Annotated in this window: 52 protein-coding genes and 1 pseudogene (1 of these 53 running past the window's edge); 34 read left to right on the top strand and 19 right to left on the bottom strand. The window is 56.6% G+C overall.

What is annotated here, in order from left to right; translation table 11 throughout:
- Positions 1–134: 134 nt before the first annotated feature.
- Both USF70_RS18985 and USF70_RS18990 read left to right on the top strand, forming a co-directional pair.
- The gene (locus tag USF70_RS18985; RefSeq protein ID WP_048224133.1) at positions 135–389 is read left to right on the top strand and encodes a DUF1471 domain-containing protein; all 255 of its coding nucleotides are present in this window, start codon (positions 135–137) and stop codon (positions 387–389) included.
- Positions 390–846: 457 nt separating this feature from the next.
- Positions 847–1,044: a hypothetical protein gene (locus USF70_RS18990; RefSeq protein WP_045143150.1), complete on the top strand. Its 198-nt coding sequence runs from the start codon at positions 847–849 to the stop codon at positions 1,042–1,044.
- Here USF70_RS18990 and setB read toward each other — a convergent pair.
- Positions 1,041–2,222: a sugar efflux transporter SetB gene (setB, locus tag USF70_RS18995; RefSeq protein ID WP_232937625.1), complete on the bottom strand. Its 1,182-nt coding sequence runs from the start codon at positions 2,220–2,222 to the stop codon at positions 1,041–1,043. The genes USF70_RS18990 and setB overlap by 4 nt on opposite strands.
- Positions 2,223–2,583: 361 nt before the next feature.
- Here setB and fruB point away from each other — a divergent pair, with 361 nt between their 5' ends.
- The 3 genes from fruB to fruA are packed head-to-tail and all read left to right on the top strand — an operon-like array spanning position 2,584 to position 6,354.
- The gene (gene fruB / locus USF70_RS19000) at positions 2,584–3,714 is read left to right on the top strand and encodes a fused PTS fructose transporter subunit IIA/HPr protein (protein ID WP_069303088.1); all 1,131 of its coding nucleotides are present in this window, start codon (positions 2,584–2,586) and stop codon (positions 3,712–3,714) included.
- Positions 3,714–4,652: a 1-phosphofructokinase gene (fruK, locus tag USF70_RS19005; RefSeq protein WP_014170919.1), complete on the top strand. Its 939-nt coding sequence runs from the start codon at positions 3,714–3,716 to the stop codon at positions 4,650–4,652. Before fruB ends, fruK begins: the two co-directional genes overlap by 1 nt.
- A 16-nt stretch (positions 4,653–4,668) precedes the next feature.
- A complete protein-coding gene (gene fruA / locus USF70_RS19010; protein ID WP_320735907.1) occupies positions 4,669–6,354 on the top strand; it encodes a PTS fructose transporter subunit IIBC in 1,686 nt (561 codons plus the stop codon).
- A 47-nt stretch (positions 6,355–6,401) separates the two neighbouring features.
- Here the strand turns inward: fruA and nfo are convergent, their stop codons facing one another.
- Together nfo and USF70_RS19020 are read right to left on the bottom strand one after the other, a co-directional pair.
- Complete coding sequence (gene nfo / locus USF70_RS19015; protein ID WP_033146036.1) at positions 6,402–7,259, bottom strand: deoxyribonuclease IV; 858 nt, start codon at positions 7,257–7,259, stop codon at positions 6,402–6,404.
- 64 nt (positions 7,260–7,323) lie between these two features.
- Positions 7,324–8,370 (bottom strand): YeiH family protein, encoded by a 1,047-nt coding sequence (locus tag USF70_RS19020; RefSeq protein ID WP_033146035.1) that lies wholly within the window; start codon positions 8,368–8,370, stop codon positions 7,324–7,326.
- A 97-nt stretch (positions 8,371–8,467) separates the two neighbouring features.
- Between USF70_RS19020 and yieE the strand changes: the two genes are divergently transcribed.
- The 3 genes from yieE (at position 8,468) to cirA (ending at position 13,179) form a co-directional block, all read left to right on the top strand.
- Positions 8,468–9,334, top strand: coding sequence for a DNA-binding transcriptional regulator YeiE (gene yieE, locus USF70_RS19025; RefSeq protein ID WP_023312476.1), 867 nt, complete (start codon positions 8,468–8,470; stop codon positions 9,332–9,334).
- 180 nt (positions 9,335–9,514) lie between these two features.
- The gene (locus USF70_RS19030) at positions 9,515–10,984 is read left to right on the top strand and encodes an amino acid permease (protein WP_023336352.1); all 1,470 of its coding nucleotides are present in this window, start codon (positions 9,515–9,517) and stop codon (positions 10,982–10,984) included.
- 224 nt (positions 10,985–11,208) lie between these two features.
- Positions 11,209–13,179 (top strand): catecholate siderophore receptor CirA, encoded by a 1,971-nt coding sequence (gene cirA, locus USF70_RS19035; protein WP_320735908.1) that lies wholly within the window; start codon positions 11,209–11,211, stop codon positions 13,177–13,179.
- Positions 13,180–13,290: 111 nt separating this feature from the next.
- Here cirA and fghA read toward each other — a convergent pair whose 3' ends face one another.
- Entirely contained in the window at positions 13,291–14,118 is an 828-nt protein-coding gene (gene fghA, locus USF70_RS19040; RefSeq protein WP_320735909.1) for an S-formylglutathione hydrolase, read from the bottom strand.
- A 138-nt stretch (positions 14,119–14,256) separates the two neighbouring features.
- On the opposite strand from fghA, the gene USF70_RS19045 reads away from it, so the two are divergent.
- The 7 genes from USF70_RS19045 to mglC all read left to right on the top strand — a co-directional run bounded on the left by USF70_RS19045 (position 14,257) and on the right by mglC (position 22,450).
- Positions 14,257–15,405: a YbfB/YjiJ family MFS transporter gene (locus USF70_RS19045; protein WP_320735910.1), complete on the top strand. Its 1,149-nt coding sequence runs from the start codon at positions 14,257–14,259 to the stop codon at positions 15,403–15,405.
- Positions 15,406–15,507: 102 nt separating this feature from the next.
- A complete protein-coding gene (gene folE, locus USF70_RS19050) occupies positions 15,508–16,176 on the top strand; it encodes a GTP cyclohydrolase I FolE (protein WP_023312471.1) in 669 nt (222 codons plus the stop codon).
- Between the two features lie 19 nt (positions 16,177–16,195).
- Positions 16,196–17,353: a DUF418 domain-containing protein YeiB gene (gene yeiB, locus USF70_RS19055; protein WP_246946447.1), complete on the top strand. Its 1,158-nt coding sequence runs from the start codon at positions 16,196–16,198 to the stop codon at positions 17,351–17,353.
- Between the two features lie 155 nt (positions 17,354–17,508).
- Complete coding sequence (gene galS / locus USF70_RS19060) at positions 17,509–18,531, top strand: HTH-type transcriptional regulator GalS (RefSeq protein WP_029740403.1); 1,023 nt, start codon at positions 17,509–17,511, stop codon at positions 18,529–18,531.
- Between the two features lie 294 nt (positions 18,532–18,825).
- Positions 18,826–19,824 (top strand): galactose/glucose ABC transporter substrate-binding protein MglB, encoded by a 999-nt coding sequence (mglB, locus tag USF70_RS19065; protein ID WP_023312468.1) that lies wholly within the window; start codon positions 18,826–18,828, stop codon positions 19,822–19,824.
- Positions 19,825–19,903: 79 nt separating this feature from the next.
- Positions 19,904–21,424 (top strand): galactose/methyl galactoside ABC transporter ATP-binding protein MglA, encoded by a 1,521-nt coding sequence (gene mglA / locus USF70_RS19070; RefSeq protein ID WP_320735911.1) that lies wholly within the window; start codon positions 19,904–19,906, stop codon positions 21,422–21,424.
- Between the two features lie 15 nt (positions 21,425–21,439).
- The gene (mglC, locus tag USF70_RS19075) at positions 21,440–22,450 is read left to right on the top strand and encodes a galactose/methyl galactoside ABC transporter permease MglC (protein ID WP_008500921.1); all 1,011 of its coding nucleotides are present in this window, start codon (positions 21,440–21,442) and stop codon (positions 22,448–22,450) included.
- Between the two features lie 49 nt (positions 22,451–22,499).
- On the opposite strand, the gene USF70_RS19080 is transcribed toward mglC, so the two are convergent.
- From USF70_RS19080 to USF70_RS19105, 6 genes are all read right to left on the bottom strand, one after another.
- Positions 22,500–23,888, bottom strand: a complete 1,389-nt coding sequence (locus USF70_RS19080; RefSeq protein WP_232938329.1) for a glutamine synthetase family protein — start codon at positions 23,886–23,888, stop codon at positions 22,500–22,502.
- Between the two features lie 124 nt (positions 23,889–24,012).
- Positions 24,013–24,729, bottom strand: coding sequence for an outer membrane permeability protein SanA (gene sanA, locus USF70_RS19085; protein WP_008500918.1), 717 nt, complete (start codon positions 24,727–24,729; stop codon positions 24,013–24,015).
- A 126-nt stretch (positions 24,730–24,855) separates the two neighbouring features.
- Positions 24,856–25,740 (bottom strand): cytidine deaminase, encoded by an 885-nt coding sequence (cdd, locus tag USF70_RS19090; RefSeq protein WP_087823027.1) that lies wholly within the window; start codon positions 25,738–25,740, stop codon positions 24,856–24,858.
- 129 nt (positions 25,741–25,869) lie between these two features.
- A complete protein-coding gene (locus USF70_RS19095; RefSeq protein ID WP_029740398.1) occupies positions 25,870–26,565 on the bottom strand; it encodes a CidB/LrgB family autolysis modulator in 696 nt (231 codons plus the stop codon).
- Positions 26,562–26,957 carry a CidA/LrgA family protein gene (locus USF70_RS19100; protein ID WP_167819162.1) on the bottom strand — a complete coding sequence of 132 codons (396 nt, stop codon included), beginning with the start codon at positions 26,955–26,957 and terminating at the stop codon, positions 26,562–26,564. Before USF70_RS19100 ends, USF70_RS19095 begins: the two co-directional genes overlap by 4 nt.
- Positions 26,958–27,148: 191 nt before the next feature.
- Positions 27,149–27,865, bottom strand: a complete 717-nt coding sequence (locus USF70_RS19105) for a type 1 glutamine amidotransferase (RefSeq protein ID WP_320735912.1) — start codon at positions 27,863–27,865, stop codon at positions 27,149–27,151.
- A 59-nt stretch (positions 27,866–27,924) separates the two neighbouring features.
- Between USF70_RS19105 and USF70_RS19110 the strand changes: the two genes are divergently transcribed.
- From USF70_RS19110 to USF70_RS19135, 6 genes and pseudogenes are all read left to right on the top strand, one after another.
- Complete coding sequence (locus tag USF70_RS19110) at positions 27,925–28,722, top strand: AraC family transcriptional regulator (protein WP_033146026.1); 798 nt, start codon at positions 27,925–27,927, stop codon at positions 28,720–28,722.
- A gap of 41 nt (positions 28,723–28,763) precedes the next feature.
- Positions 28,764–29,696 carry a tRNA dihydrouridine(16) synthase DusC gene (dusC, locus tag USF70_RS19115; RefSeq protein ID WP_213729957.1) on the top strand — a complete coding sequence of 311 codons (933 nt, stop codon included), beginning with the start codon at positions 28,764–28,766 and terminating at the stop codon, positions 29,694–29,696.
- Between the two features lie 301 nt (positions 29,697–29,997).
- The gene (locus tag USF70_RS19120) at positions 29,998–31,344 is read left to right on the top strand and encodes a carbohydrate porin (RefSeq protein WP_320735913.1); all 1,347 of its coding nucleotides are present in this window, start codon (positions 29,998–30,000) and stop codon (positions 31,342–31,344) included.
- 166 nt (positions 31,345–31,510) lie between these two features.
- Complete coding sequence (licT, locus tag USF70_RS19125; protein WP_023616723.1) at positions 31,511–32,344, top strand: BglG family transcription antiterminator LicT; 834 nt, start codon at positions 31,511–31,513, stop codon at positions 32,342–32,344.
- Between the two features lie 24 nt (positions 32,345–32,368).
- Positions 32,369–34,335, top strand: a pseudogene (gene bglF / locus USF70_RS19130) (PTS beta-glucoside transporter subunit IIABC).
- Positions 34,336–34,347: 12 nt separating this feature from the next.
- On the top strand, positions 34,348–35,742 hold the full coding sequence (locus USF70_RS19135) for a 6-phospho-beta-glucosidase (RefSeq protein ID WP_320735914.1): 1,395 nt from the start codon (positions 34,348–34,350) through the stop codon (positions 35,740–35,742).
- A gap of 39 nt (positions 35,743–35,781) precedes the next feature.
- Here the strand turns inward: USF70_RS19135 and yohP are convergent, their stop codons facing one another.
- The gene (gene yohP, locus USF70_RS19140; RefSeq protein ID WP_320735934.1) at positions 35,782–35,865 is read right to left on the bottom strand and encodes a small membrane protein YohP; all 84 of its coding nucleotides are present in this window, start codon (positions 35,863–35,865) and stop codon (positions 35,782–35,784) included.
- A 203-nt stretch (positions 35,866–36,068) separates the two neighbouring features.
- On the opposite strand from yohP, the gene mdtQ reads away from it, so the two are divergent.
- Positions 36,069–37,487, top strand: coding sequence for a multidrug resistance outer membrane protein MdtQ (mdtQ, locus tag USF70_RS19145; RefSeq protein WP_320735915.1), 1,419 nt, complete (start codon positions 36,069–36,071; stop codon positions 37,485–37,487).
- Between the two features lie 50 nt (positions 37,488–37,537).
- Positions 37,538–38,302: an SDR family oxidoreductase gene (locus tag USF70_RS19150; RefSeq protein WP_246946441.1), complete on the top strand. Its 765-nt coding sequence runs from the start codon at positions 37,538–37,540 to the stop codon at positions 38,300–38,302.
- A gap of 94 nt (positions 38,303–38,396) precedes the next feature.
- Here the strand turns inward: USF70_RS19150 and USF70_RS19155 are convergent, their stop codons facing one another.
- Entirely contained in the window at positions 38,397–38,969 is a 573-nt protein-coding gene (locus USF70_RS19155) for a DedA family protein (RefSeq protein WP_039263154.1), read from the bottom strand.
- Positions 38,970–39,126: 157 nt separating this feature from the next.
- Between USF70_RS19155 and USF70_RS19160 the strand changes: the two genes are divergently transcribed.
- Both USF70_RS19160 and pbpG read left to right on the top strand, forming a co-directional pair.
- A complete protein-coding gene (locus tag USF70_RS19160) occupies positions 39,127–39,714 on the top strand; it encodes a Yip1 family protein (RefSeq protein ID WP_033146018.1) in 588 nt (195 codons plus the stop codon).
- A gap of 167 nt (positions 39,715–39,881) precedes the next feature.
- A complete protein-coding gene (gene pbpG, locus USF70_RS19165; protein ID WP_023312453.1) occupies positions 39,882–40,805 on the top strand; it encodes a D-alanyl-D-alanine endopeptidase in 924 nt (307 codons plus the stop codon).
- Between the two features lie 94 nt (positions 40,806–40,899).
- Here pbpG and USF70_RS19170 read toward each other — a convergent pair whose 3' ends face one another.
- On the bottom strand, positions 40,900–41,454 hold the full coding sequence (locus USF70_RS19170) for a GNAT family N-acetyltransferase (RefSeq protein WP_033146016.1): 555 nt from the start codon (positions 41,452–41,454) through the stop codon (positions 40,900–40,902).
- A gap of 112 nt (positions 41,455–41,566) precedes the next feature.
- Positions 41,567–43,315 (bottom strand): D-lactate dehydrogenase, encoded by a 1,749-nt coding sequence (gene dld / locus USF70_RS19175; protein ID WP_320735916.1) that lies wholly within the window; start codon positions 43,313–43,315, stop codon positions 41,567–41,569.
- A gap of 189 nt (positions 43,316–43,504) precedes the next feature.
- Here dld and bglX point away from each other — a divergent pair, with 189 nt between their 5' ends.
- From bglX to USF70_RS19200, 5 genes are all read left to right on the top strand, one after another.
- Entirely contained in the window at positions 43,505–45,802 is a 2,298-nt protein-coding gene (gene bglX, locus USF70_RS19180; protein WP_047060524.1) for a beta-glucosidase BglX, read from the top strand.
- Between the two features lie 145 nt (positions 45,803–45,947).
- Positions 45,948–46,865: an ABC transporter substrate-binding protein gene (locus USF70_RS19185; RefSeq protein ID WP_221702071.1), complete on the top strand. Its 918-nt coding sequence runs from the start codon at positions 45,948–45,950 to the stop codon at positions 46,863–46,865.
- 12 nt (positions 46,866–46,877) lie between these two features.
- Positions 46,878–48,035 carry an ABC transporter permease gene (locus USF70_RS19190; RefSeq protein ID WP_320735917.1) on the top strand — a complete coding sequence of 386 codons (1,158 nt, stop codon included), beginning with the start codon at positions 46,878–46,880 and terminating at the stop codon, positions 48,033–48,035.
- Positions 48,028–48,978, top strand: coding sequence for an ABC transporter ATP-binding protein (locus USF70_RS19195; protein WP_033146012.1), 951 nt, complete (start codon positions 48,028–48,030; stop codon positions 48,976–48,978). Before USF70_RS19190 ends, USF70_RS19195 begins: the two co-directional genes overlap by 8 nt.
- A complete protein-coding gene (locus USF70_RS19200; RefSeq protein WP_033146011.1) occupies positions 48,962–49,699 on the top strand; it encodes an ABC transporter permease in 738 nt (245 codons plus the stop codon). The genes USF70_RS19195 and USF70_RS19200 overlap by 17 nt, the downstream gene beginning before the upstream one ends.
- Here the strand turns inward: USF70_RS19200 and USF70_RS19205 are convergent.
- Positions 49,674–49,787, bottom strand: coding sequence for a protein YohO (locus tag USF70_RS19205; protein WP_008500895.1), 114 nt, complete (start codon positions 49,785–49,787; stop codon positions 49,674–49,676). The two genes, USF70_RS19200 and USF70_RS19205, sit on opposite strands and share 26 nt — an antisense overlap.
- A 69-nt stretch (positions 49,788–49,856) precedes the next feature.
- Positions 49,857–50,597 (bottom strand): HTH-type transcriptional regulator MlrA, encoded by a 741-nt coding sequence (mlrA, locus tag USF70_RS19210; RefSeq protein WP_096150832.1) that lies wholly within the window; start codon positions 50,595–50,597, stop codon positions 49,857–49,859.
- 217 nt (positions 50,598–50,814) lie between these two features.
- Here mlrA and USF70_RS19215 point away from each other — a divergent pair, with 217 nt between their 5' ends.
- From USF70_RS19215 to USF70_RS19225, 3 genes are read left to right on the top strand one after another with little or no spacing between them, the layout of a single operon-like run.
- Complete coding sequence (locus USF70_RS19215) at positions 50,815–52,500, top strand: sensor histidine kinase (RefSeq protein ID WP_194304615.1); 1,686 nt, start codon at positions 50,815–50,817, stop codon at positions 52,498–52,500.
- On the top strand, positions 52,494–53,213 hold the full coding sequence (btsR, locus tag USF70_RS19220) for a two-component system response regulator BtsR (protein WP_023312443.1): 720 nt from the start codon (positions 52,494–52,496) through the stop codon (positions 53,211–53,213). The genes USF70_RS19215 and btsR overlap by 7 nt, the downstream gene beginning before the upstream one ends.
- Before the next feature lie 46 nt (positions 53,214–53,259).
- Complete coding sequence (locus USF70_RS19225; protein ID WP_045888720.1) at positions 53,260–53,730, top strand: DUF1456 family protein; 471 nt, start codon at positions 53,260–53,262, stop codon at positions 53,728–53,730.
- Between the two features lie 31 nt (positions 53,731–53,761).
- On the opposite strand, the gene metG is transcribed toward USF70_RS19225, so the two are convergent.
- Positions 53,762–55,795 (bottom strand): methionine--tRNA ligase, encoded by a 2,034-nt coding sequence (gene metG, locus USF70_RS19230; RefSeq protein ID WP_064672824.1) that lies wholly within the window; start codon positions 55,793–55,795, stop codon positions 53,762–53,764.
- A 166-nt stretch (positions 55,796–55,961) separates the two neighbouring features.
- Between metG and apbC the strand changes: the two genes are divergently transcribed.
- Positions 55,962–57,071, top strand: coding sequence for an iron-sulfur cluster carrier protein ApbC (gene apbC / locus USF70_RS19235; protein ID WP_029740176.1), 1,110 nt, complete (start codon positions 55,962–55,964; stop codon positions 57,069–57,071).
- A gap of 95 nt (positions 57,072–57,166) precedes the next feature.
- On the opposite strand, the gene USF70_RS19240 is transcribed toward apbC, so the two are convergent.
- Both USF70_RS19240 and USF70_RS19245 read right to left on the bottom strand, forming a co-directional pair.
- On the bottom strand, positions 57,167–57,622 hold the full coding sequence (locus USF70_RS19240; RefSeq protein WP_320735918.1) for a GNAT family N-acetyltransferase: 456 nt from the start codon (positions 57,620–57,622) through the stop codon (positions 57,167–57,169).
- Positions 57,597–57,671: the 3' portion of an RcnB family protein gene (locus tag USF70_RS19245; RefSeq protein ID WP_023336316.1), read on the bottom strand. Its footprint extends 258 nt past the window's final position; the window shows 75 of its 333 coding nt (coding positions 259–333); its start codon lies beyond the right edge, outside the window; the stop codon is at positions 57,597–57,599. The genes USF70_RS19240 and USF70_RS19245 overlap by 26 nt, the downstream gene beginning before the upstream one ends.

Here is a 57,671-nt window from a genome sequence, read left to right on the forward strand (position 1 = left end):
ATCTAATACTGTGCAAGTGTTATTTTCTGTCGATTAAAAAATAGTTTGCTCTAACCCGTTACGCGTAAAGTTTAAAGTACCGATTTTTCTTCTATGAAATTATTACCTACTACTACAATACTTGGAGTAATCGAATGAAACTCGCAAAATATTTCTGCTGTTTTATGGTAATGTTTAATACTACTGTATTTGCTGCTGAGGAAATTGATGCGGAAAATGCAAGTAAATATACCAAAATTGGAACGTTATCAGTGACTGAAGATGGTTTTACAATGTCTGACGATGATCTTTCGCAAAAGGTTGATGAAAAGGGAGGAAAGTACTACGTTATTACTTCGAAGGAAGGAAAAGAAGAGCATAAGACTATTAACGCTGACATCTACAAGTGATGCCTTAGAAGGTGGCGATTGTTTTTGCCACCTTCATTGATAGTCTTAAAAAATGAATTAACCAATTCCAATTTTATATTTTTTTTCGTGGCGTGCGGCATTGTGTGCATGTTTGTATTTTATTTGTGCTTTCTATTTGTTTGTCAAATGATTAGATGATTCTTGTTGTTTTTGTTATTTTTTTTAGTTCTTAAATTGTTGCTTCCAATCAAACTGTTTTTCCTGAGTATGCTGAAAATACTAAGAATGTGGTACATGGTTGTATGAAGTTTATGTTGTTTTGGAATTTAAGATTGAAACGGTGTTGATGTTCGATTAGGTTGACTTTATATATTTCGATAAATTAGTAAGTTACAGCCGAATAAAGGCTGGGAAACATATAATACGATCAACTTAGCGTGGCATAGAATAGATTAATTAAACCAGATATGAACTGCAGCAATGTTAATCATAAACTATGAATAATGGTTCATTAGGCAAGCCTGCCAATACCCGCTGCGTTCAGCTCTCGGAAACGAACCTGTGCATGATCTTTGGCTCACCGCTGCGCCCGAAAGTCTGCTCCGGGCTTCAGCCCACGGCAGAAATGTGTGGCAGCACGCGAGGGCAGGCGATGACGTACCTTCTTGAACTGGAAGCGCTCACCGCGCCCTAAACGTCTTTAATCCTCGCCAGACAGCCGATCGTCAGCGTGCACATCACCAGCGCAATCCAAAACACCGTGTGATAGTTCCAGATTTCTGCAACGACACCTGCCATTGAGCCCGCGATAATCCAGCCCACGCGGGTGGTATTAGTATAAAGGGTGGTGGCAGAGCCTGCCTGGCCCGGCATCAGATCCTGGAAATAGAGCATGCCTATCCCGGCGAGAATGCCTATATAAATGGCGTTCAGCAGCTGTAAAGCCAGCAACAGCCCCGGCGTATGTACCGTCAGCATACCGATATAAAACAGCAGACCGGCGATGGCGGCGATGCGCATTAAAAAACGCTTTCCGAAGCGCTTTGCGTAATAGCCCGCAATGAGCATCGTCGGGATCTCAAGCCCGGCCGCGGTGCCCATCATGATGCCCGCCAGCTTCTCCGACAGGTGCAGTTCATCAATAATAAACAGCGGCATATTGATGATATACAGGCTGTTGGTGCCCCACATCAGCGTGCAGATAGCAAACAGGAGCAGGGCATCGCGGCGGTTGCGGCGCGGCGCTTCCAGCACGCCCGTTGCCACTTTGGTCTCTTTGCGCATGGACGGCAGGAAGAACCACACCAGCGCGCCGCACACCACAAACGCGACGGCCGCGCTCAGGTACATCACCGTAAAGCCAAAACCCATCGCCAGCGCGTAGGCCAGCGGCGGGCCAATCACCCATGCCAGCGACACCTGAGCACGCAGGAAAGAGCTGAACATCACCGCTTCACGTCCGGTATGGTCGGCGTGTTCGCGGGCAAGGGCGAACATCTGAGGGTTCGCCGTTGAGCCAAAGCTGCTCAGGAATACCCCGACGAAGAGCAGAATGAAATAGTTGCGGTTCCAGGCAAACAGAACGCAGGCCATGACCCCGAGCAGACAGCAGAAAACGATCAGGCTTTTGCGATCGCCTTTTCTGTCGGATCGTCCCGCCAGAAACTGGCTGACCAGGATGCCGATGATGGCGCTTCCGGTAAAAAAGAAGCCGACCATTGCCGGACGGACGTGAACCTCATTTGTCAGAAATAGGCTCAATGTTGGCGTCTGTAACGCACCGGCAATGCCCGTGAAGAAGGCAACAACCAGGAATGCCGCTGAGGTCAAATCAAAGGGCTTCGGCGAGACGGCCGCAGGGGGGTTATGCATGTTTTATAATTAGCGAGTAGCAGAGAGGGGCGGAGTTTACGCCGTCAGCTAAAAAATAAACAGTGGGTGCGGTCAATGATGCCACGAAAAATCAAAATGGCATTTCAACTTCCGTCCCACCCGGCTGACCTTAGCTGAAACTTTCTTGCTGAACTTCAGCAAAATTCAGCTGAACGAAGAAGAAATGTGCTGTATCTCTAAATTCTGATATCGCAAATACGAGTTTACTTGCAAGACATTGCAGAAAGCGCAAGACTTTTTGAAACGTTTCAGCGCTATCTTGTTTTAACAAACGGAGCAGGCTAGCGCATTTTTTCTCATTAAAGCTGAAACGATTCAAGTTCAGCAGGAGTGGAGAACCATGTTCCAGTTATCTGTTCAGGATATCCACCCGGGCGCTCAGGCCGGGGATAAAGAAGAGGCTATTCGCCAGGTTGCCGCTGCGCTTGTGCAGGCGGGTAACGTCGCGGACGGCTATGTAAACGGCATGCTGGCCCGCGAGCAGCAGACCTCAACCTTCCTCGGCAATGGCATTGCCATTCCGCACGGCACAACCGACACCCGCGATCAGGTGCTGAAAACCGGCGTTCAGGTTTATCAGTTCCCGCAGGGCGTGCTCTGGGGCGACGGTCAGGTGGCGTATGTGGCTATCGGTATCGCGGCCAGCAGCGACGAACACTTAGGTCTGCTGCGTCAGCTGACGCATGTCCTGAGCGATGACGATGTGGCTGAACAGCTGAAGTCCGCGACCACAGCTGAAGAGCTGCGCGCCTTGCTGATGGGCGAAAAACAGAGCGAAGCGCTGAAGCTGGATAACGAAACGCTGACGCTGGACGTGGTTGCCTCCGATCTGGTAACGCTGCAGGCGCTGAACGCGGGTCGTCTGAAAGAAGCCGGCGCGGCGGATGCCACGTTTGTGACGCGCGTGATTAACGATAAGCCGTTGAATCTGGGTCAGGGTATCTGGCTGAATGACAGTGCTGAAGGCAACCTGCGCAGCGCTATCGCCGTGAGCCGCGCGGCTAATGCGTTTGACGTAGAAGGCGAGCGCGCGGCCATGCTGGTGACCGTGGCAATGAACGATGAGCAGCCGGTTTCCGTGCTCAAGCGTCTTGGCGATCTGCTGCTGAACAACCAAGCTGAAAAACTGCTGAACGCTGATGCCTCTACCGTGCTGGCACTGCTGACCAGCGATGATGTGCAGACCGAAGACGTGCAGACCGCGGAGTTCGTGGTACGCAACGAGCACGGCCTGCATGCCCGTCCGGGCACCATGCTGGTGAATACCATTAAACAATTCGAGAGTGAGATCACCGTGGCGAATCTTGATGGCACGGGCAAACCGGCTAACGGCCGTAGTCTGATGAAAGTTGTCGCGCTGGGCGTGAAGAAAGGCCACCGTCTGCGTTTCACCGCGCAGGGTGCTGATGCTGAACAGGCGCTGAAAGCGATTGGCGACGCCATCGCGGCAGGTCTTGGGGAGGGCGCATAATGAGCAGACGTGTTGCGACTATTACGCTGAACCCGGCTTATGACCTGGTAGGATTTTGCCCGGAAATTGAGCGCGGCGAAGTCAACCTCGTGCGTACCACTGGCCTCCATGCTGCGGGCAAAGGGATTAACGTCGCGAAAGTGCTCAAGGATCTCGGTATCGATGTCACCGTGGGTGGATTCCTCGGTAAAGATAACCAGGATGGTTTCCAGCAGCTGTTCAGCGAGCTGGGCATTGCCAACCGTTTTCAGGTTGTTCAGGGCCGCACCCGAATCAACGTCAAGCTGACGGAGAAAGATGGTGAAGTGACCGATCTGAACTTCTCTGGCTTCGAAGTGACGCCGTCTGACTGGGAGCGTTTTGTTAACGACTCTCTGACCTGGCTTGGTCAGTTTGACATGGTCTGCGTCAGCGGCAGCCTGCCGTCCGGCGTGAGCCCGGAAGCGTTTACCGACTGGATGACGCGCCTGCGCAGCCAGTGCCCGTGCATTATTTTTGACAGCAGCCGCGACGCGCTGGTTGCCGGTCTGAAAGCCTCGCCGTGGCTGGTGAAGCCGAATCGCCGCGAGCTGGAGATCTGGGCGGGTCGTAAGCTGCCGGAATTAAAAGATGTGATTGACGCTGCCCATGCGCTGCGCGAGCAGGGTATCGCTCACGTGGTTATCTCGCTTGGTGCAGAAGGAGCGTTGTGGGTTAACGCTTCTGGCGAATGGATCGCCAAACCGCCGTCGGTTGACGTTGTCAGCACCGTTGGCGCAGGGGATTCGATGGTTGGCGGCCTGATTTATGGTCTGCTGATGCGTGAATCCAGTGAACATACTTTACGTCTTGCCACTGCCGTTGCTGCCCTGGCCGTAAGCCAGAGCAATGTCGGTATTACCGATCGTACCCAGTTAGCCGCGATGATGGCGCGCGTTGACTTAAAACCTTTTAACTAACAGCAGGAGAGGAATAATGAAAACGCTGCTGATCATTGACTCCGGTCTCGGACAGGCTCGCGCCTATATGGCGAAGACCTTGCTGGGAGCGGCGGCGAACAAAGCACATCTCGAGATCATTGATAACCCGGGCGATGCCGAACTGGTCATTGTCCTGGGCGACAACATCCCGGCTGACAGTGCGCTGAACGGCAAAAAAGTGTGGCTGGGCGATATTAATCGCGCGGTGGCACATCCGGAACTGTTCCTGAGCGAAGCGAAAGGGCACGCGTCTGTCTACAGCGCGCCTGTCGCGACGGCACCGGCTGCGGCCACGGGTCCGAAACGCGTTGTTGCGGTGACGGCCTGCCCGACGGGCGTAGCTCACACCTTCATGGCGGCTGAGGCCATTGAAACCGAAGCGAAAAAACGCGGCTGGTGGGTTAAAGTTGAAACGCGCGGCTCCGTCGGTGCCGGCAACGCTATCACCCCTGAAGAAGTGGCTGAGGCCGATCTGGTGATTGTGGCGGCGGATATCGAAGTGGACCTGGCGAAATTTGCCGGTAAGCCAATGTACCGCACGTCTACCGGCCTGGCGCTGAAAAAGACCGCGCAGGAGTTTGATAAAGCGCTGGTGGAAGCGAAGCCGTATCAGGCAACCGGCGCGCGTCAAACCGCGACGGAAGGTAAGAAAGAGTCTGCAGGCGCCTATCGCCATCTGTTGACCGGTGTGTCTTACATGCTGCCGATGGTAGTTGCAGGTGGTCTGTGTATCGCCCTCTCGTTCGCATTTGGTATTACCGCGTTTAAAGAGCAAGGCACGCTGGCCGCTGCGTTAATGCAGATTGGCGGCGGTTCCGCGTTCGCACTGATGGTTCCCGTTCTGGCAGGCTTTATTGCCTTCTCCATCGCTGACCGTCCAGGCCTGACGCCGGGGCTTATCGGCGGTATGCTGGCCGTGAGCACCGGTTCCGGCTTTATCGGCGGTATCATCGCGGGCTTCCTGGCCGGTTACGTCGCGAAGCTCATCAGCTCGAAGCTCAAGCTGCCGCAGAGTATGGAAGCGCTGAAGCCGATTCTGATCATCCCGCTGATTTCCAGCCTGGCGGTCGGTCTGGCGATGATTTACCTGATTGGTAAGCCGGTTGCGGGTATCCTGGCGGGTCTGACCCACTGGCTGCAAACCATGGGCACCGCGAATGCGGTTCTGCTGGGCGCAATTCTCGGCGGCATGATGTGTACCGACATGGGTGGTCCGGTGAACAAAGCGGCGTACGCCTTTGGTGTTGGCCTGCTGAGTACCCAGACCTACGCACCGATGGCAGCGATCATGGCGGCAGGTATGGTGCCTCCTCTGGCGCTCGGCCTGGCGACGATTATTGCCCGTCGTAAGTTCGATAAAGCGCAGCAGGAAGGCGGTAAAGCCGCGCTGGTGCTGGGTCTGTGCTTCATCACCGAAGGTGCGATTCCGTTCGCGGCCCGTGACCCAATGCGTGTACTGCCGTGCTGTATCGCGGGTGGTGCAGTGACCGGGGCGATCTCCATGGCGATTGGCGCAAAACTGATGGCACCACACGGCGGTCTGTTCGTGCTGCTTATCCCTGGCGCCATCACGCCGGTGCTGGGCTACCTGCTGGCCATCGTTGCCGGTACGCTGGTGGCGGGTCTGTCATACGCGGTGCTGAAACGTCCTGAAGCGGAAGTCGTGGCGAAAGCAGCGTAAGCGATAAACCACAAAAAAGCCGGGTTGCATTATGCACCCGGCTTTTTTTATGCCGCCTGTTCAGCGGTTTGCTGTGCCTTCAGCCAGGCAATCTCTTCAGCCCAGATGTCCGGATTAATGGTTTCCAGCACCATCGGAATACCGTCGAAGCGGGCGTCCTGCATAATGAAGCGGAACGCATCGTGGCCAATGTTGCCTTCACCCAGGCTGTGGTGGCGGTCAACGCGGCTGCCAAAGGCGCTTTTCGCATCGTTTAAGTGCATTCCGCGCAGGTACTTAAAGCCAACAATGCGCTCGAACTCATCGAACGTGTTTTTCGTTGCCTCGGTGGTACGCAGGTCATAGCCGGCGGCAAACGCGTGGCAGGTATCAATGCACACGCCAACGCGGGATTTATCCTCCACGCCGTGGATGATCGCCGCCAGATGTTCAAACTTAAAGCCGAGGTTGCTGCCCTGACCGGCGGTATTCTCTATTACCGCGGTGACGCCTTTGGTCTTGTCCAGCGTGATGTTGATGGATTCGGCAATGCGCGCCAGGCAGGCATCTTCATCGATTTGCATCAGATGGCTTCCCGGATGGAAGTTCAGCAGCGTCAGCCCAAGCTGTTCGCAGCGCTGAACTTCATCAAGAAACGCCTCGCGGGATTTTTCCAGCGCCTCTTCAACCGGGTGACCGAGGTTGATCAGGTAGCTGTCGTGGGGAAGGATCTGGCCTGGCCCGTAGTGATACTTTTCACAGGCGGCTTTGAAATCATCAATCACGTCAGCGGTGAGCGGCGCGGCGCGCCACTGGCGCTGGTTTTTGGTGAACAGGGCGAAAGCGGTCGCCTCGATTTCGGCGGCGCGAATGGCGGCATTCGCAAGGCCACCTGCAGCGCTGACGTGCGCTCCAACATATTTCATAAAAAAACTCCTGCTAACCCGAAACGCTTATGATAACGGGTTAGCAGGAGAAGGACGAGATGGTTTATGCCATCAGGCTATGGACCGCGAGGTTAATCGCACCGCCCCCGACAATTAGCCAGATGAAGAGCACCAGTGCCATCAGCAGCGGTTTGGCACCGGCTTTTTTCAGCGCGCTGACGTGTGTGGTCACCCCCAGCGCCGCCATGGCCATCGCCAGCAGCACGGTATCCAGCGTCACCAGCATATCCACCACCGCTTTCGGCAGCAGGTGGAAGGAGTTGAAAATCGCCACCACGATGAACAGGATCGCAAACCACGGAATGGTGATTTTGCTTTTCTCGCTGCCGCCTGCCGGTGCCAGCTGCTTAACCCGCGCCGCGAGGAAAATCAGGAACGGCGCCAGCATCATTACGCGCAGCATTTTGGCAATCACCGCCGCGTTTTCGGCTTCCGGGTTAATGGCATGTCCTGCCGCCACCACCTGAGCCACTTCGTGCATGGTCGAACCGATATAGATGCCGTAGGTTTCCGGGCTAAACCAGTGGGCAACCAGCGGATACATCGCCGGGTAGAGGAAGATCGCCAGCGTACCGAAGATCACCACCGTCGCCACCGCCACGGTCACCTTGCTGGCTTCGGCTTTAACGACGGGCTCTGTTGCCAGCACCGCCGCGGCCCCGCAGATACTGCTCCCGGCACCGATCAGCCAGCTGGTTTGCTTATCCAGGCCAAAGACTTTCTGGCCGATAAAGCAGGCCAGCAAAAAGGTGCTGGTCAGGGTCAGGACGTCGATGGCAATTCCGCTCACGCCCACGTCCGCAATCTGCGAAAAGGTGAGACGGAAGCCATAAAGGATGATCCCGAGACGCAGCAGGTGCTGTTTGGCAAAGATCACGCCGCCGTCGCAGGATTTCCAGATATGTGGGTAAACGGTATTTCCCACGACCATGCCCAGCAAAATGGCCAGCGTCAACGCGCTGAAACCTGCGCCTGCGATAGCCGGGATGCTGCCGCCCCATAATGCTACTGCGGTCACTGCTGCGCTAAGCGCGAGGCCCGGCACGAAGTGCCAAACTGTACGATGATGTTGTAAGGTGATTTCTGACATAACCTTCTCCTTTGTCTGGCTAAAGGTTACGGCGCTCTGGCTTAAAAATAAAATTGATTATATACTTATAATCAATCTATATAAGTGGTAAGCAACCATGCACATTACATTGCGTCAGCTGGAAGTGTTTGCCGAGGTGCTGAAAAGCGGCTCGACGACCCAGGCGTCACAAATGCTGGCGCTCTCGCAGTCTGCGGTAAGCGCGGCGTTGACCGATCTTGAAGGACAGCTGGGCGTGCAGCTGTTCGACCGGGTAGGGAAGCGACTGGTAGTCAACGAGCACGGTCGTCTTCTTTATCCACGCGCGCTGGCGCTGCTGGAGCAGGCTATCGAAATCGAACAGCTGTTCCGCGAAGACAACGGTGCGATCCGCGTCTACGCCAGCAGCACCATTGGGAACTACATCCTGCCGGAAGTGATTGCCCGCTACCGCCGGGATTTCCCGACCCTGCCGCTGGAGATGAGCGTGGGCAATAGCCAGGACGTTATCAACGCGGTGATCGATTTCCGCGTGGATATCGGCCTCATCGAAGGGCCCTGCCATAACGTCGATATCATTGCCGAGCCCTGGCTGGAAGATGAACTGGTGGTGTTTGCGTCCCCGGCCTCGTCGTTATTGCAGGGCGAGGTGACGCTGGAGCGCCTGGCACAGGCGCAGTGGATCCTGCGCGAGCAGGGCTCCGGCACGCGTGAAATTGTCGATTATCTGCTGCTTTCCCATCTGCCGCATTTCCAGTTAGGGATGGAGCTTGGGAACTCTGAGGCTATCAAGCACGCGGTGCGTCATGGCCTGGGGATCAGCTGTCTTTCCCGGCGCGTCATTGCCGAACAGCTTGAGACGGGGTCGCTGGTTGAAATCCCGGTTCCGTTGCCGAAACTGGTGCGCACGCTATGGTGCATCCATCATCGTCAGAAACACCTTTCCAGCTCTCTGCAGCGTTTTCTGCGCTACTGCGCCATTTAACGTTTCCCGGTGGCGCTTCGCTTACCGGGGCTACGCGCGCCTGTCACCCCACGTTTTTATGCTTTACTTATAATCCTGGCCGAGTCATGAAGCTCTCTTATAACTGAGTATTTCTGCCGGAAGGAACGCGGATCGTCTGCTACAATCGCGCCTCATTTATTAAATGGACAGCATTTTCATATGGTTTCAGAAATTAAAACCACAGAAGCGCCCACGCTACGTCGTGAACTCAAGGCGCGTCACCTGACGATGATCGCCATTGGCGGCTCAATCGGTACAGGTCTTTTCGTTGCCTCTGGCGCAACGATTTCGGCAGCAGGCCCGGGTGGGGCGCTCTTCTCTTATATCCTGATTGGCCTGATGGTGTACTTCCTGATGACCAGTCTCGGCGAACTGGCCGCGTACATGCCGGTATCCGGTTCGTTCTCGACCTACGGTCAAAAATACGTTGAAGAAGGCTTCGGCTTCGCGCTGGGCTGGAACTACTGGTACAACTGGGCGGTCACTATCGCCGTTGACCTTGTCGCCGCACAGCTGGTGATGAACTGGTGGTTCCCGGATACGCCGGGCTGGATCTGGAGCGCCCTGTTCCTGGCCGTCATCTTCCTGCTGAACTACATCTCCGTGCGCGGTTTCGGCGAAGCGGAATACTGGTTCTCTTTGATCAAAGTGGCAACCGTCATCATCTTTATCGTCGTCGGTGTGGCGATGATCGTTGGTATTTTCAAAGGCGCAGAACCTGCGGGCTGGAGTAACTGGGCGATAGGCGATGCGCCGTTTGCCGGTGGCCTTTCGGCGATGATTGGCGTGGCGATGATTGTCGGCTTCTCCTTCCAGGGGACCGAGCTGATTGGTATCGCCGCCGGTGAGTCAGAGAATCCGGAGAAAAATATTCCGCGTGCGGTCCGTCAGGTATTCTGGCGTATCCTGCTGTTCTATGTGTTCGCGATCCTGATTATCAGCCTGATCATCCCGTACACCGATCCAAGCCTGCTGCGTAATGACGTAAAAGACATTAGCGTCAGCCCGTTCACGCTGGTCTTCCAGCACGCCGGTCTGCTTTCGGCCGCGGCGGTGATGAACGCCGTTATCCTGACCGCAGTGCTTTCAGCCGGTAACTCCGGGATGTACGCGTCCACCCGTATGCTCTACACGCTGGCATGCGACGGTAAGGCGCCGCGTATCTTTGCGAAACTGTCCCGTGGCGGTGTGCCGCGTAACGCGCTGTACGCCACAACGGTGATTGCCGGTCTGTGCTTCCTGACCTCCATGTTTGGCAACCAGACGGTGTACCTGTGGCTGCTTAACACGTCCGGGATGACGGGCTTTATTGCCTGGCTGGGGATAGCTATTAGCCACTACCGTTTCCGCCGCGGTTTCGTCAAGCAGGGGCACGATATTAACTCGCTGCCGTATCGCTCCGGCTTCTTCCCGCTGGGTCCTATTTTCGCCTTCATTCTGTGCCTGATCATTACGCTGGGACAGAACTATGAAGCGTTCCTGGCGGACACCATTGACTGGGGCGCCGTCACGGCGACCTACATTGGTATTCCGCTGTTCCTCGTCATCTGGTTTGGCTACAAGCTGACGAAAGGAACAAAATTCGTTCGCTACAGTGAAATGGAATTCCCGGAACGATTTAAACAATAACCGCACTTCCTCTCTTTTAACCCGCTCATTCGAGCGGGTTTTTTTATTCCCGCATTCTGATACAAAGATATATTTCTTAACAATTTAATTGATAATAATTATCGTTTGCTTTATCGTTATCAAAAATAAGCGTGTCACCGACCCACCGCAGATGTGGGCGGCAAGGAAGACGCTGTGAGCAATGATGATTTGATTTAGTTGTATTTACCTCATGGAGATATGGAATGTTTAGGTTGAATCCCTTCGTCAGGGGAGGACTTTGTGCGTCCGCAATGTCCCTGGCCCTGCCTGTTATCGCAGCGGAATCCGGCGACACAATGGTTGTAACGGCCTCCGCGACCGAGCAAAACCTGAAAGACGCCCCGGCAAGCATCAGCGTGATTAGCCAGGAAGATTTGCAGCGCAAACCCGTTCAGAATCTGAAAGATGTGTTACGGGAGGTGCCGGGCGTTCAGCTCACGAGCGAAGGGGACAACCGTAAAGGGGTAAGTATTCGTGGACTGGACAGCAGCTATACGCTGATCCTGATCGACGGCAAGCGCGTCAACTCGCGTAACGCGGTATTCCGCCATAATGATTTCGACCTCAACTGGGTGCCGGTTGACGCCATCGAACGAATCGAAGTGGTACGCGGACCGATGTCTTCTCTTTACGGTTCCGATGCGCTGGGCGGCGTGGTGAACATTATCACCAAAAAAATCGGCCAGAAATGGACGGGCACCCTGAGCGCCGATTCCACGATTCAGGAGCACCGGGACCGTGGAGACACCTACAACGGGCAGTTCTATACCAGCGGTCCGCTGGTGGACGGCCTGCTGGGGCTGAAAGCCTACGGTAGCCTCGCGAAGCGTGAGAAAGACGGTCAGCAGAAGTCCTCTACCACGGCGAGTGGTGAAACGCCGCGCATTGAGGGCTTCACCAGCCGCGATGCGAATGTGGAGTTCGCCTGGACACCGTCTGAAAACCACGACTTTACGGCGGGCTACGGCTTCGACCGTCAGGATCGCGACTCGGATTCCCTCGATAAAAACCGCCTTGAGCGTCAGAACTACTCTCTCAGCCACAACGGCCGTTGGGGCGTCGGCAACAGCGAGCTGAAGGTTTACGGCGAAAAGGTGGATAACAAAAACCCGGGCAACAGCAATCCGATTACCTCCGAGAGCAACGCGGTGGACGGGAAATACGTGCTGCCTCTGGGCGAAATCAACCAGCTGCTGACCTTCGGCGGGGAATGGCGTCACGATAAGCTGAAGGATCCGGTCAACCTGACGGGCGGTTCCAGCAGCAGTACCTCGACAAGCCAGTATGCCCTGTTCCTTGAAGATGAGTGGCGTATCTTTGAACCTCTGGCGCTGACCACCGGCATCCGTATGGATGACCATGATACCTACGGTGACCACTGGAGCCCGCGAGCCTATCTGGTTTACAACGCGACCGATACCGTAACGGTGAAAGGGGGCTGGGCCACCGCGTTTAAAGCGCCGTCGCTGCTGCAGCTTAGCCCGGACTGGGTCACCGGCTCGTGTCGCGGTGCCTGTGAGATTGTCGGTAACCCGGATCTGAAACCAGAAACCAGCGAGAGCTTCGAATTCGGTCTGTACTACAGCGGGGAAGAAGGCTGGTTAGAGGGCGTGCAGGCCAGCGTCACCACCTTCCAGAATAACGTGGATGACCGCATCAGCATCAGCCGTACGGCCAATGCAAAACAGGCCCAGGGCTACCCTAACTATGTTGGACTGAATGCGGACGGTGAGCCGATTTTCCGCTACTACAACGTTAACAAGGCGCGCATCCGCGGGGTGGAAACCGAGCTGAAATTCCCGCTGGCGGACGACTGGAAAGTGACCCTTAACTACACCTACAACGACGGACGTGATATCAGCAACGGCGGCAACAAGCCGTTGTCCGATTTGCCGTTCCACACCGCCAACGGTACCGTTGACTGGAAGGCAACGCAGGACTGGTCGTTCTACGTTCAGGGCAACTACACCGGTGAGAAACGCGCGCTGACCAGCAGTGCAGCAACGCCGGGTGGCTATGTCATCTGGAATACCGGCGCCGCGTGGCAGGCGACGAAAAGCGTGAAGCTGCGCGCGGGCGTGCAGAACCTGCTGGATAAAGATCTGAGCCGCGACGATTACAGCTATACGGAAGATGGCCGTCGCTACTTTGTCGGTGTGGATTACAAGTTCTGATGCGGCCAGGGTAAAAGCAAAACGGCAACGTAAGTTGCCGTTTTTAGTATTTGTTCCCTCTCCCTGTGGGAGAGGGCCAGGGTGAGGGCATCAGAGCGCACACACTCGCACTTACCCAAACAAATGCTCCGCATGGAAGCGGAGATGATCCTCAATAAATGACGCGATGAAGTAATAGCTGTGGTCATACCCCGGCTGAATGCGCAGCGTCAGCGGCCAGTCCTTCTGGCGTGCCGCTTCTGCGAGCACCGCAGGCTGTAGCTGCCCGGCGAGGAACTGATCCGCATCGCCCTGATCGACAAGCATCGGGATCGCATTTGCCGAGCTGCTGTCCAGCATTAGCGCACAGCTGTCCCATTCCTGCCATTTTGCTTCATCTTCACCCAGATAATTTGTGAAAGCTTTTTGCCCCCATGGCACCTGCGTTGGGTTCACAATTGGCGCAAATGCCGACACGCTGACGTATTTTCCCGGATTTTTTAACGCCATGATCAGCGCCCCGTGACCGCCCATAGAGTGTCCGCTGATGGCGCAGCGGTCGCTTACCGCAAACCCGGACTGAATCAGCGCGGGCAGCTCGTCGCGAATGTAGTCATACATGCGGTAGTGGCCTGCCCACGGCTGCTCGGTCGCATTGAGATAAAACCCGGCGCCTTTACCCAGGTCGTATCCTGCATCGTCGGCTACATCATCACCACGCGGGCTGGTATCAGGCATCACCAGCGCAATACCCAGCTCGGCGGCAAGTCGCTGCGCGCCCGCTTTGGTGGTGAAGTTTTCGTCGTTGCAGGTCAGGCCTGAAAGCCAGAACAGAACCGGCGGATTTTCCGTCGGCGGCAGGAAAATGCTGAACGTCATCGCACAGTTCAGGACGGTGGAGTCATGCCGCCAGCGCTGCTGTCGACCTTCAAAACAACGGTGCTCTTCGAGCAGTTCCATGCAGGGCTCCTTAATGAGAATGCGTATTCATAAAAACCATAATACAGCCTTTTCATTGACCTGTGAGTAACTTTCACTTTCGCCAGACGGCGAGATGCTGCATCATAAATTTACTTTTCTTTAACAATTGGAGCGGTCATGGCGCTGCGTATTGCGCTCAGTGGATTTGTCGTTCTGGTGGTGGCGATGGGAATAGGGCGCTTTGCCTTTACGCCTCAGGTGCCGCTCATGATTGCTGCCGGGCAGCTTACGCTGACCAGCGCGGGTCTGGTGGCGGCGATGAACTATCTGGGCTATCTGGTGGGCGCATGGGATGCCATGCGCGCGCACCGCTTTGTGGAAACGCGCCTCTGGCTTGGCATCACCGGCGCGGTTGCGCTGACGCTGCTCTCCGCGGCGGCGGATAACGCCGTCGTGCACGGCCTGCTGCGCTTCGTGATTGGCTGCATGAGCGGCTGGTCGATGGTACTCATTGCCGCCTGGACCAACGAACGGCTGGGGCAGCTGGGTAAACCGGGCCTGAGCGCCGCCGTGTTTGCCGGGCCAGGGGCGGGTATTGCCCTGAGCGGGCTGCTCGCCGTCTATATCCAGGCGAAATCCCTTTCGGCCGGGGCGGCATGGCAAATCTACGGCGTGCTGGCTCTGGTGCTGATTGCGCTGGTGGCGCGCTACCTGCCGCGATCCGGGCAGCTCCATCGCCCCGGCACCGCGCCGGAGCCGCTGGTGCTGACGGCGGATTTAAAGCGCCTGGTCTGGAGCTACAGCCTGGCCGGGTTTGGCTATATCCTCCCGGCGACATTTCTGTCGCAAATGGCTGCGGTGCGTTTTCCCGGCAGCCTGTTCGCCCAGTTTGTCTGGCCGATTTTTGGTATCGCCGCCGTGGTGGGCATTGCGCTCAGTATTCTTTTACGCCATACCTCAACGGCGAACCGCAGGCTGGCTATCGTGCTGTGGTTACAGGGGGCTGGCGTGCTGGCGGCCTGGCTGCTGCCGGGGATTGGCGGTTTGCTGACGGGCGGGCTGCTGGTGGGCGGCGGTTTTTTGTGTGCCGTGCAGCTCTCTCTTTTATACGGCCGCGAGCTGGCGCCAAACCATACGCGCTATATGGCAGGCCTGCTCACCACCGGGTATGCGATTGGTCAATTGATTGGCCCGATGACCTCGGCGTTATCAACCTGGCTTACCCACCGGCTGGAGTCCGCGCTGGGGCTGGCGGGCGTTGCGCTGTTCGTCGGCGGAGCGCTGGTCTGGAATCGTCACGCTGAAAGGCAACAGCAATTGCAATAATTATCGTCGTGAATACTGGATTATGTGCGCCGCCTCACGCACAATGAGCGCATACTTTTGCCACAACGAGGGCAAAAGACGCCACACCTGCAGGAGAACAAAATGTCATCACTCAGTAAAGAAGCTGCCCTGGTCCACGAAGCCCTGGTTGCGCGCGGTCTTGAAACGCCACTGCGTCCGCCCGTACAGGATTTGGACAATGAAACCCGCAAGCGTCTGATTGCCGGTCATATGACCGAGATCATGGAGCTGCTGAATCTCGATCTGAGTGACGACAGTCTGATGGAGACGCCGCACCGCATCGCGAAAATGTACGTCGACGAAATTTTCTCCGGGCTGGATTACGCCAATTTCCCGAAAATCACCGTCATTGAAAACAAGATGAAAGTGGATGAAATGGTGACGGTACGCGATATCACGCTGACCAGCACCTGCGAACACCACTTCGTGACCATCGACGGTAAAGCGACCGTGGCGTATATCCCAAAAGATACGGTGATTGGCCTGTCGAAAATCAACCGCATCGTGCAGTTCTTTGCTCAGCGTCCGCAGGTGCAGGAGCGTCTGACGCAGCAGATCCTGACCGCGCTGCAAACGCTGCTGGGCACCAATAACGTGGCCGTCTCTATCGACGCGGTTCACTACTGCGTGAAGGCGCGCGGCGTGCGTGATGCGACCAGTGCAACGACCACCACGTCGCTGGGCGGCCTGTTTAAATCGAGCCAGAATACCCGCCAGGAGTTCCTGCGCGCCGTACGTCACCACAACTAAGTCTTACAGGGCAGGAACCATGGAGCGAAACGTCACGCTCGATTTTGTTCGCGGCGTCGCCATTCTCGGTATCCTGCTGCTTAATATCAGCGCCTTCGGCCTGCCGAAGGCGGCTTATCTCAATCCTGCCTGGTATGGCGACATCACGCGCAGTGATGCCTGGACCTGGGCTGTCCTCGATCTCTTCGCGCAGGTTAAATTCCTCACGCTGTTTGCCCTGCTGTTTGGTGCAGGTCTGCAACTCCTCCTCAAACGCGGTACGCGCTGGATCCAGTCGCGCCTGACGCTGCTGGTTCTCCTCGGCTTTATCCACGGCCTTTTCTTCTGGGACGGCGATATTCTTCTCGCGTATGGGTTAGTCGGGCTCATCTGCTGGCGTCTGATTCGCGATGCGCACAGCGTAAAAAGCCTGTTTAACACCGGCGTGATGCTCTATGTCATGGGGCTTGGGGTCCTGCTGCTGCTGGGGATGATCTCCGGCGAGGCGACGAACCGTTCCTGGATCCCGGATGCCGCTAACCTGCAGTACGAACAGTACTGGAAGCTGAAAGGCGGTACGGAAGCGATAAGCAACCGCGCGGATATGCTGGGGGATAACCTCCTTGCGCTGGGCGCGCAATACGGCTGGCAGCTGGCGGGCATGATGCTGATGGGGGCGTCACTGATGCGCACCGGCTGGCTGAAAGGGGAGTTCAGCCTGCGTCACTATCGGCGAACAGGTGTCGGGCTGGTGCTGATCGGCGTGCTGATTAACCTCCCGGCGATAATCACGCAGTGGCACATCCACTGGGATTACCGCTGGTGCGCGTTCCTGCTCCAGGTGCCGCGCGAACTGAGCGCGCCGTTCCAGACCATCGGATACGCGGCGTTGATCTATGGCTTCTGGCCAACGCTTTCCCGCCTGTGGATCGTCAGCGCTATCGCCTGCGTAGGCCGCATGGCGTTGAGCAATTACCTCCTGCAAACGCTTCTCTGCACCACGCTTTTCTATCATCTTGGCCTGTTTATGAAATTCGACCGCCTCATGCTGCTGGCGTTTGTTATTCCGGTCTGGGTGATTAACCTGGCGTTTTCTGTTCTCTGGCTACGCTATTTCCGCCAGGGACCGCTGGAGTGGGTGTGGCGTCAGTTAACCGCACATGCTTCAGGGGTATCATTGAGGAACACATCCAGATAACGATCTGGATCACAATCATTAACAAAACGGATGTAAGCGTTTTCATGAGTGTGAGCTTCTTCACGTAGTCCCCTTTCTCTCGCTGCCAAAATAGCCACCTTGCTAAACACAGGGGGTGTCTGTGAGTTGCTGCAATCCTTTGAAGGATGGTGAATATGATCACCATTCGTGACGTCGCCCGTCAGGCGGGCGTTTCTGTGGCTACCGTCTCACGCGTGCTGAACAATAGCGCGCTGGTCAGCCCTGAAACCCGTGAAACCGTAATGAAAGCCGTGACCCAGCTCGGGTACCGGCCAAATGCCAATGCCCAGGCGCTTGCGACGCAGGTCAGCGACACCATCGGCGTGGTGGTGATGGATGTATCGGATGCCTTTTTCGGCGCGCTGGTCAAAGCGGTCGACGTGGTCGCCCAGCAGCATCAAAAATATGTCCTGATCGGCAATAGCTATCATGAGGCGGAAAAGGAGCGCCATGCCATCGAAGTGCTGATCCGCCAGCGCTGTAACGCCTTGATTGTCCATTCAAAAGCCTTGAGCGATGAAGAGCTAACCGGCTTTATGGATCAGATCCCGGGCATGGTACTGATCAACCGCATCGTTCCCGGCTATGCCCATCGCTGCGTCGGGCTGGATAACGTCAGCGGCGCCATGATGGCGACGAAAATGCTCATCAACAACGGGCATCAGCGGATCGGTTATCTGGCCTCCAGCCATCATATTGAAGATGACGACCTGCGGCGCGAGGGGTGGCAAAACGCCCTGAAAGAGCACGGCATTACGCCGTCAGAAAGCTGGACAGGCACAGGTACACCGGACATGCAGGGCGGTGAGGCGGCGATGGTGGAGCTGCTGGGCCGCAACCTGCAGCTTACTGCGGTGTTTGCCTATAACGACAGCATGGCGGCAGGCGCCCTGACGGCGCTGAAGGATAACGGCATTGCGGTGCCACAGCATTTATCACTCATTGGTTTTGATGATATCCCGATTGCCCGTTACACCGACCCGCAGCTGACAACGGTGCGTTACCCCATTGCCTCTATGGCGAAACTGGCGACTGAGCTGGCGTTACAGGGGGCTGCAGGGCTGCTGGATCCGGGCGCAACGCACTGTTTCATGCCGACTTTGGTGCGTCGGCACTCCGTCGCGGCCCGGCAAATTGTGGTTCCGATCACTAACTGATTACTTGAGGTGATGTAACCGTTTTCAATCTGTGAGTAAATTCACAGTATCTTAACAAGGCGCTGACTATGATGTCAGCGTTTTAGAGGCTGAAACGCTATGTAACGGTGATTATTCACTTTCACTATAGCCAATGTGCCGCAAACAACGAATAAAACGCATTTCTGGAGCGTTACCGAACACGGAAGATAGAAATTTTATAAGTGAACTTCGGCTGTCAGTAACGTTTTATTAACACCTGCCCGCCGATCGTTATTCACAAGAACTACCCTGCATAAAAAAACCGGAGATACCATGAATAAGAAGGTGTTGACCCTGTCTGCCGTAATGGCAAGCATGCTTTTTGGTGCAGCAGCGCACGCTGCGGATACCCGTATTGGTGTGACCATCTATAAATACGACGACAACTTCATGTCTGTTGTACGTAAAGCGATTGAGAAAGATGCGAAAGCAGCGCCAGACGTTCAGCTGCTGATGAACGACTCCCAGAACGACCAGTCCAAACAGAACGACCAGATCGACGTTCTGCTGGCGAAAGGCGTGAAAGCCCTGGCCATCAACCTGGTTGACCCGGCTGCAGCAGGCACGGTTATTGAAAAAGCGCGCGGCCAGAACGTGCCAATCGTCTTCTTCAACAAAGAACCTTCCCGTAAAGCGCTGGATAGCTACGACAAAGCGTATTACGTCGGTACCGACTCCAAAGAGTCCGGTATTATTCAGGGCGATCTGATCGCGAAACACTGGGCGGCGAACCCGAACTGGGACCTGAACAAAGACGGTCAGATTCAGTTCGTGCTGCTGAAAGGCGAACCCGGCCACCCGGATGCTGAAGCCCGTACCACCTACGTTATCAAAGAGCTGAACGACAAGGGTCTGAAAACCCAGCAGCTGGCGTTAGATACCGCGATGTGGGATACCGCTCAGGCGAAAGATAAAATGGACGCGTGGCTGTCCGGCCCTAACGCAAACAAAATCGAAGTGGTTATCGCGAACAACGATGCGATGGCAATGGGTGCGGTAGAAGCGCTGAAAGCACACAACAAATCCTCCATTCCTGTGTTCGGCGTAGATGCACTGCCAGAAGCGCTGGCGCTGGTTAAATCCGGTGCGATGGCCGGTACCGTTCTGAACGATGCCAACAACCAGGCGAAAGCGACCTTCGATCTGGCGAAAAACCTGGCCGATGGCAAAGGCGCGGCCGATGGCACCAGCTGGAAAATTGAAAACAAAATCGTTCGCGTACCTTACGTGGGCGTAGACCAGTCCAACCTGGCTGAGTTTATCGGTAAATAAGTTAGCGGTACTGTCTCCACTGGGCGCAATTCGTTGCGCCCTTTTATAACGCGATATGCGAGGCCAACAAGGTATAATTATGGTCAGCACAAATACTCAGTCATCCGGTGAATACCTGTTGGAAATGAGCGGTATCAACAAGTCATTTCCCGGCGTTAAGGCACTCGATAATGTTAATTTAAAAGTTCGTCCTCACTCTATTCATGCCCTGATGGGGGAGAACGGTGCGGGTAAATCAACATTATTAAAATGTCTTTTTGGGATCTATCAAAAAGATTCTGGCAGCATTCTTTTTCAGGGGAAAGAGATCGATTTCCATTCAGCGAAAGAAGCACTGGAAAACGGTATCTCGATGGTTCACCAGGAATTAAACCTGGTGCTGCAGCGTTCAGTCATGGATAACATGTGGTTGGGGCGTTATCCAACCAAGGGTGTCTTTGTCGATCAGGACAAAATGTATCGCGACACCAAAGCGATTTTTGATGAGCTGGATATTGATATCGATCCGCGCGCCCGCGTGGGAACATTATCCGTCTCCCAGATGCAGATGATCGAAATCGCCAAAGCGTTCTCCTATGATGCGAAAATCGTCATCATGGACGAACCGACATCGTCATTAACGGAAAAAGAGGTTAATCACCTTTTTACCATTATTCGTAAGCTAAAAGATCGCGGCTGCGGCATTGTGTATATCTCCCACAAAATGGAAGAGATCTTCCAGCTGTGCGATGAGATTACCATTCTGCGCGACGGTCAGTGGATTGCCACGCAGCCGCTGGAAGGGCTGGACATGGACAAGATCATCGCCATGATGGTCGGCCGTTCCCTTAACCAGCGCTTCCCGGACAAAGAAAACAAGCCGGGCGAAGTGATCCTGGAAGTACGTAATCTGACCTCGTTACGTCAGCCGTCTATTCGCGATGTCTCCTTCGACCTGCACCAGGGCGAAATCCTGGGGATTGCCGGTCTGGTCGGGGCAAAACGTACCGATATCGTGGAAACTCTGTTCGGTATCCGTGAGAAAGCCGAAGGCACTATTACGCTGCACGGTAAGAAAATTAACAACCACAACGCCAACGAAGCCATTAATAATGGTTTTGCGCTGGTGACGGAAGAGCGTCGTTCGACCGGTATTTATGCCTATCTGGATATTAACTTTAACTCGTTAATTTCTAACATTCGCAATTACAAAAACAAAGTCGGGCTGCTGGATAACTCCCGCATGAAGAGTGATACCCAATGGGTTATTGACTCCATGCGCGTGAAAACGCCAGGACACCGCACCCAAATTGGTTCGCTGTCAGGCGGTAACCAGCAGAAAGTCATTATCGGACGTTGGTTATTAACCCAGCCAGAAATTCTGATGCTGGATGAACCGACCCGCGGTATTGACGTCGGCGCGAAGTTTGAAATTTATCAGCTGATTGCCGAGCTGGCGAAAAAGAATAAAGGGATCATTATTATTTCTTCCGAAATGCCGGAATTGTTAGGGATCACGGATCGTATTCTGGTTATGAGCAATGGTCTCGTTGCCGGTATTGTTGACACCAAAACGACAACGCAAAACGAAATTTTGCGTCTTGCGTCTTTGCACCTTTAAGATCAGGGGCTCCTCATGAGTGCGTTAAATAAAAAAAGTTTTCTCACTTACCTGAAAGAAGGCGGTATTTACGTTGTTCTTTTAGTACTGCTGGCTATCATCATTTTCCAGGACCCTACGTTCTTAAGCCTGCTGAACCTGAGTAACATTCTGACCCAGTCCTCCGTGCGTATTATCATTGCGCTGGGCGTGGCGGGCCTGATCGTGACCCAGGGGACGGACCTTTCTGCCGGTCGTCAGGTGGGTCTGGCGGCGGTTATCGCGGCAACCCTGCTGCAGTCGATGGAAAATGCCAACAAGGTCTTCCCGGAAATGGCCACCATGCCGATTTTCGTGGTGATCCTGATTGTCTGCGCCATCGGTGCGGTGATTGGTCTGATCAACGGTATTATTATCGCCTACCTGAACGTGACGCCGTTTATCACCACGCTGGGTACGATGATCATCGTTTACGGTATCAACTCCCTGTACTACGACTTTGTCGGTGCTTCCCCCATCTCGGGTTTTGACAGCGGCTTCTCGACCTTTACGCAAGGGTTCATCGCGCTGGGCAGCTTCCGCCTGTCGTATATCACCTTCTATGCGCTGATTGCGGTGGCCTTCGTCTGGATCCTGTGGAACAAAACGCGCTTTGGTAAAAACATCTTCGCTATCGGCGGTAACCCGGAAGCGGCGAAAGTGTCCGGCGTGAACGTTGCCCTGAACCTGCTCATCATTTATGCCCTGTCCGGCGTGTTCTACGCCTTCGGCGGGATGCTGGAAGCGGGCCGTATCGGCTCTGCAACCAACAACCTCGGCTTCATGTACGAGCTGGATGCGATCGCAGCCTGCGTGGTGGGCGGCGTCTCCTTCAGCGGCGGCGTGGGTACGGTACTGGGCGTGGTGACCGGTGTGATCATTTTCACCGTCATCAACTACGGCTTGACCTATATCGGCGTGAACCCGTACTGGCAGTACATCATCAAAGGCGCCATCATTATCTTCGCGGTTGCGCTGGATTCACTGAAGTACGCGCGTAAGAAGTAATTGCTCCTCGCGTTATCCGGCCCGCTCATCGAGCGGGCTTTTTTATGCCTTATGCCAGCTGTGACTCCTCTCGGGTCACGATGCGCTCAAACCAGTCGAGTTCAGAGAGCTTGCTGGCGACCCACTGTTCGGAAAAAGCGTCGCCCAGGCTGTCGGTGAGGTACTGACAGCGGGCAAAGGTCTCAATCGCCTCCTGCTGAAACAGCGGCAGCGCGGGTTCATCATGCTGCGGTTCGGGCAAATCCTCGTCGTCGATGTTTTCCAGCCCGTACAGCATGCCGGTCAGGATAGTGGCTGCCACCAGATAGGGATTGGCATCGGCCCCGGCCAGCCGGTACTCGATACGACGGTTGTGGTCATCCGAGCAGGGAATACGCAGGGCGGCGGAGCGGGTGTTATAGCCCCAGGAGTTAAATACGGGCTCCGTCAGGTTTTTACGCAGGCGACGAAACGCGTTGACGCCCGGCGCAAGAATGGCGACGGAGGCGGGCATCAGCGCCAGCTGCCCCGCGATGCACAAACGCATCATGCTGTTAAGCGCGTTCACCGGGGAAGCAAAGACGTTTTCGCCGTGACGATTGTTCAGGCTGAAATGGAAGTGCAAACCGCTGCCGGACAGCTGGCTGAAAGGCTTCGCCATAAAGTTGGCCTGCAGGCCGTGCTTTTCGGCAACGTAACGGGTCAGGCGACGAAGCGCCAGCACGTTATCGCAGACCTCAACGACGCGATGGCTGTGCTTCAGGTTTAATTCGTACTGACCGGACTCGGCTTCCGCCACGATCCCGGACAGCGGGATGCGCTGCAGGTGCGCCAGCTGTTCCAGCTCGTCAAACAGTGCCGCTTGGGCCGTCGTAGTATCCATATGAAAACAGCCCTGATTTTGCGGATCCCGATTGTCATGTCCCGTCAGATAGAACTCGATTTCCGGGGCAATCACCGGGAAGAGGCCGTGCTGGTGGAAGCGGGCCAGCACGTTCTGCAGTATCACGCGCGGCTCAAGCGGGCAGGGGGTGTCGTCGCTGTCCTTCATCGTCAGCAGGATCTGCGCGTTGTGCTGCGGATCTTGCAGGCAGGGGCGCAGGGAGCCGGCGACAGGAACGCAGAGTCGGTCCGGCTCATCATGCAGCGGGGCGGCGATTTTTCCTTTCTGATCCATCGAGTAGACCGAAAGGGGAAAATAACAGCCTTTTTCCAGGCTCAGCATGCTCTCCACCGACAGACGCTTGCCGCGCATCGTGCCGTTGATATCGTTCAGGTAAACGTCTACATGTTTCGTCTGCGGGTAACGTTCCAGATAATCTGCCACTTCCACTGAAATGTTGTGCTGCAGGGCGTCAATTTTTTCATCAAGCCAGAGACCGGAATTAAGTGTGCCAGGAAGTGATAAACCGGGAAAGTTAAAATACGGACGGAGACTTTTGAGGAAAAACGCATTCATTATTGAGTTCATAGTCATTCTTCAATGAAGCCGTAGCGGCAGTGAACTCAGCTTAAAAGAGCCGACGTAAAGGGGGGATAAAAAGCGTCAGGCCCGGCGTAAAGAAAGTATAAAGGCGGTCCTGTTATTTTTCCTTTTTCTGCATATCCAGCAGCTGCTCGGGCGTGACGGCCGGGTAACCCTGCGCGTCTTCCGGCACTTCGTGCATCGCCGGAATCGGAACCAGCGGGCCTAAAAAGCGCGGTTCGCGTTTGAAGATATACAGATCGGCCAGGGCGCCAAAACGCGCGCCGAACTCGCGCACGCGCACGCTCAGCATATCTTTTGGCGACGGCACCGCGTAACACTGCGCCTGAATGCCCATATGCAGCGCGATAAACAGCGCGCGCTCGCAGTGGAAGCGCTGGGTGATGATGATGAAGTCGTTGGTGTCGAAGACTTTACGCGTGCGCACGATGGAGTCCAGGGTGCGGAATCCGGCGTAGTCGAGCACGATATCGGCAGGATCCACGCCCGCGGCAATCAGGTCCTTACGCATCGTCACCGGTTCATTGTAGCTTTGCAGGGCGTTATCCCCGCTTAACAGCAGGTAGTTCACCTTGCCGCTGTTGTAGGCGTTCAGCGCGCCCTGAATGCGGTAACGGTAATACTGGTTGATCACGCCGGTGCGGTAATACTTGGCGGTGCCGAGCACCACGCCAACCTGACGATAGGGCAGGTCCTGCAGGTCATCAAAGATGTAGGGGGCGGTTTTCCAGCTCATCCAGCGGTCGAGACCCAGCACGATCAACAGCAGTATGCCGACCAGGACAGACAGGCTGTAAAAAACGCGCTTTAACATGGAGATGGCTCGTTCGTGGATGAAATTTAACTCAGGCTACTTTACCCGCCTGGTTAGCGCAAGAAACAGCGACTCAACTGAGGGGTTTTTCAGCAAACTGGCGGGCATTTCTGCCCGCCGGAAGGATTACGCAAGCAGTACGCGGTCAATCGTCGTGCAGCCCAGCGCTTTAAGCGTCGCGGCGGTCGCATCCCACTGAATCAGCGGCGCATCGGCAATTTCTGCCAGAATAGCGCGCTGAATGTCCGGATAGTCATAGCCGTTCAGGCTCAGCAGGTTAAGCGCGCCCTGCAGCGGTGGCAGGGTTGGGTTAAACGCGGCGTTTTCCGCGTAGCTGCCGCTAAAGATCCGGCCATCGCGGCACTGCAGCGCCACGCCGCTCGGGGATTTGCTGTACGGCGTGTGGCTTTTGTTCGCCGCGCAAATGGCCGCCTGGCTCAGGTCATCGCCGGACAGGGCGTAACCGTGGTCCTGATCGTCCATCAGCAGCGTTTTGATCTCCAGATCTTTCGGACCAAAGGCGTCCGGCAGATAATCCCCCAGCGTATGCGGCGCGCGGCCCGGCAGGTTGATGCGCAGCTGCAGCCCGCTGTTCAGCTCGTTCATAAACTGACGGCAGTGGCCGCAGGGGGTGTAGTTAACGGTAATGGCGCTCAGGGCTTTTTCACCGCGCAGCCAGGCGTGGCTGATGGCGCTCTGCTCGGCGTGAACCGTTTGCTGCATGGTCGCGCCCAGGAACTCCATGTTGCCGCCGAAGTACCAGGTTCCGCTGACGCCGCGCGCAATGGCCCCGACGTTAAAGTGGGAGAGATCGGCCCGCGCGCAGGCGGCAGCCAGAGGAAGCAGTGCGAAAGCCAGCGCGTCTTCGTCCAGTCCCGTTGCTTGTTTCAGCATCGTGACCTGCTCCGCGGTCAGCAGGGCGGGGAAGTGTGCATCTGCCAGAACGGGAGCCAGGGCTGACTGCAAATTCTCTGCAAGCTGGGCGAAAGCAGCTTGAAAACGTGGGTGCATGGCGTTTGCCTCATAAAGGTTAATGGATCGGTAGTTTACGGAGCCGTCAGGGCTTTATATGTGATCCACTTCTCATTATGTATGCAACTTATGAAATCAAAATGAAATTTGCGCGACGCATCGCAAATTTTAGCCCATCACCGCCAGAATCAGCGGGAAAATGAACGGGGCCAGCAGGGAGGTGATAATCCCGCAGATCACCAGCGCCAGGGAGCTAAACGCCCCTTCCTGATAATCCAGCTCCGCGCAGCGGGCGGTGCCCAGGGCGTGGGAAGCTGTTCCCATCGACAGCCCCCGTGCCGCTTTAGTGTGAATACGCATCCCGTTCAGCAGGGTGTGACCAAACACCGCACCCAGAATACCGACGAAAATGACGCACATCGCGCTGATGGCCGGGATCCCGCCGAGGCTGCCGCCGACCGCCATCGCGATAGGCGTGGTCACCGATTTAGGCAGGATAGAGGCGGCAATTTGCGGGGAGGCCCCCATCAACAGCGCCACCGACGTGCCGGTGATCATCGCCACCAGGCTGCCCACAAAACAGATGGTAATGATGGATTTCCAGCGGGCGCGGATCTGATGGAGCTGCTCGTATAAAGGAAAGGCGAGCGCCACAACGGCAGGCTGCAGCAGGTCGTTTAAAATTTTGCTGCCGGCAAAGTAGCGTTCGTAGGGAATGCCGGTGAGCAGCAGGAACGGAATAATCACCACCATCGCCACCAGCAGCGGGTTCAGCAATGGCATTTTGAAGCGTGCGGCAAGCTTGCGCGCGGCGAAGAACACCGCCAGGGTTAACGGCAGCGACCACCAGATATTGGCCATCATTTTTTTGTTTTCTCCCCGACCACGTTACGTTCGCCATGCACCAGATGCGAACTCCAGCTCACCACAAGGAAAACCACCAGCGTACTGACCGCGCAGGAGACCACAATCGGGCCGAACTGGGCCTTGAGCAAATCAAAATACTGCATGACCCCGACACCGATGGGCACGAAAAGCAGCGCCATATAGCGAATGAGAACGAAGCAGCCGGGGTTGACCCATTTTACGGGCAGGATTTGCAGCGCCAGCAAAACGAAGAGGATCAGCATACCGATAATGCTGCCGGGAATAACAATCGGCAGCAGCGACGCGATGAAAATCCCGGCGTACAGGCAGGCGTAAATCAGGACGAATGCGCGCAGATATTGCCAGATAATGTTCAATGATTTGCTCATGGTGATAGTCCTTGCTGAAACGCATTCATCATACAATTAAACCCAAAAATGTGCCACGGATCACATCATGAAATTTGAGCATACCAGACATTCCAGAATGGAACGTCTGGTATCACCGCACAGGGGCAGGCTACAGTTTAGAGGAAAGGGCGTGCGGTGGCGAAGTGACGAGCCAGAGAAATGCCTCTGAGTCAGGCCTCGCGTTGGGCGGCGAGTTTATCCAGAAATGAAAACAGCACCTGATTCATTTCGCGATAATCATGCGAGCGTAATTTTTCCGCCGTTTCGACAAAACGAAATTCAGCCGCGCGGCGGAGATCGTTCTGCGAATGTTCAATCAGCAGCTCAACCACCTCCGGCGTCAGTTCCATATGACACTGAAAACCGTAAATCCGTTCGCCATATTGCACGATCTGACGGGGGCAGCCCTCGCTGTAAGCCAGCACTTTAGCCTGCGGCGTCAACCCTGGCATGTCGTTATGCCAGTGACCGACGTTCAGCTCGTGGCCAAAATCCTCAAACAGCGGGTTCGCCTTGCCTGCATCTGTGAGCCTGACGGGAAATTTGCCGATCTCTTTTTCCGGGCTATGGCAAAACGCGGCGCCCAGCGCTTCACCGATAAGCTGCGAGCCCAGACAAACGCCAATCACCGTTTTACCTGCCTCTATTGCGCGGCCGATGAGCCGTATTTCCGCCTGCGCGTCAAACCAGGGGCACTCCTGAAGCGTGGTGGCAGGCGACTGCGGGCCTCCCATGATGATAAGCAAGTCTGTGCTCTGCAGATCCTCGGGTAACGGATCGCCCTGATAAACTCTGGAGTAGCTCATACTACAGCCGCGATTTTTCCCCCAGATTTCATATGCGCCTGGCGCTTCGAAATGTTCATGAATGATAAAATGAATGTGCATTGCGTCTCTCTCCGGTTACGTGTACAAGCAGCATCATAAGAGGAAGGGAGGAATGTGAAATGCCAACCGTTATCGATAAAACGCCAATTCATGACGATGCTATCGGATGGTCCAGAGGGGCAATTAGCTATACGCGCGGCGAAGTGGATCCCCCTCACCGGCATCCACAGGGGCAGCTTTTGTTTGCCATCAAAGGGGTGATGCTGGTCGAAACCGGCAATAAGCGTTGGGTCATACCACCACAGCGCGCGCTCTGGATCCCTCCCTTTCAGGAACACACCTACAGCGTGTTATCCGCAACGGAGCTCCGCGCGGTCTGGTTTAGCCCCGCGCTGATATCGCAATGCCGATCTTTTAAACGGAAAGAAGAGGTTCACGTGATTATGGCGACGGCGTTGTTCAAAGAGCTGATTGCCGGGCTGTTCAGTGCGCAATACCGGCCAGCCAGTCAGCGCAGCATGGCCGTTTTGCTGCTCGAAATCCTCAGCGAGGCGCAGCAGATTTCGGCCGAATTACCGATGCCCGTGGATGAGCGGTTACATCGCGTTGCCTGTGACATCATTGCCAGCAATCTCTGGGATGTTTCGATGGAAAGGCTGGCGGAACAGGCCGCGATGTCTGAACGCACATTCTCACGCGCCTTTATCAAAGATACCGGCTTTAGCTTCCGGGCCTGGCGACAGCGCGCAAGGATTTGTGCCTCGCTGGATCTGCTCGCCAACGGATACCCGGTTAAGCAGGTGGCCTGGATGCTGGGGTTTTCTGGCCCGGCGGCATTTGCGGCGGCGTTTCGCGCCATTGTGGGGGCAACGCCGGCTGACTTTCTCCCTGAACAGAAGCGCTTCCCAGCGATATAGAGAGCGGCTACTATAGCGCGTCTTTTTTCACAGGTACTGCTATGCGTGTTTTACTGGCCCCAATGGAAGGCGTGCTCGACTCCCTCGTGCGCGAGCTTCTGACCGAGGTGAACGATTACGATCTCTGCGTGACGGAATTTCTGCGCGTGGTCGATATGCTGTTGCCGGTAAAATCCTTCTTCCGCCTGTGCCCCGAGCTGCACAACCAGAGCCGGACCTCTTCCGGCACGCTGGTGCGTATTCAGCTGCTCGGCCAGTATCCCGAATGGCTGGCGGAAAACGCCGCCCGCGCGGTTGAGCTGGGCTCTTACGGGGTGGATCTCAACTGCGGCTGCCCGTCGAAGCTGGTGAACGGCAGCGGCGGCGGGGCGACGTTGCTGAAAGATCCTGAGCTGATTTACCGCGGCGCGAAGGCCATGCGTGAGGCCGTGCCTTCGCATTTGCCGGTGACGGTGAAGGTGCGCCTGGGATGGGACAGCGACGCGCGGCAGTTTGAAATCGCCGATGCGGTGCAGCAGGCCGGGGCCACCGAGCTGGTGGTGCATGGCCGCACCAAAGAAGATGGCTACAAGGCCGAGCGCATTAACTGGCAGGCGATCGGTGAGATCCGCAAGCGCCTCACCATTCCGGTGATCGCCAACGGTGAAATCTGGGATTATGAGAGCGCGCAGGCCTGTCTGAAGGCCACCGGCTGCGATGCGGTGATGATCGGTCGCGGCGCCCTGAATGTGCCGAACCTCAGCCGGGTGGTGAAATATAACGAGCCGCGAATGCCGTGGGAAGACGTCGTCACGCTGCTGCAAAAATACAGCCGACTGGAAAAGCAGGGCGACACCGGCTTGTATCACGTCGCGCGAATTAAACAGTGGCTGAGTTATTTACGCAAAGAGTACGATGAAGCGCTGGGATTATTTCAGGAGATTCGGACATTGCAGACTTCGTCTGAAATTGCCCGGGTGATTCAGTCAAAATAATAAGCGTTAAATTGCTCACACTTTTTTAAACCAGAAAACCGTTCTGGTTTTCAACGTGGCGCGACGGTGTTAAGGTGCCACTGTTTTCAACACAGGATTGTTACTGGTTAACAGGCAAAACCTAAGCGTTTCACAGCATTTTCGCTGTGGAGCGCTTAGGTTTTTTTTTGCCTCTCGTTTACGCAGGAGAGAAATTTGGCTTAGCGCTTTTTACTGATTTAAAAAAATGAAATATCGACAGGAAATAGAAAAATTTCCTGCGGCCGGTTACGCACAAAATACTCAATCACAGGTTGTTATTATGGCATATAAAAATAAATTCTTTGCACTCGTCTTATTAGCGATATCCCCGCTGTCGGTGGCGCAGGACTGGAACGGAACGGTATTAGGTTTTGAAGCTCCGCCGGAGCCTGTTCTGGGCGAAATGCTCGGCATACGTAAAATCCTCAACGATAACGGTTTTACCTATAACCTCGGATACCTGAATGAAATTGGCTGGAACGGCGGTGGCGGATATAACCACGACTCCCACGTGGCCTATATTGACCAGTTTGCGCTGACCTTCAACCAGGACCTGGAGCGCTGGACCGGTATCCCGGACGCGCGTATCGAGGGGAATATCGTCAACCGTAACCACAATGACGACCTCACCACTAAACGCGTACAGGACCCGCGCGTTAACTTTAACGATCTGACCCAGGAGAGCTGGGGCGGGCAGTCGATTACCCGTCTGGGCTGGCTGACCTTTGCCCGCAGCTTTGACGACCGGCGTCTGACCTGGCGCATCGGGATGATGAACAAGGTGCAGACCTTCGATCAAATCATCCCCTGTGATTTCCAGCTCCTGTCGCAGTGCGGCGGGAAGTCAGCCAACTCGCTGACGTGGAACAACTGGAACGTTCACACCTGGGGCACCACGCTTGCCTATAAATTAACGCCGACGCTGACCTTAAAAGGTGGCGTGATGGAGCAAAATCCCGAGGCCTCCAGCCGCAGCCACGCGTGGAGCTGGTCGACGAAGGGCAGCAAAGGGGTTTTACTGCCGGTTGAAATTGAAGCGCGTCCGCTGATTAACGGCCTGCCGGGGGCGTATAACCTGGGCGTGGTGTTTACCAACGCGCCGCAAACCGATCTCTATCGCGGCAAATCCGGCGGGGCGGGCGCGACGGACCCGAACGGGTTCGAAACGCACAGCCGGACCTGGTTTATGTACGCCGGGCTAAACCAGCAGCTTACGCAGCATCAGGACGATCCGAATCGCGGGTTGAGCACCTCTTTCAGCATGAGCCTTGCGGATCAGAGTACCAACTACATGCATCAGGTTTACGCCGCCTCGCTGCGCTACCGCGGGCTTTTTGACGCGCGGCCGGAAGACTGGATTGGCTTCGGGCTAACCTGGATTGATATGAGCAGCCAGTACGCCCGCAACCAGCGCTATATGAACAGCCTGAGCGGCGTGTCGGACTATAACGATCCGGCGTATCACCCGGAGCCAGGCCACTCCCTGAACGGTGAGTTTTATTATCGCTTCCGTCCGGTGTCGTGGCTGGAGCTGCAGCCGGGCATTCAGTACTGGCACCATCCCGGCGGGGTCAGTCGCACCCAGGATGCCTGGGTTACCGAGCTGAAAACGGTGGTGAGCTTCTGATATCACCGTAGCAAGTTCGATCCGCGTCACGTTTCTGACGCGTGATGCATTGAGGCTATGAATGAAACTGATAGAGTGCCAGAACTGGATTGTTACTGCTTAGGCAGGCAAAACCTGATTTTCTGGCATCTGCCGGAGGTCAGGTTTTTTTGTTTCTGGGGTTCAGATGAAAATCGCCAAGATACTCAATAATAACGTGGTGGTTGTTCAGGATGAGCGCGGGCGCGAACAGGTGGTGATGGGCCGTGGGCTGGCCTTTCAGAAGCGCGTCGGCGAAGCGCTCGATACCGCGTTGGTTGAAAAGGTGTTTGCGTTACAAAGCGATGAGCTGGTGCGTCGACTCGGGGAGTTGCTGAGTCAAATTCCGCTGGAGGTGATGACCACCTGCGACCGCATCATCGGGCTGGCGGCGCAGCGGCTGGGCAAGCTGCAGGAGAGTTTGTATATCACCCTCACCGACCACTGCTACTTTGCGATTGAGCGGCAGAAGAACGGGCTGGCCATCAAAAACGTGCTGCTGTGGGATATTAAACGGCTGTATCCGAAGGAGTTCGAATTAGGGCAGGAGGCGCGGGCCATTATCGCCAGACGCCTGAACGTCGAGCTGGAGGAGGATGAGGCCGGGTTTATCGCGCTGCATCTGGTCACCGCGCAACTGAACAGCGAAATGCCGGAAGTGATGCACGTGACGCGGGTGATGCAGGAGATCCTGCAGCTGGTGAAGTATCAGCTGCAGCTTGAGTACGATGAAGAGTCGCTCAGCTATCAGCGTTTCGTCACTCACCTGAAGTTTTTTGCCCAGCGGATGCTGACCCGCACCGTGGTGGAAGATGACGATGTCTCGCTGCATACGGCAGTAAAAGACAACTACGCGAAAGCGTGGAAATGCGCCGAGAAAATCGCCCAGCACCTGAACAAAAGCTATCAGCGTGAGCTGACAACCGAAGAAATTATGTTCCTCGCCATTCATATTGAACGGGTGAGAAAAGAGGGGCGTTAAGCCTCAAAACAGGATTGTTACTGCATCACGCAGGCAAAACCTGAGCGCGGCCTTAGTCAGAAGGTCGTTCTCGGGTTTTTTTATTTTTTGTACTCAGTCAACAGGTGCCTGCAGGCATCGGATGTAAGGAAATCGAGATGGAATACCAGGCTTTAGCGAAGGATATTCTCGGCCACGTTGGCGGAAAAGAGAACATCGTCAGTCTTGTACACTGCGCGACCCGGCTTCGCTTCAAACTGAAAGAGAATCAACGGGCGGATGCGGAAGGGCTCAAGAAAAACCCGGGCGTCATCATGGTGGTCGAAAGCGGCGGCCAGTTTCAGGTAGTGATTGGCAACCACGTCCACGACGTCTGGCAGGCGGTGCGCAATGAGGCAGGCCTTACCGATGACGCGCCCGTCGTGGAAGAGAGGGGGGAAAAGGGCAACCTGCTGGGCCGCCTGATTGACATCGTCTCCGGGATCTTCACCCCGTTTATCGGCATTCTGGCCGCGTCCGGTATTCTGAAAGGGCTGTTGGCGCTGGCGATTGTCTGCGGCTGGCTCACCACCGAAAGCGGCACCTATAAAATCTGGTTCGCCGCCAGCGACGCGCTGTTCTTCTTCTTCCCGCTGGTGCTGGGCTATACCGCCGGGAAAAAATTCGGCGGCAACCCGTTTATTACCATGGTGATCGGCGGGGCGCTCACCCATCCGATGATGATTGCGGCGTTTAACGCCAGCCAGCAGCCGGGCGCGGTATCGGACGCCTTTTTGGGCATTCCTGTCACCTGGTTTAACTACAGCTCGTCGGTGATCCCGATTATTCTCGCCTCGTGGGTGAGCTGCTGGCTGGAAAAACAGAGCACCAGGCTGCTGCCTTCCTCAATGAAAAACTTCTTCGCGCCGCTGATCTGTCTGGGCGTGACAGTGCCGCTGACTTTCCTCGTTATCGGGCCGCTGGCGACCTGGCTGAGCCAGATGCTGGCGAACAGCTATCAGAGTATTTACGTTCTGGCACCGTGGCTGGCGGGCGCGGCGATGGGCGCGCTGTGGCAGGTCTGCGTTATTTTTGGCCTGCACTGGGGGCTGGTGCCGCTGATGATTAACAACCTGGCGGTGCTGGGGCATGACTCCATGCTGCCAATGCTATTGCCCGCGGTGTTTGGCCAGGTGGGGGCAGCGCTGGGGATCTTCCTGCGTACCCGCGATGCCCGTCAGAAAATGCTGGCGGGTTCATCGGTGACGGCAGGGATATTTGGTATTACCGAGCCGGCCGTTTATGGGGTAAACCTGCCGCTGCGCCGCCCGTTTATCTTTGGCTGCGTGGCGGGAGCTATCGGCGGGGCGATTGTCGGCTTCAGCGATACCCACGTTTACTCCTTCGGCTTCGCCAATATCTTTACCATCGCCCAGATGATTCCGCCGGGTGGGGTAAACGCCACGCTGTGGGGCGGCGTGATCGGCACCGCGGTAGCGCTGGTGCTGAGCTGCGGCATGACGCTGGTGGCGGGCATGCCGGGACGCGCAGCGGCGGAAGCTGCGGTTACGGCAGGGGAAAACGATGTCTTATCCCCGATGACCGGGACCGTTCTGGCGCTCGACCAGGTGCCGGATACCACGTTTGCCAGCGGCCTGCTGGGCAGCGGTGCCGCGATTATTCCCTCGGATAACAAAGTGGTGGCCCCGTTTGCCGGCGTGGTGGCCTCGCTGTTTCAGACCAAACACGCCATCGGCCTGCTCAGCAACAGCGGAATTGAAGTGTTGATTCACGTGGGGATCGACACCGTGAAGCTCGACGGCAGGCCGTTTACCGCCCACGTGAAGGTGGGCGACAGGGTAGAGCCCGGCGATCTGCTGCTGGAGTTTGACCGACAGGCGATTATCGATGCCGGATACGACCTGGTGACCCCGATCATTATCAGTAACAGCGATGAGTATCGCGATGTGGTGACCGTGGCGGCAACGTCCGTCAATGCCGGTGCGCCGTTACTCAGCGTAAGCCATCAATAACAGGAGAACGTGATGAAAACTTTCCCGGACGATTTTTTATGGGGCGGCGCGGTTGCCGCGAATCAGGTAGAAGGCGCGTATCTGGAGGAGGGGAAAGGGCTGTCCACCTCGGACGTTCAGCCGCAGGGTGTCTTCGGCCCGGTGGTTGAGCGCGTGGCGGGCGACAGCGGCATCAAGGACGTCGCCATCGACTTCTATCACCGCTACCCGGAAGACATCAAACTGTTCGCTGAGATGGGCTTTAGCTGCCTGCGCGTCTCCATTGCCTGGACGCGTATCTTCCCGAACGGCGACGAGCTGCAGCCTAACGAAGCGGGGCTGGCGTTTTACGACCGGCTGTTTGACGAGCTGGCCGCGCACAGCATTACCCCGCTGGTAACGCTCTCGCATTACGAAATGCCGTGGGGGCTGGTGAAGCAGTACGGCGGGTGGGGCAGCCGCCAGACCATTGGGTTCTTCGAGCGCTACGCCCGTACCGTGTTTGCGCGCTACAAGGAGAAGGTGAAGCTCTGGCTGACCTTCAACGAGATCAATATGTCTCTGCACGCGCCGATGACCGGCGTGGGCCTGCCGGAAACCAGCAGCAAAGGGGAGGTGTACCAGGCGATCCACCACCAGCTGGTGGCCAGCGCGCTGGCCGTGAAGGCCTGCCACGAGATTATCCCGGATGCCAGAATCGGCAACATGCTGCTGGGCGGCCTGATGTATCCGCTGACCTGCAAGCCGGAAGATGTTCTGGAGACGCTGCAGGAAAACCGCGCGTGGCAATTCTTTGGCGACGTGCAGTGCCGTGGCGCCTACCCGGGCTATATGCAGCGCTTCTTCCGCGACAATGGTATTCAGCTTGAGGTCACGGATGACGACCGCGAGGCGCTGAAATCGACCGTCGATTTTATCTCGTTCAGCTACTACATGACGGGCTGCGTCACCGCGGATGAGGCCCTCAACCAGCAGGCGCGCGGCAATATCCTGAGCATGGTGCCAAACCCGCATCTGGCAAGTTCCGAATGGGGCTGGCAGATTGACCCCATCGGCCTGCGTACCCTGCTAAACGTGCTCTGGGATCGCTATCAGAAGCCGTTGTTTATCGTGGAAAATGGCCTCGGGGCGAAGGATAAACCGGATGCGGACGGCGTAGTGCAGGATGATTATCGCATCAGCTACCTTAACGACCACCTGGTGCAGGTGCGTGAAGCCATTGACGACGGCGTTGAGGTGATGGGGTATACCAGCTGGGGGCCAATCGACCTGGTGAGCGCGTCTAAAGCTGAACTCTCCAAGCGCTACGGCTTTATTTACGTCGATCGCGATGACGGCGGTAACGGCACGCTGGCGCGCAGCCGTAAGAAAAGTTTCTACTGGTATAAAGAGGTGATTGCCACGAAAGGGGCTTCGCTGAAAGCCTGATATTAATGACGTTGCCCGGCTCTGAGCCGGGCAAATAGATTACAAAATCATCTTGAATACGCCGGTAACCACTAAGAGCCCTATCAGAAATATAATTAAAATAGCCCACAGTAATATTTTCATTCCTTTCTCCCGCTCATGTATGTCCTGAATAAGTGTAGCAGCGTATTTATATTTGACGTGAATGCATTGAATTTAATCATTCTCTTCGGGAATAAATTTCCGGGTATTAAAATGTATGACAATTTGCGGATTGCCACGCGTTACTAAAAAAATGAACGATATCGAGCGTAACGTGCGCCTTTATTTTTTGAGTGTATGGCGTCATGAAACGTTCTCTTATTTTATCTCTGAGCGCACCCTTCGCTTTTATTCTGGCAGCCTGTGCGCCTGAACATGCCACGGTGTCTCCCATTAAAACGCAAACCGCTGCGGCGTCGGTGAATACGGTTCTGAATCATCAGGACTGGCCGAAGAATGAGTGGTGGAAAGCGTATAACGATCCCCAGCTTAACGGGCTGATTGCGAAAGCGTTGAGCGATGCGCCGGATATGCAGATTGCCCGTCAGCGCATTACGCTTGCCGAAGCCCAGGCCAAAGCCGCAATGGCCGCTGACGGTCCGCAGATTGATTTTTCCGCCGATGCGGAACGCCAGAAAATGTCCGCCGAAGGGCTGATGGGGCCTTTCGCCCTTACCGACCCGGCTGCAGGCACCACCGGGCCGTGGTACACCAACGGCACCTTTGGGCTGACCGCAGTCTGGGATCTCGATCTGTGGGGAAAAAATCGCGCCCGGGTCGAGGCCCGGATTGGCAAAGTGAATGCGCAAAAAGCGGAGCTGGAGCAGACCCGCCAGCTGCTGACCAGCAGCGTGGCGCGGCTCTACTGGGAGTGGCAAACTCAGGCCGCAGCGGGGGAGCTTCTCGCGCAGATCAAACATGAGCAGGACAATATTATCGGCGCCGACCGCGAGCTGTATCAGCAAGGGATCACCTCCTCCGTGGAAGGGGTGGAAACCGATATCGACGCCAACAAAACCGAAGAGCAGCTGGCTGAAGTCAACGGGAAGATGAAAGCCGTAGAGGCGCGTCTGGTCGCGCTGACGAATTCTTCCTCCGTAACGCTTACGCGGCATGCGCTGCCGACGGTCGACGCCGCGCTACCGCCGACGCTCGGTTATGAGCTGCTGGCCCGCCGTCCGGATCTCCAGGAGGCGCACTGGTATATCGAAGCCTCCATGAGCGAGGTGGAGGCCGCCAGAGCGGCCTTCTATCCTGACGTGAATCTGATGGCGTTCTTACAGCAGGATGCCCTCCATCTGAGCGATCTGTTTCGCGCTTCAGCGCAGCAGATGGGCGTGACCGCCGGGCTTACGCTGCCGATCTTCGACAGCGGCAGGCTGAACGCCAGCCTGGATATCGCCCAGGCGCAGAACAATCTCTCGGTCGCGAACTACAACAAAGCGGTGGTCGAAGCGGTCAATCAGGTGGCGCGCACGGCCAGTGAAGTCGAAACGCTGACGGCGAAGAACCACCATCAGCAGCAGGTTGAAAAAGATGCGGCGCGGGTTGTGGCGCTGGCGCAGGCGCGCTTCAGCGCGGGGATCGTTGCGGGCTCGCGGGTCAGTGAAGCCAGGATCCCGGCCCTCAGGGAAGACCTCGCCGGATTGTTGCTGAAAGGCCAGTATGTCGACGCCACGCTGCAGCTGACGTCGGCGCTGGGCGGCGGCTATCATCATGGCTAAAAATGGTCATTATCTATACTTACCTCTTTGCAGTTTTTCAGGAGGTGAGTATGACCAGAGTAGCGATAGTGACCGCATCGGATTCCGGGATTGGTAAAACCACGGCGCTGATGCTCGCAGAGCGCGGGTTTGATATTGGCGTCACCTGGCACTCGGATGAAAAAGGGGCGCTGGAAACCTGCCGCGAAGTTGAAGCGCAGGGGCAGCGCGCAGAGGCTATCCATCTTGATTTAAGCACGCTGCCGGAAGGCGCAAAGGCTATTGAAACGCTGATTGCGCGTTTTGGTCGGCTGGACGTGCTGGTTAACAATGCCGGAGCGATGACCAAAGCGCCGTTCCTTGAGATGCCGTTTGACGACTGGCGGAACATTTTCACCGTCGACGTGGACGGCGCGTTTCTCTGTTCGCAGATTGCCGCCCGGCAGATGGTGAAGCAGGGGAAAGGAGGGCGGATTGTGAATATCACCTCGGTGCACGAGCACACGCCGCTGCCGGAGGCCAGCGCCTACACGGCGGCAAAACACGCGCTCGGCGGGTTAACCAAATCCATGGCGATGGAACTGGTTAAGCACAACATTCTGGTGAACGCCGTCGCGCCGGGCGCCATTGCCACACCGATGAACGACATGGACGACAGCGAAGTGAAGGAAGGCTCAATGCCGGAAATCCCGCTGGCAAGACCGGGCCACACCAGAGAGATTGCCAGCCTGGTGGCATGGCTGTGCGACAGCGACGCCAGCTACACGACGGGACAATCGTTTATTGTCGACGGGGGCTTTATGCTGGCGAACCCGCAGTTTAAGCCGGAGGGGTAGTTTTCCCTCACCCTAACCCTCCCCCAAAGGGAGAGGGAACTAAAAACACCCTCTCCCTTTGGGAGAGGGCCGGGGTGAGGGGAGGAGACCGCACTCACTCCTCATCCCGCGTCTTATCCCGGTGCTTCAGCCACAGCCTGACCCCAATCACCGCCGCAACCACCAGAATCAGCCACGCCCAGTGCTTCAGGTGCTGGTCGAGATTATGCAGCCACGGGCCAATCACTTCGCCCCCGACGTAGCCGAGCGTCGTAAAGATCAGCGCCCAGGCTATCGCACCAAGAACATTGAGCGGCAGGAAAATTTTTGGCGGCAGATGGCTGGCGCCAATCAGTATCGGCCCGATAATACGAAAGCCGTACATAAAGCGCGTGCCGATGACGAACAGATAGGGATGACGTTGAATGAGCCGTTGAGCGCGGCGGATTTTCTTCTGATGCTTTGCGAAACGCTTAAGCAGCGTTGGCCCGAAGCGCAGCCCGAGAAAGTAGAGCAGCTGATCGCCAATCATTCCGCCGAGCGCGACCGCTGCGACGACCAGCGGGAATTTCAGCAATCCCTGATGCGCGGCGACGCCGCCTAGCAGCGTGATGGTTTCACCTTCTGCCACGCTACCGACGACCAGCGCAGCATATCCATATTGTTCAATGAGTGCGTTAATATCCATTACGTGAATGTTATCTCCCTCTGCTTACCTCGTTTAATCATATACCCCATGAATCAACAGCGGGGAAATCAACGGAAATTTCCCACTGTACAGAAAATAATCTAAAGCCTGCATTATACTTAAGGTATCGCTGACGGGCCGACAACAAGGGGGCGCTATGAACCATGTCTGGGGACTTTTCTCCCATCCCGATCGTGAGATGCATGTCATTAAAAGTGAGAACGAAACGGTCTCGCATCATTACACGCACCACGTGCTGCTGATGGCTGCGGTGCCGGTAATATGCGCTTTTATCGGAACAACACAAATCGGCTGGAACTTCGGTGACGGCACCGTGGTTCAGCTTTCCTGGTTTACCGGGCTCTATCTGGCCATCGTTTTTTATGGCCTGATGCTGGCGGGTGTGGCGATAATGGGGCGCGTCATTCACTGGATGGCGCGTAACTACCCGCAACGTCCATCGCTGGCGCACTGTATGGTCTTTGCCGGATATGTCGCGACCCCGCTGTTCTTAAGCGGTATTGTTGCGCTCTATCCACTGGTCTGGCTGTGCGCGCTGATCGGTACCATTGCCCTCTTTTACACCGGGTATCTGCTGTATCTGGGGGTTCCAACCTTCCTGAATATCAATAAAGAAGAAGGCCTGAGTTTTTCCAGTTCAACACTCGCCATCGGGGTGCTGGTGCTGGAGGCGCTACTGGCGCTGACGGTTATTCTTTGGGGTTACGGATACCGTCTCTTCTGAGTTCACTGCATTGCTGGCGTAAATGCCAGCAATGCAGCATCTGTTCACGATTATCCGCTGGCGACAACGCCCGGTGACCGCTATGATGCCGAAGCCAGCCTGTGTTTATCCGTTGATACAGGCGGTGTACGTCATGACGTGCGTGAATAATTATCAGAAGTCTCACCATGCTGAAATTCCGAGTCTCTTTACTTAGCCTGGCGCTGCTGCTGGGTGCGTCCGCTGCCGTGCCGGCCGTCGCTAAAACGCCCGCGGTGACCGCCGCTGCTGCTCAGCCGCAAATTGCGTCCGGCAGCGCGATGATTGTCGATCTCAACACCAATAAGGTGATCTACGCCAGCCATCCGGACCTGGTGCGCCCGATTGCCTCAATAACCAAATTAATGACCGCGATGGTGGTGCTTGATGCACATCTGCCGCTGGACGAAAAATTGAAAGTGGATATCAGCCACACGCCTGAGATGAAAGGGATCTACTCTCGCGTGCGTCTGAACAGTGAAATCAGCCGTAAAAATATGCTGCTGCTGGCGCTGATGTCGTCTGAAAACCGTGCGGCGGCGAGCCTGGCGCACCACTATCCGGGTGGCTATGACGCCTTTATCCGCGCGATGAACGCGAAAGCCAAAGCGCTGGGAATGACCAATACGCATTATGTTGAACCGACGGGTCTGTCGATCAACAACGTCTCCACGGCCCGCGACCTGACGAAACTGCTGATTGCCAGCAAACAATATCCGCTGATTGGTCAGCTCAGCACTACCCGTGAAGAGATGGCGACCTTTGCGAACCCGGCCTATACGCTGCCGTTCCGCAACACTAACCATCTGGTATACCGCGATAACTGGAATATTCAGTTAACCAAAACCGGCTTTACCAACGCGGCAGGACACTGTCTGGTGATGCGCACCGTGTTTAACGGTAAGCCGGTGGCGCTGGTGGTGATGGATGCCTTCGGCAAATATACCCACTTCGCGGACGCGAGCCGCCTGCGTACCTGGATTGAAACCGGGAAAGTGCAGCCCGTTCCGGCCGCAGCATTGACGTATAAAAAGCAGAAAGCGGAACAGATGGCGACGGCGCAGAACGACTGAGTCGTTTGTGCGCGCTGATGCCCTCACCCCGACCCTCTCCCACAGGGAGAGGGAGAAAACACTAAAAACGGTAACCCAGGTTACCGTTTTGCGTTTATTCCGGCAGCGTCCAGTCCCCATCGTTGAGCGAGCGCTGCATAATCACCGTATCCCGCCAGTCGCCTTTCTTATACCCCACGCTGCGCAGCTGACCGACAATCTCGAAGCCGTGCTTTTTATGCAGCCGCAGCGAGCCGGCATTATTGTTGCCATCGCCCACAACGGCAATCATCTGCCGCCACGGGCCTTGCTCGCAGCGGGCGATCAGCGCATCCATTAATGCCGAACCAAAACCGCGCCCGGTAATGCTGGCATCCACGTAAATCGACTCTTCCAGGGTATAGCGGTAGGCGTGTCGCGGGCGGTAAGGCGTGGCGTAGCAGTAGCCCACCACGATGCCGCGATACAGCGCGATAAGCCACGGCAAACCGCTCTCAGCCACGCTTTTCATACGCTGACGCATTTCGTCGATGGTAGGGGGGACTTCTTCAAATGACGCGCGCCCGTGCAGCACATGCCATGCATAGATGGCGGCGATGGCATGCACATCATCGGGAAGGGCATCGCGCACTTCCAGTTCGGTCTCGGATAAAACATCAACAGCCGACATGATGTGCCTGCTCCTCGTTATAGAAAGCCGGAGAAACGTTCCTCCGGCGTCAGACGGTTACTCTATTACGATTAAGGCGCGCTAAACAATCTCTCAAATTTGGCTATAGGAATTAATCAGACGCTTGCGTTACGCGCTGCTCCGCGTCCGCGCTCTCTTTCCAGTATTTCTTCCGCGTTGTTTTACCAATGCCGGGATTCATGCTGTTTGTAGGGTCATTCTCGCGATAAAACTGCTTAAGTGCGTCAGGGGCTTTATAAAGATGCCCGACGTTATGTTCCGCAGGATATTGTGCGCCGCGTTCACGCAGCAGGGCGAGCATCTGCTCCTTCAGTTCGTGCGCATCGACCCCTTTTTTGACGATGTAATCCTGATGGAAGACATAACACATAAAGTGGCCGTAATAGAGCTTATGCACCAGCTTGCTGTCGATTTCCGGCGGGAGGTGCTCAAACCACTCGGTGTCGTTACGTCGCAGGGCGATATCCAGCGCCAGAATATCTTCCACCTCTTCGGAATGCACCGCCTGATAACGGATGGCGGCGCCTGCGGCGGCAAAACGGTGCAGGAACGCTTTGCTGCCCTCTTCAGGCGTACAGGCAAAGAAATCCCCTTCGGCGTTTTTGAAGAATTCGGTCAGCCAGGACTGCGCTTCGGCAATTCCGTCTCCGGCCATTTTCAGCAGCAGGTGGTGCTCGTACTTATCGCGCCAGGTTTTCATTCGCTCCGGCAGATGCGCCGGGAAAACGTTGCCCAGCTTCTGCATAAAGCGGTCGGTGAAGTGGGGTTTGAACAGCGACACTTTCTCCAGCATCGCGTCGGTGCGTCCCTTCATGGTGAAGAAGAACGGCATTTTGTCGGTGCCGAGCTTGTCGATCATCAGGAACGTATCTTTGCCGTAACGCTCGGCGATGTCGTAAATGTCCCGGTGCATGTACTCGCCCGCCACCGGCAGATGGGTGAATTCGCCCAGAATATGACGACGAATTTCGGTCAGAACCTCAGGCTGATTGGTACCAATGTAAAACACCTGCTGCTTTTTCTCCGCCGGGAAGGTATCCAGACGTACGGCAAACACGGCCAGCTTCCCGGCGCAGCCGGAGGATTCAAACAGGCGGTCCGGGTCGGCGTTGTAGCGCGCCGGCGTATCGGCGTCGATATCCCGCACGCGGGTGACGTAGTCGTGATCGTGCGCATGACGACCGTCGTGCTGAACGTCTTCGTCCTTCACGCGATCGTCGTCGAGCTTGCTGAGGATCTGTTCCGGCGTTACGCCGAGATCGATACCCAGATGGTTCACCAGCGTCAGCTTGCCGTTTTCGTCAATACGGGCAAACAGCGACATCTCGGTGTAGGCCGGGCCGCGCTGCACCAGCGAACCGCCGGAGTTGTTGCAGATCCCACCGACCACCGAGGCGCCAATGCAGGACGAGCCAATCACCGAGTGCGGCTCACGGCCCAGCGGCTTAAGCGCTTTTTCCAGGGAGTAGAGCGTCGTGCCGGGGAACGCGAGCACCTGCTCGCCTTTATCCAGCATGTGCAGCTTGTCGAGGCGCAGGGTGCTGATAATCACGATGTCGCGATCGTAATCGTTGCCGTTCGGCGTGGAGCCTTCGGTCAGGCCGGTATTGGCGGCCTGCATTAAAATAATCTTGTCGGCGGCGACGCAGGCGCTCAGCACGCGCCACAGCTCCAGCAGCGTGCCGGGGAAGACCACCGCCAGCGCTTCGCCCTGACCGGAGCGGAAACCTTTGCGGTAGCGGGCGGTTTTGGCCGGGTCGGTAAGCAGGTGAGAGGAGCCAACCAGGCGCGACAGTTCGTTAATAAAAGTCGTGTTATCGTTTGTTCGAACAGAAGTCATCTTCCACTCCTTGTGGTGGGGCAAATTTCTCGCTGTAAAGCATAGCGCGATTAACTGTTAAGCGGTCGAGTATTCACGAGAAAAATCAGAGAATAACCCTGCAACGTTTCGAGGGTTTGTGGCACACTGCGCTTTTCGCACGGTATGGCCGAGATCGTCCGGCGGTTATTGATGAGAGAGTAAAACGACATGAAATGGCTATGTTCTGTAGGTGTCGCCGTCAGCCTGGCGCTGCAACCTGCGCTGGCAGAGGATTTGTTTGGTAATCACCCGCTCACGCCTGAAGCACGGGACGCGTTTGTCACGGAATTGCTCAAGAAAATGACGGTTGATGAGAAAATCGGCCAGCTGCGTCTTATCAGCGTCGGTCCGGATAACCCGAAAGAGGCCATCCGCGAGATGATCAAAGACGGGCAGGTTGGAGCCATCTTTAATACCGTCACCCGCCAGGATATCCGCAAGATGCAGGATCAGGTGATGGATCTCAGCCGCCTGAAAATTCCGCTGTTCTTTGCCTATGACGTGGTGCACGGTCAGCGTACCGTTTTCCCGATTAGCCTCGGTTTAGCCTCTTCCTTTAACCTCGACGCGGTGAAAACCGTCGGGCGCGTGTCGGCTTATGAAGCGGCGGACGACGGCCTGAACATGACCTGGGCGCCAATGGTGGACGTCTCGCGCGATCCGCGCTGGGGCCGCGGTTCGGAAGGCTTTGGTGAAGACACCTATTTAACCTCCACGATGGGGAAAACCATGGTGGAAGCGATGCAGGGCAAAAGCCCGGCGGATCGCTACTCGGTGATGACCAGCGTCAAACACTTCGCGGCCTATGGCGCAGTGGAGGGCGGGAAAGAGTACAACACCGTCGACATGAGCCCGCAGCGCCTGTTCAACGACTACATGCCGCCGTACAAGGCAGGGCTGGATGCGGGCAGCGGCGCGGTGATGGTGGCGCTGAACTCGCTGAACGGCACGCCTGCGACCTCTGACTCCTGGCTGCTGAAAGACGTGCTGCGCGATCAGTGGGGCTTTAAGGGCATCACCGTTTCCGACCACGGCGCGATTAAAGAGCTGATTAAACACGGTACCGCCTCCGATCCGGAAGACGCGGTGCGCGTGGCGCTCAAGTCGGGCATCAACATGAGCATGAGCGACGAGTACTACAGCAAATACCTGCCGGGGCTGGTGAAGAGCGGCAAGGTCACGATGGCGGAGCTGGACGATGCCGCGCGCCACGTGCTGAACGTGAAATACGACATGGGTCTGTTTAACGATCCGTACAGTCATCTTGGGCCGAAGGATTCTGACCCGGCAGATACCAACGCCGAAAGCCGCCTGCACCGCAAAGAAGCGCGTGACGTGGCGCGCGAAAGCCTGGTGCTGCTGAAAAACCGCCTCGACACGCTGCCGCTGAAAAAATCCGGCACCATTGCCGTGGTGGGCCCGCTGGCCGACAGCAAGCGCGACGTGATGGGCAGCTGGTCTGCCGCAGGCGTAGCCGACCAGTCCGTGACCGTGCTGACCGGGATTAAGAGTGCCGTGGGTGATAACGCGAAAGTGGTGTACGCCAAAGGGGCGAACGTCACCAACGATAAAGACATCGTCACCTTCCTCAACCAGTACGAGGAAGCGGTGAAGGTCGATCCGCGCACGCCGAAGGAGATGATTGACGAGGCGGTAAACACAGCGAAACAGTCTGACGTGGTTGTCGCGGTCGTGGGCGAAGCGCAGGGTATGGCGCACGAGGCCTCCAGCCGTACCGACATCACCATCCCGCAGAGCCAGCGCGATCTGATCGCCGCCCTGAAAGCCACCGGCAAGCCGCTGGTGCTGGTGCTGATGAACGGTCGTCCGCTGGCGCTGGTGAAAGAGGACCAGCAGGCTGACGCCATTCTGGAAACCTGGTTCGCTGGTACCGAAGGCGGTAACGCCATCGCCGACGTGCTGTTTGGTGATTACAACCCGTCGGGCAAGCTGCCGATGTCCTTCCCGCGCTCCGTTGGGCAGATCCCGGTCTACTACAGCCACCTGAACACCGGTCGCCCGTATAACGCCGACAAGCCGAACAAGTACACGTCCCGTTACTTCGACGAAGCTAACGGCCCGCTGTATCCGTTTGGTTACGGTCTGAGCTACACCAGCTTCAAGGTTTCTGACGTGAAAATGTCGGCGCCGACCCTGAAGCGTGACGGCAAAGTTACCGCCAGCGTCGAGGTGACCAACACCGGCAAGCGCGAAGGGGCAACGGTGATTCAGATGTACGTTCAGGATGTCACCGCCTCGATGAGCCGTCCGGTGAAACAGCTGCGCGGCTTCGAGAAGGTCAACCTGAAGCCTGGCGAAACCCAAACCATCAGCTTCCCGATTGACGTGGATGCGCTGAAGTTCTGGAACCAGCAGATGAAATACGATGCGGAACCGGGCAAGTTTAACGTCTTTATCGGGGTGGATTCTGCCCGCGTGAATAAAGGCGAGTTCGAGCTGCTGTAACCTTCCTTCCTTTGCATCCCCCGGCTTCCGGGGGATGCGTCTTACGTTATGCTAAAAAGGCATTTTGCCGGGTAAATCCGCTGTTTTAAGCTACGCTTTTCTCTCAAGCCTCTGAAAAAGGCGATAAAAAAATGAGGATAGCGGAATGACGATTGCAAAGGGGATGTTGGGATCTGCGGTGCTGCTGGCGGCGCTAAGCCTGCCGTTACAGGCGGCGGAGCCGGTAAAAGTGGGCTCAAAGATCGATACCGAAGGCGCGCTGCTCGGCAATATTATTTTGCAGGTGCTGGAAAGCCACGGCGTGAAAACCGTCAATAAAGTTCAGCTGGGCACCACGCCCGTCGTGCGCGGGGCGATCACCTCCGGCGAGCTGGATATCTATCCGGAATACACCGGCAACGGGGCATTCTTCTTCAAAGATGAAAACGATCCGGCATGGAAAAACGCCAAAGCCGGGTATGAGAAAGTCAAAAAACTCGACGCGGAACAGAACAAGCTGGTCTGGCTGACGCCTGCTCCGGCCAACAACACCTGGACTATCGCCGTGCGCAAGGACGTGGCGGAGAAAGGCAAGCTGACTACGCTTACGGATCTCAGTCGCTATCTGAAAGAGAAGGGCGACTTTAAGCTGGCAGCGTCCGCGGAGTTTATTGAGCGTCCTGACGCGCTCCCTGCTTTCGAAAAAGCCTACAACTTCAAGCTCGACCAGGCGCAGCTGCTCTCGCTGGCGGGCGGGGATACGGCGGTAACCATTAAGGCGGCGGCGCAGCAAACTTCCGGCGTTAACGCGGCAATGGCCTACGGCACCGACGGCCCGGTGGCGGCGCTCGGCCTGCAAACCCTGACCGATCCTAAAGGCGTACAGCCGATTTACGCCCCGACCCCGGTCGTGCGTGAGGCGGTGCTGAAAGCCTATCCGGATATTGCAGAATGGCTCAAACCGGTCTTCGAAAAGCTGGATGAAAAAACGCTGCAACAGCTGAATGCCAGCATTGCCGTCGAGGGGCTGGATGCCAAAAAAGTGGCCGCCGACTTCCTGAAACAACAAGGGCTTGTGAAGTAACGGGAAAGGGCTGTGCCAATAAAATGTCATAACCGCGTACTGCTGCTGTTGGCCTGCGTGGCCATCGCGGCAGTCGCGCTGCCGTTTGTGAATGTCGCCCCTAACCGCCTGATGTCAGGGGAGGGGCGCTATCTCTGGGAAGTGTGGGCGTTCACGCCGTGGTGGCTGGCGGCGGCGCTGGGCGCGTGGGTTACGCTATCGCTCTGGCAAGGCCGCACGGCGCAGTGGCTGACGCTGCTCCTCGCTGAAGGGCTGTTTATCATCCTGTTCTGGGGGGCCGGGCAGGCGGCGACGCATATGGCGTCGGCGGAAAGCCCGCTGGCGAGAACCACGGTGGGCAGCGGCCTCTGGCTGTGGCTGGCACTGTGTCTGCTGGCCAGCAGCGACGCCATTCGTCGACTCATCACCAGCGGCGTCTGGCGCTGGGTGCTCAACGCGCAGATATGGTGCATTCCCTTGTTCCTGCTGTTCAGCGGTGAGCTGAACAATCTCTCGCTGCTGAAAGAGTACGCCAACCGTCAGGAGGTGTTTGATGATGCCCTGGCGCAACACCTGACGATCCTTTTTGGCACGCTGATCCCGGCTCTGCTGATCGGGATACTGCTCGGCATGTGGTGCTATCGTCATCCTTCACGCCAGGGTGGGGTGTTTGCCGTGCTCAACGTGATCCAGACCATACCTTCCGTCGCGCTGTTTGGCCTGCTGATTGCCCCGCTGGCGGGGCTGGTGAAGTCATTTCCGGTGCTGGGTACGCTCGGCATAGCCGGAACGGGGTTAACGCCCGCGCTTATCGCGCTGGTGCTGTATGCGCTGCTGCCGCTGGTGCGCGGCGTGGTCGCGGGGCTGGGTCAGGTCGCGCCGGATGTGCTTGAAAGCGCCCATGCGATGGGGATGAGCGCGCGGCAGTGTTTCTGGAAAATTCAGCTGCCGCTGGCGCTGCCCCTGCTGCTGCGCAGCCTGCGGGTGGTGGCGGTACAAACCGTCGGCATGGCGGTGATAGCGGCGCTGATTGGTGCGGGCGGCTTTGGCGCGCTGGTGTTTCAGGGGCTGCTCAGCAGTGCCCTCGATCTGGTGTTACTGGGCGTGGTGCCCACGATTGCGCTGGCGGTTGTCGTCGACGCGCTGTTTGCCTTATGGCTCGCGCTGCTCAGGAGAAGAGCCAATGATTGAATTTCATGATGTCAGTAAAACCTTTGCCGGTCGCCCGGCGGCGAGCCACCTGAATCTGAACTTTGCCGAGGGAGCGTTTTCCGTGCTGATTGGCACCTCGGGCTCGGGAAAATCCACCACCCTGAAGATGATCAACCGCCTGGTTGAGCACGACAGCGGGCTGATCCGCTTTGCCGGGGAAGAGATCCGCAGTCTGCCGGTGCTGGAGCTGCGCCGCCGGATGGGCTATGCCATTCAGTCTATCGGCCTGTTTCCGCACTGGACGGTGGCGCAGAACATCGCCACCGTGCTGCAGCTGGAGAAATGGTCGCGGGTGAAAATCGCCGACCGGGTGGATGAACTCATGTCGCTCCTGGGGCTGGAGCCCGCGCTGCGCGATCGCTATCCGCACCAGCTTTCCGGAGGCCAGCAGCAGCGCGTGGGCGTGGCGCGCGCGCTGGCGGCTAACCCGCAGGTACTGCTGATGGATGAACCCTTCGGCGCGCTGGATCCGGTCACGCGCGGGGCGCTGCAGGCGGAGATGACCCGCATTCACCGCATTCTCGGACGCACGATCGTTCTCGTGACGCACGATATTGATGAAGCTCTGCGCCTGGCCGACCATCTGGTGCTGATGGATCATGGCGAAGTGGTGCAGCAGGGCTCGCCGCTTGAGCTATTAACATGGCCGAAGAACGACTTTGTGCGCGAGTTTTTTGGCCGCAGCGAGCTGGGCGTGAGGCTGCTCTCCCTGCGGACGGTCAGCGACTATATGCGTCGGGAGGAGGTACCGGTGAGCGGCGAACCGCTGCAGGCGCAGATGAGCCTGCGGGATGCCCTCTCGGCGTTTGTCGCGCGCCAGTGCGAGGTATTGCCCGTCTCGGACTCCCGCGGTACGCCGTGCGGAACCTTACATTTTCGCGATCTGCTGGCCGGGGAGGTGACGCGTGAAGGCACTGCGTGATCCGCTCCTCTGGCTGGTAGCGCTCTTTGTCGCCTTACTGTTTCTGATGCCCCACAGCGCGGCGCTGTTTAATGCTCTTTTCCCGGGGCTGCCGCGGCCGGTCTATCAGCAGGAGAGCTTCATTAATCTCGCTCTGGCGCATCTCTGGCTGGTGGCGCTCTCAAGCGCCATCGCGGTTGTGTTGGGGGTAGGGGCAGGCATCGCGGTCACGCGGCCTGCGGGCAAGGAGTTTCGTCCGCTGGTGGAGACGATAGCGGCGATTGGCCAGACGTTTCCCCCGGTGGCGGTGCTGGCGATAGCGGTTCCGGTGATGGGCTTTGGTCAGCAGCCCGCCATTATCGCGCTGATTTTATACGGCGTATTGCCGGTGCTGCAGGGCACGCTGGCGGGCCTCGCGGCGGTACCGGCGTCGGTGCTGAGCGTGGCAGAAGGGATGGGGATGAGTCGCGGCCAGCGGCTGCGCAAGGTTGAACTGCCGCTTGCGGCGCCGGTTATCATTGCCGGGATCCGCACGTCGGTGATTATTAACATCGGGACGGCGACCATTGCGTCTACGGTCGGTGCCAATACGCTGGGAACGCCGATTATTATCGGCCTGAGCGGGTTTAATACGGCTTACATTGTGCAGGGGGCGGTGCTGGTCGCGCTGGCGGCAATCGTCGTCGATCGCCTTTTTGAGCGGCTGGCGCTGTACCTCAGCCGACACCGCCGCGAACAATAAACGAGTATCCTGCCAGCATCACACCGCCGATACCGCTCACGGCCATCAGGACAAAAAGGGTAATAATGGCCAGTTTGGTTGCCTTCATCATGTGCTCCTGTTGTTAACGGAACAATTATACGGTGAAGCGCAGCTGTTAATGAACCATTAAATGCCGTTATGGCTCATCCGGGCCAAGGGAATAAACCGGGTAACCATTCTCTCGCCATTCCGTCAGCAGCTGTTGCTGCGTGGCGGACGGCACTTCTCCACACCAGACCAGCAGGGTCTGACCGTCGAAAAACTCGGGCTTAAGCTGCGCCAGCGAGTGCGCCAGGACATCCACGCGCCAGCCCTTCTGGGTCGCAATCCACGCTTCCAGCCACAGGCGGGTGGTATCGTGCACGTTCCAGCCGACCACAAGCGCATCTTTTCCGGCCTTGTTCTTCGCTGAGGCAAGGCAGACGGCAATGTAGTTGATCAGCACCCCGTCGAGTATGCTGAGCAGCGCCTGCAGGGTGGACTGCTGACACTGCAGACGGCGGCGAAGCGGAATGAAAAGATGAGAGATCAGCGTCTGTGCCGGATAGTCGCGGCCCTGCTCTTTTATCCATGTGCGCAGGCGCTGAAGATTCCCCGCCTGCAGAAGCCGCAGCAGGGTTTCCTGTTGTTCGCGCCAGAGGTGTTGCGTGTCCGGGTCATCATGGCTCAGCAGGGACTTCACTTTGCCGACCTGCACTCCGTTGTCGATCCAGCTTTTAATTTCGCGGATGCGGTCGATATCGGCCTCATTGAAAAGGCGATGCCCACCGTCGGTCCTCTGCGGTTTAAGCAATCCATACCGTCGCTGCCACGCCCGTAGGGTAACGGGATTGATATCACAAAGGAGTGCCACTTCACCTATCGTGTAAAGCGCCATATTCGCCCCCTGGCTTACGCGTTCCCAGCTTAACTGTAGACCCACTTTGGCGAACCAGGAAGGATTGATTGATTTTTGAACAAACAATGCGAAGCATGCGCGATATTCAGAAAAAGGTGTGATAACGGACACGATTTTGCGCTTTTTTGGGATGCTTCAAAGAAAGTAAACCCGCATCAGTGTATGTTACGCGTTTTTAGCGTGTGCGGTTTTGAGTATGTACGAGTTTAATCTGGTGCTGCTGTTGCTTCAGCAGATGTGCGTGTTTCTTGTCATTGCCTGGCTGATGAGCAAAACGCGCCTGTTTATCCCGCTGATGCAGGTTACCGTACGTCTGCCGCACAAGCTGCTCTGCTACGTTACCTTCTCTATTTTCTGCATTATGGGGACCTATTTTGGCCTCCATATCGAAGACTCTATTGCCAACACGCGCGCTATCGGCGCGGTGATGGGCGGGCTGCTGGGCGGTCCCGTCGTCGGTGGTCTTGTTGGCTTAACCGGGGGGCTGCATCGCTATTCCATGGGCGGAATGACGGCGCTCAGCTGTATGATCTCAACGATCGTGGAAGGGCTGCTCGGCGGCCTGGTGCACAGCTACATGATCAAACGCGGCCGCCCGGATAAAGTCTTTAGCCCGCTTACCGCCGGTGCCATTACCTTTGTGGCCGAAGTGGCGCAGATGGCGATCATTCTGCTCATTGCCCGTCCGTTTGAAGATGCGCTGCACCTGGTCAGCAGCATTGCCGCTCCGATGATGGTCACCAACACCGTGGGCGCGGCGCTGTTTATGCGCATTCTGCTCGACAAGCGCGCCATGTTTGAGAAGTACACCTCGGCGTTTTCCGCCACGGCGCTGAAGGTCGCCGCCTCAACCGAAGGGATCCTGCGGCAGGGGTTTAACGAAGAGAACAGCATGAAGGTCGCGCAGGTGCTCTACAAGGAGCTGGATATCGGCGCGGTGGCCATAACCGATCGCGAGCGGCTGCTGGCCTTTACCGGCACCGGGGACGATCATCATCTGCCGGGTAAACCGATCTCCTCAGCCTATACGCTGCGCGCCATTGAAACCGGTGAGGTGGTGTATGCCGACGGTAACGAATTGCCTTACCGCTGTTCGCTGCATCCGCAGTGCAAGCTGGGCTCCACGCTGGTGATTCCGCTGCGCGGGGAAAATCAGCGGGTGATGGGGACTATCAAGCTGTATGAGGCCAAAAACCGTCTGTTCAGCTCCATCAACCGCACGCTGGGGGAGGGGATAGCCCAGCTGCTGTCCGCGCAAATCCTCGCCGGGCAGTATGAGCGGCAGAAAGCCCTGCTGACGCAGTCCGAAATTAAGCTGCTGCATGCTCAGGTCAACCCGCATTTCCTGTTTAATGCCCTCAACACGCTCAAAGCGGTGATCCGCCGCGACAGCGATCAGGCCGCGCAGCTGGTGCAGTTTCTGTCGACCTTTTTCCGTAAGAACCTGAAACGGCCGTCTGAGATCGTGACCCTCGCCGATGAGATTGAGCACGTGAATGCCTATCTGCAGATCGAGCAGGCGCGTTTCCAGTCGCGCCTGCAGGTGTCGCTCTCCGTTCCGGACGAGCTGGCGTATCAGCATCTCCCGGCCTTTACCCTGCAGCCTATTGTCGAAAACGCCATTAAACACGGCACGTCACAGCTTCTGGGAACGGGGGAGATCACCATTGCCGCCAGCCGTTTCAACCACCATCTGGTGCTGGATATTGAAGATAATGCCGGGCTTTACCAGCCTTCCGCCTCCGGCGGTTTAGGGATGAGCCTGGTGGATAAACGCCTGCGCGCCCATTTTGGCGACGACTGCGGCATTACCGTCGCCTGTGAGCCAGACCGATTTACCCGTATTACCGTACGACTGCCGCTGGAGGAAAACGCATGTTAAGAGTGCTGATTGTGGATGACGAGCCGCTGGCACGAGAAAATCTGCGCGTTCTGCTGCAGGAGCAGCCCGATATTGAGATTGTGGGGGAGTGCGCGAACGCCATTGAGGCCATCGGCGCGGTGCACAAGCTGCGCCCGGACGTGCTGTTTCTCGATATTCAGATGCCCCGCATCAGCGGGCTGGAGATGGTCGGCATGCTCGACCCGGCGCATCGCCCCTATATCGTGTTTCTGACGGCGTTCGACGAATATGCCGTTAAGGCTTTTGAGGAGCACGCGTTTGACTATTTACTCAAGCCGATTGAAGAGAAGCGTCTGGAAAAAACGCTCACCCGTTTACGCCAGGAGCGAACCGTACAGGACGTCACGCTGCTGCCGGAAAACCAGCAGCCGCTGAAGTTTATCCCCTGCACCGGGCACAGCCGAATTTATCTTCTGCAGATGGATGATGTGGCGTTTGTCAGCAGCCGCCTGAGCGGGGTGTTTGTCACCAGCGCGGAAGGGAACGAAGGGTTTACCGAGCTGACCCTGCGCACGCTGGAGAGCCGCACGCCGCTGATCCGCTGCCACCGCCAGTATCTGGTGAACATGGCGCACCTGAAGGAGATCCGCCTGGAAGATAACGGCCAGGCCGAGCTGGTGCTGCGTGCCGGGCAAACGGTACCCGTCAGCCGTCGCTATCTCAAGAGTTTGAAAGAGGCGATTGGCCTGTAAAACTGGTACACTGCGTGCCATTGCATCATCGACATTCGAAGGCTCTATGCTAAGTAACGATATTCTTCGTAGCCTGCGCTACACCCTGAAAGCAAACAATAACGACATGGTGCGCATTCTTGCGCTGTCGGACATGGAATCCACGTCTGCCGGTTTCGATACCTGGATGACCAAAGAAGATGAAGAGGGCTTCGTTCGCTGCCCGGACATCATTCTGTCGGGTTTCCTCAACGGTCTGATTTACGATAAGCGTGGCAAGGATCCGGCCGCGCCGGAGCTGGCGCTGGAGCGTCGCGTGAACAACAATACGGTGCTGAAAAAGCTGCGCATCGCGTTCTCGCTGAAAACGGACGATATCGTGGCGATCATGACGGAGCAAAAATACCGCGTATCCGTACCGGAAGTGACCGCCATGATGCGCGCGCCGGATCATAAAAACTACCGCGAGTGCGGCGACCAGTTTCTGCGTAATTTCCTGCGCGGGCTGACCCACCGGGTGCATCACCCTAAACCATAAAAAAAGCCGGAGATTATCTCCGGCTTTTTTGTTATTTCACCTGCTGGCCAGGCTTCGCGCCTTCATCAGGGCTTAACAGGAAGATATCTTTCCCGCCAGGGCCTGCGGCCATCACCATCCCTTCAGAGATGCCGAAGCGCATTTTGCGCGGCGCCAGGTTCGCCACCATCACGGTCTGACGACCGATCAGCACCTGCGGGTCCGGGTACGCAGAACGAATGCCGGAGAAGACGTTACGCTTCTCGCCGCCCAGATCCAGCGTCAGGCGCAGCAGCTTGTCAGACCCTTCCACGAATTCCGCGTTTTCGATCAGCGCCACGCGCAGGTCAACTTTGGCGAAATCGTCAAAGGTAATGGTCTCCTGAATCGGATCGTCTGCCAGCGGGCCGGTCACCGGTGCCGCAGCCGCTTTAACCTCTTCTTTAGACGCTTCAACCAGGGCTTCAACCTGCTTCATCTCGATGCGGTTGTACAGCGCCTTGAAGGTGTTCACCTTGTGGCCGAGCAGCGGCTGCGCCATGGCATCCCAGGTCAGTTCGGTGTTCAGGAACGCTTCAGCGCGGGATGCCAGCTGCGGCAGAACCGGCTTCAGGTACGTCATCAGCACGCGGAACAGGTTGATGCCCATGGAGCAGATGGCCTGCAGATCGGCATCGCGACCTTCCTGTTTGGCGACAACCCACGGTGCCTGTTCGTCCACATAGCGGTTTGCCAGGTCGGCCAGCGCCATGATTTCGCGCACGGCTTTACCGAACTCACGGGTTTCCCAGGCTTCGCCAATGGTGGCTGCCGCGTCGGTAAAGGTTTTGTACAGGGCAGGGTCAGCCAGTTCAGCCGCCATCACGCCGTCAAAACGCTTGGCGATAAAGCCCGCGTTACGGGAGGCCAGGTTCACCACCTTGTTGACGATGTCCGCGTTCACGCGCTGCACGAAATCTTCCAGGTTCAGGTCGATATCGTCGATGCGGGAAGAGAGCTTCGCGGTGTAGTAGTAGCGCAGGCTGTCCGCGTCGAAGTGGTTCAGCCAGGTGCTGGCCTTAATGAACGTTCCGCGAGACTTGGACATCTTCGCGCCGTTCACCGTCACGTAGCCGTGAACGAACAGGTTGGTTGGCTTGCGGAAGTTGCTGCCTTCCAGCATCGCCGGCCAGAACAGGCTGTGGAAATAAACGATGTCTTTACCGATGAAGTGATACAGCTCGGCCGTGGAATCTTTCTTCCAGTATTCGTCGAAGCTGACGGTGTCACCGCGCTTGTCGCACAGGTTCTTGAAGGAGCCCATGTAGCCGATTGGCGCGTCTAGCCAGACGTAGAAGTATTTGCCCGGCGCGTTCGGGATTTCAAAGCCGAAGTACGGCGCATCGCGGGAGATATCCCACTGCTGCAGGCCGGATTCGAACCACTCCTGCATTTTATTCGCCACCTGTTCCTGCAGCGCGCCGCTGCGGGTCCACGCCTGCAGCATTTCGCTGAAGGACGGCAGGTCGAAGAAGAAGTGCTCGGAGTCACGCATGACGGGCGTTGCGCCGGAAACCACGGATTTCGGCTCGATAAGCTCGGTCGGGCTGTAGGTCGCGCCGCACACTTCGCAGTTATCGCCGTACTGGTCCGGGGATTTACATTTCGGGCAGGTGCCTTTGACGAAACGGTCCGGCAGGAACATGCCTTTTTCCGGATCGTACAGCTGAGAGATGGTGCGGTTTTTGATAAAACCGTTCTCTTTCAGACGGGTGTAGATCAGCTCCGACAGCTCGCGGTTTTCGTCGCTGTGCGTGGAGTGATAGTTGTCATAGCTGATGTCAAAGCCAGCAAAATCAGTCTGATGCTCCTGACTCATTTCGGCAATCATCTGCTCCGGGGAGATCCCCAGCTGCTGCGCTTTCAGCATGATCGGCGTGCCGTGAGCATCGTCCGCACAGATGAAGTTAACCTCGTGGCCGCGCATTCGCTGGTAACGGACCCAGACATCAGCCTGGATATGCTCCAGCATGTGGCCGAGGTGGATTGAGCCGTTGGCGTACGGCAGTGCGCACGTTACCAGAATTTTCTTCGCGACTTGAGTCATAGTAGGCATTACTTCTTTTAACTGTGAAAAGGGTTTTTGATGTTACCCGAAAGGTAATAACTACGCCAAGTGATAAGGGCATTAATCCATAAATGAATAATTGTTACCTCTGGGGTAAACTTGGTAATTACACGTCTTTTTTCAGAACAACTACAAAGGAGTCGGGATGAGTTCTCAATCCCAGGCCAAATCACCGGAAGCCTTACGAGCAATGGTCGCCGGGACGCTGGCTAACTTTCAGCATCCAACCCTGAAGCACAATCTCACTACGCTGAAAGCGTTACACCACGTTGCCTGGCTGGACGATACACTGCACATTGAGCTGCAGATGCCGTTCGTCTGGACCAGCGCCTTTGACGCGCTGAAAGAGCAGACCAGCTCTGAGCTGCTGCGTATTACCGGTGCGAAGGCGATCGACTGGAAGCTGAGCCACAGCATCGCCACGCTGAAGCGCGTGAAAAACCAGCCTGGCGTGAACGGCGTGAAAAATATCATTGCCGTCAGCTCGGGCAAGGGCGGGGTAGGGAAATCTTCTACCGCCGTTAACCTGGCGCTCGCGCTGGCAGCGGAAGGGGCAAAGGTCGGTATTCTGGATGCGGATATCTACGGTCCGTCTATTCCGAACATGCTGGGCGCGGAAAACCAGCGCCCCACCTCGCCGGACGGGACCCACATGGCGCCAATTATGGCGCACGGTCTGGCGACCAACTCCATAGGTTACCTGGTGACTGACGACAACGCCATGGTCTGGCGCGGCCCGATGGCCAGCAAAGCGCTGCTGCAGATGCTGCAGGAGACGATGTGGCCTGATCTGGATTATCTGGTGCTGGACATGCCGCCGGGCACCGGTGACATTCAGCTGACGCTGGCGCAGAACATTCCGGTCACGGGGGCGGTCGTCGTGACTACGCCGCAGGATATCGCGCTGATTGACGCCAAAAAAGGCATCGTGATGTTCGAGAAGGTGGAAGTGCCGGTGCTCGGTATCGTCGAGAACATGAGTATGCACATCTGCAGCAACTGCGGTCACCACGAACCTATCTTCGGTACGGGTGGTGCAGAAAAACTGGCCGCGAAGTATCACACCCAGCTGCTGGGGCAGATGCCGCTGCACATTACCCTGCGTGAAGATCTGGACAGCGGAAAGCCCACGGTTGTCAGCCGTCCGGACAGCGAATTTGCGGAAATGTATCGCCAGCTGGCGGGACGCGTTGCGGCGCAGCTCTACTGGCAGGGCGAAATCATCCCGGGGGAAATCGCGTTCCGCGCGGTGTAATTCCTCAGCTCCTAATTGCCGGGTGGCGCTTCGCTTACCCGGCCTACAAATGGCACCATCACGTAGGTCGGGTAAGGCGAAGCCGCCACCCGACTTTAACTCAACCGATAGTGCATCAAATAATACTCTCCGTCCGGAGAATTACCCGTCGCCTCTATGTGCCAGCCGTGTCGCTGGTAAAACGCAATAGCCCGCGCATTCTTCACCAGGCACTTAAGTGAACCCGTACTGGTAAACGTCTTCTGTACGTGTTCAAGCAACTCATGCCCGACGCCCAGGCTCTGATACTGCGGATCGACAAACAGGTTGTGCAGGAAATTATCGTTCGTCCAGACGGAGGCAAAACCCAGGCGATGACCGTTCTGAACAGCAACCCAAATCACTTCGTCGCAGGTTGCCGCGTCAAAGTCTTCAAGCTGCCAGTCCGCGTTGTCCAGCCATGGCCAGGCTTCACGCCGGGCGTGGAGGTAGAGCGTGCGCAGGAAAGGGCGGTCGCTTTCCTGCCAGGGGCGAATCAGAATTGCGTTAGCGGTGATAGAAAATATCTCCATTGTAGGCTTTGTAGATCTTGCCATCAGCATCGCCGATCAGTACGTAGTT

The organism is Enterobacter sp. 237C8, from assembly GCF_034106865.1.
GTDB classification, from domain to species: Bacteria; Pseudomonadota; Gammaproteobacteria; order Enterobacterales; family Enterobacteriaceae; genus Enterobacter; species Enterobacter asburiae_B.

Coding starts and splice junctions, on each gene's coding strand:
- yieE (WP_023312476.1), top strand. CDS start 8,468: ATGCACATTACATTGCGTCAGCTGGAAGTGTTTGCCGAGGTGCTGAAA.
- fruB (WP_069303088.1), top strand. CDS start 2,584: ATGTTCCAGTTATCTGTTCAGGATATCCACCCGGGCGCTCAGGCCGGG.
- yeiB (WP_246946447.1), top strand. CDS start 16,196: ATGGAGCGAAACGTCACGCTCGATTTTGTTCGCGGCGTCGCCATTCTC.
- bglX (WP_047060524.1), top strand. CDS start 43,505: ATGAAATGGCTATGTTCTGTAGGTGTCGCCGTCAGCCTGGCGCTGCAA.
- USF70_RS19195 (WP_033146012.1), top strand. CDS start 48,028: ATGATTGAATTTCATGATGTCAGTAAAACCTTTGCCGGTCGCCCGGCG.
- fruK (WP_014170919.1), top strand. CDS start 3,714: ATGAGCAGACGTGTTGCGACTATTACGCTGAACCCGGCTTATGACCTG.
- galS (WP_029740403.1), top strand. CDS start 17,509: ATGATCACCATTCGTGACGTCGCCCGTCAGGCGGGCGTTTCTGTGGCT.
- licT (WP_023616723.1), top strand. CDS start 31,511: ATGAAAATCGCCAAGATACTCAATAATAACGTGGTGGTTGTTCAGGAT.
- USF70_RS19170 (WP_033146016.1), bottom strand. CDS start 41,454: ATGTCGGCTGTTGATGTTTTATCCGAGACCGAACTGGAAGTGCGCGAT.
- USF70_RS19105 (WP_320735912.1), bottom strand. CDS start 27,865: ATGCACATTCATTTTATCATTCATGAACATTTCGAAGCGCCAGGCGCA.
- sanA (WP_008500918.1), bottom strand. CDS start 24,729: ATGTTAAAGCGCGTTTTTTACAGCCTGTCTGTCCTGGTCGGCATACTG.
- apbC (WP_029740176.1), top strand. CDS start 55,962: ATGAGTTCTCAATCCCAGGCCAAATCACCGGAAGCCTTACGAGCAATG.
- USF70_RS19225 (WP_045888720.1), top strand. CDS start 53,260: ATGCTAAGTAACGATATTCTTCGTAGCCTGCGCTACACCCTGAAAGCA.
- fghA (WP_320735909.1), bottom strand. CDS start 14,118: ATGGAACTGCTCGAAGAGCACCGTTGTTTTGAAGGTCGACAGCAGCGC.
- mglC (WP_008500921.1), top strand. CDS start 21,440: ATGAGTGCGTTAAATAAAAAAAGTTTTCTCACTTACCTGAAAGAAGGC.
- USF70_RS19110 (WP_033146026.1), top strand. CDS start 27,925: ATGCCAACCGTTATCGATAAAACGCCAATTCATGACGATGCTATCGGA.
- USF70_RS19150 (WP_246946441.1), top strand. CDS start 37,538: ATGACCAGAGTAGCGATAGTGACCGCATCGGATTCCGGGATTGGTAAA.
- folE (WP_023312471.1), top strand. CDS start 15,508: ATGTCATCACTCAGTAAAGAAGCTGCCCTGGTCCACGAAGCCCTGGTT.
- cirA (WP_320735908.1), top strand. CDS start 11,209: ATGTTTAGGTTGAATCCCTTCGTCAGGGGAGGACTTTGTGCGTCCGCA.
- nfo (WP_033146036.1), bottom strand. CDS start 7,259: ATGAAATATGTTGGAGCGCACGTCAGCGCTGCAGGTGGCCTTGCGAAT.
- USF70_RS19240 (WP_320735918.1), bottom strand. CDS start 57,622: ATGGAGATATTTTCTATCACCGCTAACGCAATTCTGATTCGCCCCTGG.
- USF70_RS19095 (WP_029740398.1), bottom strand. CDS start 26,565: ATGATGGCCAATATCTGGTGGTCGCTGCCGTTAACCCTGGCGGTGTTC.
- mdtQ (WP_320735915.1), top strand. CDS start 36,069: ATGAAACGTTCTCTTATTTTATCTCTGAGCGCACCCTTCGCTTTTATT.
- USF70_RS19160 (WP_033146018.1), top strand. CDS start 39,127: ATGAACCATGTCTGGGGACTTTTCTCCCATCCCGATCGTGAGATGCAT.
- USF70_RS19215 (WP_194304615.1), top strand. CDS start 50,815: ATGTACGAGTTTAATCTGGTGCTGCTGTTGCTTCAGCAGATGTGCGTG.
- USF70_RS19185 (WP_221702071.1), top strand. CDS start 45,948: ATGACGATTGCAAAGGGGATGTTGGGATCTGCGGTGCTGCTGGCGGCG.
- USF70_RS19135 (WP_320735914.1), top strand. CDS start 34,348: ATGAAAACTTTCCCGGACGATTTTTTATGGGGCGGCGCGGTTGCCGCG.
- dusC (WP_213729957.1), top strand. CDS start 28,764: ATGCGTGTTTTACTGGCCCCAATGGAAGGCGTGCTCGACTCCCTCGTG.
- USF70_RS19155 (WP_039263154.1), bottom strand. CDS start 38,969: ATGGATATTAACGCACTCATTGAACAATATGGATATGCTGCGCTGGTC.
- USF70_RS19205 (WP_008500895.1), bottom strand. CDS start 49,787: ATGAAGGCAACCAAACTGGCCATTATTACCCTTTTTGTCCTGATGGCC.
- USF70_RS19080 (WP_232938329.1), bottom strand. CDS start 23,888: ATGAATGCGTTTTTCCTCAAAAGTCTCCGTCCGTATTTTAACTTTCCC.
- yohP (WP_320735934.1), bottom strand. CDS start 35,865: ATGAAAATATTACTGTGGGCTATTTTAATTATATTTCTGATAGGGCTC.
- dld (WP_320735916.1), bottom strand. CDS start 43,315: ATGACTTCTGTTCGAACAAACGATAACACGACTTTTATTAACGAACTG.
- mglA (WP_320735911.1), top strand. CDS start 19,904: ATGGTCAGCACAAATACTCAGTCATCCGGTGAATACCTGTTGGAAATG.
- USF70_RS19120 (WP_320735913.1), top strand. CDS start 29,998: ATGGCATATAAAAATAAATTCTTTGCACTCGTCTTATTAGCGATATCC.
- USF70_RS19030 (WP_023336352.1), top strand. CDS start 9,515: ATGGTTTCAGAAATTAAAACCACAGAAGCGCCCACGCTACGTCGTGAA.
- mglB (WP_023312468.1), top strand. CDS start 18,826: ATGAATAAGAAGGTGTTGACCCTGTCTGCCGTAATGGCAAGCATGCTT.
- fruA (WP_320735907.1), top strand. CDS start 4,669: ATGAAAACGCTGCTGATCATTGACTCCGGTCTCGGACAGGCTCGCGCC.
- USF70_RS18985 (WP_048224133.1), top strand. CDS start 135: ATGAAACTCGCAAAATATTTCTGCTGTTTTATGGTAATGTTTAATACT.
- setB (WP_232937625.1), bottom strand. CDS start 2,222: ATGCATAACCCCCCTGCGGCCGTCTCGCCGAAGCCCTTTGATTTGACC.
- btsR (WP_023312443.1), top strand. CDS start 52,494: ATGTTAAGAGTGCTGATTGTGGATGACGAGCCGCTGGCACGAGAAAAT.
- mlrA (WP_096150832.1), bottom strand. CDS start 50,597: ATGGCGCTTTACACGATAGGTGAAGTGGCACTCCTTTGTGATATCAAT.
- USF70_RS19020 (WP_033146035.1), bottom strand. CDS start 8,370: ATGTCAGAAATCACCTTACAACATCATCGTACAGTTTGGCACTTCGTG.
- USF70_RS18990 (WP_045143150.1), top strand. CDS start 847: ATGAATAATGGTTCATTAGGCAAGCCTGCCAATACCCGCTGCGTTCAG.
- cdd (WP_087823027.1), bottom strand. CDS start 25,740: ATGCACCCACGTTTTCAAGCTGCTTTCGCCCAGCTTGCAGAGAATTTG.
- metG (WP_064672824.1), bottom strand. CDS start 55,795: ATGACTCAAGTCGCGAAGAAAATTCTGGTAACGTGCGCACTGCCGTAC.
- USF70_RS19100 (WP_167819162.1), bottom strand. CDS start 26,957: ATGAGCAAATCATTGAACATTATCTGGCAATATCTGCGCGCATTCGTC.
- USF70_RS19045 (WP_320735910.1), top strand. CDS start 14,257: ATGGCGCTGCGTATTGCGCTCAGTGGATTTGTCGTTCTGGTGGTGGCG.
- pbpG (WP_023312453.1), top strand. CDS start 39,882: ATGCTGAAATTCCGAGTCTCTTTACTTAGCCTGGCGCTGCTGCTGGGT.